This window comes from Alcaligenes sp. Marseille-Q7550, assembly GCF_965112015.1.
The window spans coordinates 1,178,163-1,235,833 of the sequence record NZ_CBCOPU010000002.1 but is presented as its reverse complement, the minus strand read 5'-3'; the positions used below and the strand labels follow the sequence as shown (position 1 = coordinate 1,235,833).

General features: G+C 60.3%; 50 protein-coding genes and 3 pseudogenes (2 of these 53 cut by a window edge). 33 read left to right on the top strand and 20 right to left on the bottom strand.

Going from position 1 to position 57,671, the window contains the following annotated elements:
* From ACWPWO_RS15255 to ACWPWO_RS15245, 3 genes are all read right to left on the bottom strand, one after another.
* Positions 1-352: the 5' portion of a chromate transporter gene (locus ACWPWO_RS15255; protein ID WP_454007297.1), read on the bottom strand. Its footprint begins 179 nt before the window's first position; only the first 352 of its 531 coding nucleotides appear in the window; the start codon lies at positions 350-352; its stop codon lies off the left edge, out of view.
* A gap of 2 nt (positions 353-354) precedes the next feature.
* Positions 355-930, bottom strand: a complete 576-nt coding sequence (locus ACWPWO_RS15250) for a chromate transporter (RefSeq protein ID WP_454007296.1) — start codon at positions 928-930, stop codon at positions 355-357.
* Positions 931-1,089: 159 nt separating this feature from the next.
* Positions 1,090-1,386, bottom strand: coding sequence for a hypothetical protein (locus tag ACWPWO_RS15245; protein WP_454007295.1), 297 nt, complete (start codon positions 1,384-1,386; stop codon positions 1,090-1,092).
* Between the two features lie 101 nt (positions 1,387-1,487).
* On the opposite strand from ACWPWO_RS15245, the gene ACWPWO_RS15240 reads away from it, so the two are divergent.
* From ACWPWO_RS15240 to ACWPWO_RS15225, 4 genes are all read left to right on the top strand, one after another.
* On the top strand, positions 1,488-3,920 hold the full coding sequence (locus ACWPWO_RS15240; protein ID WP_454007294.1) for a 3-hydroxyacyl-CoA dehydrogenase/enoyl-CoA hydratase family protein: 2,433 nt from the start codon (positions 1,488-1,490) through the stop codon (positions 3,918-3,920).
* A gap of 19 nt (positions 3,921-3,939) precedes the next feature.
* Entirely contained in the window at positions 3,940-5,133 is a 1,194-nt protein-coding gene (locus ACWPWO_RS15235; RefSeq protein ID WP_454007293.1) for an acetyl-CoA C-acyltransferase, read from the top strand.
* 183 nt (positions 5,134-5,316) lie between these two features.
* A complete protein-coding gene (locus ACWPWO_RS15230; protein WP_454007292.1) occupies positions 5,317-5,448 on the top strand; it encodes a hypothetical protein in 132 nt (43 codons plus the stop codon).
* 6 nt (positions 5,449-5,454) lie between these two features.
* The gene (locus ACWPWO_RS15225) at positions 5,455-5,796 is read left to right on the top strand and encodes a DUF7832 domain-containing protein (protein ID WP_454007505.1); all 342 of its coding nucleotides are present in this window, start codon (positions 5,455-5,457) and stop codon (positions 5,794-5,796) included.
* 12 nt (positions 5,797-5,808) lie between these two features.
* On the opposite strand, the pseudogene ACWPWO_RS15220 reads toward ACWPWO_RS15225, so the two are convergent.
* The 4 genes and pseudogenes from ACWPWO_RS15220 to ACWPWO_RS15205 form a co-directional block, all read right to left on the bottom strand.
* Positions 5,809-6,180 (bottom strand): annotated as a pseudogene (locus ACWPWO_RS15220) (DMT family transporter); the annotation flags it as partial.
* A 156-nt stretch (positions 6,181-6,336) separates the two neighbouring features.
* Positions 6,337-6,654, bottom strand: a pseudogene (locus tag ACWPWO_RS15215) (EamA family transporter); the annotation flags it as partial.
* Positions 6,655-6,825: 171 nt separating this feature from the next.
* On the bottom strand, positions 6,826-7,332 hold the full coding sequence (locus ACWPWO_RS15210; protein WP_394062448.1) for a nucleoside deaminase: 507 nt from the start codon (positions 7,330-7,332) through the stop codon (positions 6,826-6,828).
* Positions 7,325-8,230, bottom strand: coding sequence for a solute carrier family 23 protein (locus ACWPWO_RS15205; RefSeq protein WP_454007291.1), 906 nt, complete (start codon positions 8,228-8,230; stop codon positions 7,325-7,327). Before ACWPWO_RS15205 ends, ACWPWO_RS15210 begins: the two co-directional genes overlap by 8 nt.
* On the opposite strand from ACWPWO_RS15205, the gene ACWPWO_RS15200 reads away from it, so the two are divergent.
* Positions 8,141-8,575: a substrate-binding domain-containing protein gene (locus ACWPWO_RS15200; RefSeq protein ID WP_454007290.1), complete on the top strand. Its 435-nt coding sequence runs from the start codon at positions 8,141-8,143 to the stop codon at positions 8,573-8,575. The genes ACWPWO_RS15205 and ACWPWO_RS15200 overlap by 90 nt on opposite strands.
* A gap of 96 nt (positions 8,576-8,671) precedes the next feature.
* On the opposite strand, the gene ACWPWO_RS15195 is transcribed toward ACWPWO_RS15200, so the two are convergent.
* The 11 genes and pseudogenes from ACWPWO_RS15195 to ACWPWO_RS15145 all read right to left on the bottom strand — a co-directional run bounded on the left by ACWPWO_RS15195 (position 8,672) and on the right by ACWPWO_RS15145 (position 18,381).
* Positions 8,672-9,439 (bottom strand): hypothetical protein, encoded by a 768-nt coding sequence (locus ACWPWO_RS15195; RefSeq protein ID WP_454007289.1) that lies wholly within the window; start codon positions 9,437-9,439, stop codon positions 8,672-8,674.
* Positions 9,440-10,576: 1,137 nt separating this feature from the next.
* Positions 10,577-11,569 (bottom strand): Bug family tripartite tricarboxylate transporter substrate binding protein, encoded by a 993-nt coding sequence (locus tag ACWPWO_RS15190; protein WP_454007288.1) that lies wholly within the window; start codon positions 11,567-11,569, stop codon positions 10,577-10,579.
* 42 nt (positions 11,570-11,611) lie between these two features.
* Positions 11,612-12,004, bottom strand: a complete 393-nt coding sequence (locus ACWPWO_RS15185) for a nuclear transport factor 2 family protein (protein WP_454007287.1) — start codon at positions 12,002-12,004, stop codon at positions 11,612-11,614.
* Between the two features lie 14 nt (positions 12,005-12,018).
* Entirely contained in the window at positions 12,019-12,417 is a 399-nt protein-coding gene (locus tag ACWPWO_RS15180) for an oxidoreductase C-terminal domain-containing protein (protein WP_454007286.1), read from the bottom strand.
* 18 nt (positions 12,418-12,435) lie between these two features.
* On the bottom strand, positions 12,436-13,245 hold the full coding sequence (locus ACWPWO_RS15175; RefSeq protein ID WP_454007285.1) for an NAD(P)/FAD-dependent oxidoreductase: 810 nt from the start codon (positions 13,243-13,245) through the stop codon (positions 12,436-12,438).
* On the bottom strand, positions 13,242-13,574 hold the full coding sequence (locus ACWPWO_RS15170) for a non-heme iron oxygenase ferredoxin subunit (RefSeq protein ID WP_454007284.1): 333 nt from the start codon (positions 13,572-13,574) through the stop codon (positions 13,242-13,244). Before ACWPWO_RS15170 ends, ACWPWO_RS15175 begins: the two co-directional genes overlap by 4 nt.
* A pseudogene (locus tag ACWPWO_RS15165) lies at positions 13,571-14,838 on the bottom strand (Rieske 2Fe-2S domain-containing protein). The gene ACWPWO_RS15170 and the pseudogene ACWPWO_RS15165 overlap by 4 nt, the downstream one beginning before the upstream one ends.
* A 20-nt stretch (positions 14,839-14,858) precedes the next feature.
* Entirely contained in the window at positions 14,859-15,344 is a 486-nt protein-coding gene (locus ACWPWO_RS15160; protein WP_394062431.1) for an aromatic-ring-hydroxylating dioxygenase subunit beta, read from the bottom strand.
* Positions 15,345-15,370: 26 nt separating this feature from the next.
* Entirely contained in the window at positions 15,371-16,492 is a 1,122-nt protein-coding gene (locus ACWPWO_RS15155) for a cupin domain-containing protein (protein WP_454007283.1), read from the bottom strand.
* Between the two features lie 35 nt (positions 16,493-16,527).
* The gene (locus ACWPWO_RS15150; RefSeq protein ID WP_454007282.1) at positions 16,528-17,520 is read right to left on the bottom strand and encodes an ornithine cyclodeaminase family protein; all 993 of its coding nucleotides are present in this window, start codon (positions 17,518-17,520) and stop codon (positions 16,528-16,530) included.
* A 15-nt stretch (positions 17,521-17,535) separates the two neighbouring features.
* Positions 17,536-18,381 carry a fumarylacetoacetate hydrolase family protein gene (locus ACWPWO_RS15145; protein WP_454007281.1) on the bottom strand — a complete coding sequence of 282 codons (846 nt, stop codon included), beginning with the start codon at positions 18,379-18,381 and terminating at the stop codon, positions 17,536-17,538.
* Positions 18,382-18,559: 178 nt separating this feature from the next.
* Between ACWPWO_RS15145 and ACWPWO_RS15140 the strand changes: the two genes are divergently transcribed.
* The 4 genes from ACWPWO_RS15140 to ACWPWO_RS15125 all read left to right on the top strand — a co-directional run bounded on the left by ACWPWO_RS15140 (position 18,560) and on the right by ACWPWO_RS15125 (position 20,941).
* The gene (locus ACWPWO_RS15140; RefSeq protein ID WP_394062423.1) at positions 18,560-19,321 is read left to right on the top strand and encodes a GntR family transcriptional regulator; all 762 of its coding nucleotides are present in this window, start codon (positions 18,560-18,562) and stop codon (positions 19,319-19,321) included.
* A gap of 195 nt (positions 19,322-19,516) precedes the next feature.
* A complete protein-coding gene (locus ACWPWO_RS15135; protein WP_454007280.1) occupies positions 19,517-20,110 on the top strand; it encodes an AAA family ATPase in 594 nt (197 codons plus the stop codon).
* Positions 20,107-20,307: a hypothetical protein gene (locus ACWPWO_RS15130; RefSeq protein WP_454007279.1), complete on the top strand. Its 201-nt coding sequence runs from the start codon at positions 20,107-20,109 to the stop codon at positions 20,305-20,307. The genes ACWPWO_RS15135 and ACWPWO_RS15130 overlap by 4 nt, the downstream gene beginning before the upstream one ends.
* A gap of 4 nt (positions 20,308-20,311) precedes the next feature.
* Positions 20,312-20,941 (top strand): LysE family translocator, encoded by a 630-nt coding sequence (locus ACWPWO_RS15125; protein WP_454007278.1) that lies wholly within the window; start codon positions 20,312-20,314, stop codon positions 20,939-20,941.
* On the opposite strand, the gene ACWPWO_RS15120 is transcribed toward ACWPWO_RS15125, so the two are convergent.
* Positions 20,938-22,335 (bottom strand): aminotransferase-like domain-containing protein, encoded by a 1,398-nt coding sequence (locus ACWPWO_RS15120; protein WP_454007277.1) that lies wholly within the window; start codon positions 22,333-22,335, stop codon positions 20,938-20,940. The genes ACWPWO_RS15125 and ACWPWO_RS15120 overlap by 4 nt on opposite strands.
* 124 nt (positions 22,336-22,459) lie before the next feature.
* Here ACWPWO_RS15120 and ACWPWO_RS15115 point away from each other — a divergent pair, with 124 nt between their 5' ends.
* Positions 22,460-23,323, top strand: coding sequence for a DMT family transporter (locus ACWPWO_RS15115; protein ID WP_454007276.1), 864 nt, complete (start codon positions 22,460-22,462; stop codon positions 23,321-23,323).
* Between the two features lie 79 nt (positions 23,324-23,402).
* On the opposite strand, the gene ACWPWO_RS15110 is transcribed toward ACWPWO_RS15115, so the two are convergent.
* Positions 23,403-24,893, bottom strand: coding sequence for a nucleobase:cation symporter-2 family protein (locus tag ACWPWO_RS15110; RefSeq protein WP_394062416.1), 1,491 nt, complete (start codon positions 24,891-24,893; stop codon positions 23,403-23,405).
* Positions 24,894-25,972: 1,079 nt separating this feature from the next.
* Here ACWPWO_RS15110 and ACWPWO_RS15105 point away from each other — a divergent pair.
* The 23 genes from ACWPWO_RS15105 to ACWPWO_RS14995 all read left to right on the top strand — a co-directional run.
* Positions 25,973-26,776, top strand: coding sequence for a beta-ketoacyl [acyl carrier protein] synthase domain-containing protein (locus ACWPWO_RS15105; protein ID WP_454007275.1), 804 nt, complete (start codon positions 25,973-25,975; stop codon positions 26,774-26,776).
* On the top strand, positions 26,776-32,115 hold the full coding sequence (locus ACWPWO_RS15100) for an acyltransferase domain-containing protein (protein WP_454007504.1): 5,340 nt from the start codon (positions 26,776-26,778) through the stop codon (positions 32,113-32,115). The genes ACWPWO_RS15105 and ACWPWO_RS15100 overlap by 1 nt, the downstream gene beginning before the upstream one ends.
* Positions 32,109-33,557 carry an SDR family NAD(P)-dependent oxidoreductase gene (locus ACWPWO_RS15095; RefSeq protein WP_454007274.1) on the top strand — a complete coding sequence of 483 codons (1,449 nt, stop codon included), beginning with the start codon at positions 32,109-32,111 and terminating at the stop codon, positions 33,555-33,557. Before ACWPWO_RS15100 ends, ACWPWO_RS15095 begins: the two co-directional genes overlap by 7 nt.
* Positions 33,554-34,894 (top strand): aminotransferase class I/II-fold pyridoxal phosphate-dependent enzyme, encoded by a 1,341-nt coding sequence (locus ACWPWO_RS15090; protein WP_454007273.1) that lies wholly within the window; start codon positions 33,554-33,556, stop codon positions 34,892-34,894. Before ACWPWO_RS15095 ends, ACWPWO_RS15090 begins: the two co-directional genes overlap by 4 nt.
* A 2-nt stretch (positions 34,895-34,896) precedes the next feature.
* Positions 34,897-36,096, top strand: a complete 1,200-nt coding sequence (locus ACWPWO_RS15085) for a polysaccharide biosynthesis/export family protein (RefSeq protein ID WP_454007272.1) — start codon at positions 34,897-34,899, stop codon at positions 36,094-36,096.
* 37 nt (positions 36,097-36,133) lie between these two features.
* Entirely contained in the window at positions 36,134-36,922 is a 789-nt protein-coding gene (locus tag ACWPWO_RS15080; RefSeq protein WP_454007271.1) for an ABC transporter permease, read from the top strand.
* Positions 36,919-37,581: an ABC transporter ATP-binding protein gene (locus ACWPWO_RS15075; protein ID WP_454007270.1), complete on the top strand. Its 663-nt coding sequence runs from the start codon at positions 36,919-36,921 to the stop codon at positions 37,579-37,581. Before ACWPWO_RS15080 ends, ACWPWO_RS15075 begins: the two co-directional genes overlap by 4 nt.
* Before the next feature lie 35 nt (positions 37,582-37,616).
* On the top strand, positions 37,617-38,765 hold the full coding sequence (locus ACWPWO_RS15070; RefSeq protein ID WP_454007269.1) for a chain-length determining protein: 1,149 nt from the start codon (positions 37,617-37,619) through the stop codon (positions 38,763-38,765).
* Between the two features lie 14 nt (positions 38,766-38,779).
* Positions 38,780-39,211 carry a hypothetical protein gene (locus tag ACWPWO_RS15065; RefSeq protein WP_454007268.1) on the top strand — a complete coding sequence of 144 codons (432 nt, stop codon included), beginning with the start codon at positions 38,780-38,782 and terminating at the stop codon, positions 39,209-39,211.
* 23 nt (positions 39,212-39,234) lie between these two features.
* Positions 39,235-39,606, top strand: coding sequence for a hypothetical protein (locus ACWPWO_RS15060; protein ID WP_454007267.1), 372 nt, complete (start codon positions 39,235-39,237; stop codon positions 39,604-39,606).
* A 124-nt stretch (positions 39,607-39,730) separates the two neighbouring features.
* Positions 39,731-40,849 carry a non-hydrolyzing UDP-N-acetylglucosamine 2-epimerase gene (gene wecB / locus ACWPWO_RS15055; RefSeq protein WP_454007266.1) on the top strand — a complete coding sequence of 373 codons (1,119 nt, stop codon included), beginning with the start codon at positions 39,731-39,733 and terminating at the stop codon, positions 40,847-40,849.
* A 17-nt stretch (positions 40,850-40,866) separates the two neighbouring features.
* Positions 40,867-42,132 (top strand): UDP-N-acetyl-D-mannosamine dehydrogenase, encoded by a 1,266-nt coding sequence (gene wecC, locus ACWPWO_RS15050; RefSeq protein WP_454007265.1) that lies wholly within the window; start codon positions 40,867-40,869, stop codon positions 42,130-42,132.
* 24 nt (positions 42,133-42,156) lie between these two features.
* The gene (locus ACWPWO_RS15045; RefSeq protein WP_454007264.1) at positions 42,157-45,516 is read left to right on the top strand and encodes a glycosyltransferase family protein; all 3,360 of its coding nucleotides are present in this window, start codon (positions 42,157-42,159) and stop codon (positions 45,514-45,516) included.
* A 48-nt stretch (positions 45,517-45,564) separates the two neighbouring features.
* Positions 45,565-49,107, top strand: a complete 3,543-nt coding sequence (locus ACWPWO_RS15040; protein WP_454007263.1) for a glycosyltransferase family 4 protein — start codon at positions 45,565-45,567, stop codon at positions 49,105-49,107.
* A complete protein-coding gene (locus ACWPWO_RS15035) occupies positions 49,107-49,862 on the top strand; it encodes a hypothetical protein (protein WP_454007262.1) in 756 nt (251 codons plus the stop codon). Before ACWPWO_RS15040 ends, ACWPWO_RS15035 begins: the two co-directional genes overlap by 1 nt.
* Positions 49,819-50,283: a hypothetical protein gene (locus ACWPWO_RS15030; protein ID WP_454007261.1), complete on the top strand. Its 465-nt coding sequence runs from the start codon at positions 49,819-49,821 to the stop codon at positions 50,281-50,283. The genes ACWPWO_RS15035 and ACWPWO_RS15030 overlap by 44 nt, the downstream gene beginning before the upstream one ends.
* Before the next feature lie 497 nt (positions 50,284-50,780).
* On the top strand, positions 50,781-52,145 hold the full coding sequence (locus ACWPWO_RS15025) for a heparinase II/III domain-containing protein (RefSeq protein WP_454007260.1): 1,365 nt from the start codon (positions 50,781-50,783) through the stop codon (positions 52,143-52,145).
* A gap of 38 nt (positions 52,146-52,183) precedes the next feature.
* Positions 52,184-53,632, top strand: a complete 1,449-nt coding sequence (locus ACWPWO_RS15020) for a mannose-1-phosphate guanylyltransferase/mannose-6-phosphate isomerase (protein WP_454007503.1) — start codon at positions 52,184-52,186, stop codon at positions 53,630-53,632.
* Between the two features lie 86 nt (positions 53,633-53,718).
* Positions 53,719-54,378 carry a hypothetical protein gene (locus tag ACWPWO_RS15015; RefSeq protein ID WP_454007259.1) on the top strand — a complete coding sequence of 220 codons (660 nt, stop codon included), beginning with the start codon at positions 53,719-53,721 and terminating at the stop codon, positions 54,376-54,378.
* Between the two features lie 69 nt (positions 54,379-54,447).
* The gene (locus ACWPWO_RS15010) at positions 54,448-54,672 is read left to right on the top strand and encodes a hypothetical protein (protein ID WP_454007258.1); all 225 of its coding nucleotides are present in this window, start codon (positions 54,448-54,450) and stop codon (positions 54,670-54,672) included.
* The gene (locus ACWPWO_RS15005) at positions 54,669-55,649 is read left to right on the top strand and encodes a polysaccharide deacetylase family protein (RefSeq protein ID WP_394062386.1); all 981 of its coding nucleotides are present in this window, start codon (positions 54,669-54,671) and stop codon (positions 55,647-55,649) included. Before ACWPWO_RS15010 ends, ACWPWO_RS15005 begins: the two co-directional genes overlap by 4 nt.
* A gap of 7 nt (positions 55,650-55,656) precedes the next feature.
* Positions 55,657-56,979: a glycosyltransferase family 4 protein gene (locus ACWPWO_RS15000; RefSeq protein ID WP_454007257.1), complete on the top strand. Its 1,323-nt coding sequence runs from the start codon at positions 55,657-55,659 to the stop codon at positions 56,977-56,979.
* Positions 56,976-57,671, top strand: partial view of a CgeB family protein gene (locus tag ACWPWO_RS14995; protein WP_454007256.1) — the 5' portion only. It continues 390 nt past the right edge of the window; 696 of the gene's 1,086 nt are visible here — the first part of the coding sequence; the start codon lies at positions 56,976-56,978; its stop codon lies beyond the right edge, outside the window. The genes ACWPWO_RS15000 and ACWPWO_RS14995 overlap by 4 nt, the downstream gene beginning before the upstream one ends.

Below are 57,671 nucleotides of genomic sequence, written 5' to 3'. Positions count from 1 at the left end.
TGGGCAGCAGGCCGGTTTCCACGGCACGGATGAAGCGGGTTCCTTCATAGCGTTTCCAGACCGTGGCCAGGTAGTAGATCAGCAGGGCCGAGGGCAGGAAGATGGCCACGGACGCCGCCAGCGCGCCGGCCCAGCCGGCGGTCTTCCAGCCCACCATCGTCACCAGCAGCGATTTGGGGCCGGGGGTCAGGCGCGAGAGCGCGAACAGGTCCAGGAACTCCTGGTTGCTGATCCAGCCGTGGATCTCCACCGATTGGCGGTGGATTTCGGGGATGATGCTTTGTCCGCCGCCCACCGTCAGGAAGGACAGCGGGGCGAAGACGCGCATCAGCTGCAGCAGGACGATCAGCATGGTCACTGCGCCCGTTGAGGATCCAGGCGGCGCCAGGCGACCCAGATGGACAGCGGCGCGGTGACCAGCACCACGGCGATCAGGCTCCATTCCATCACGAAGATGCCCAGGAACACGGCGGCCATCAACAGGATGGGCAGCAGCCCTTGTGAAGCGCGCCGCGCCGAGCGCACGCCCATTTCCAGCGACAGGCCGATGGCGGCGGCGGCGACGCCGGCCATGACCTGGCGGGCCAGGTCCGAGCCGGTCAGTTGCTCCAGGCCGACCAGCATCAGGATGGCGACGAACAGCGGCGGCACCACCATGCCCAGCGCCGCCACGGTGGCGCCCGGCCCGCCGCGAAGACGATAGCCTATCCAGATCGCCAGGTTGACGACATTGATGCCGGGCAGGGCCTGGGACAGCGCCAGTCCGCTCAGGAAGTCGTCCTGGCTCATCAGGCGGCGCTGGACGACGAACTCGCGCATCAGCCAGCCGCTGAGCCCGCCGCCGAAACTGGTGACGCCGATGCGGGCGAACGCCAGGAACAGTCCGGTCAGGGACAGGAGGCGCTGAGAAGGTTCCGGGGGCCCGGCCACGTTGTTACCTCGGTCGACTGAATGGTTGAAGGTGAAAGCAATTCTATTCTGGCATAGAAGCACCGCCTGCACCTGTCTGTGCGGGCCGGCCGCCGGCCTGTGCACGTCCTCCGTTTGAAAGTCGATCACAAATTGAAAAAAGAAAAGTCGAAATAAAAATTAAATAAAAAATGCAAAAAAATAAATAGGAAAAATAAGTGTGAAACAGCTCGGATCCGCCTGCCGCGCAGGCTTGCAAAAATGCGCCTGAACAAGCACGATGATCCGCTGGAAGCTAGCCTGAATGATGTTCACATCATTGAAATAAAAGAGATTGAAACAAGTGTTTGAATTTTTTTCTGACGACGCTGCCGTGCCGCCGGCGAGCGGTCGGGCAGGGATGCGGTCGAGCCGTGGACGGCGCGATTTGATCTGCGTCCAGCTTTGTTTAAAAATAAAAGAATCCTCATGTTGCAAAAGCACGTCCAGCGTGTACGATTATTAAATCGCTGCGCATTTCAGGGCGCCAGGCTGTTGCGTTCGCGTGCGCAGGGTTCCGGTTTCTTGGAGACAAACCTATGACATCTAGTCCAACCAGTGCGGTGGCGGGCGGAGCCCGGGCCTTGCGCCGGGTCGCGGTCTGCGGCGCCGGCGTCATGGGGGCGCAGATCGCCGCCCATTGCGTCAACGCCGGCATTCCCGTGGTGCTGTTCGACCTTCCGGCCCGTGAAGGGCCCAAGAACGGGATCGTGACGCGCGCCATCGCCAATCTGCGCAAAATGAACCCGGCCCCTCTGGGCACGCCTGACCTGGCCGACCTGATCGAGCCGGCCAACTACGAAGACGACCTGGACCGCCTGGGACAGTGCAACCTGGTCATCGAGGCCATCGCCGAACGCCTGGACTGGAAGCAGGACCTGTATCGCAAGATAGCGCCGGCCCTGCATCCGCACGCCATCATCGCCAGCAATACGTCCGGGCTGTCCATCACGTCCCTGGCCGAAGTCCTGCCCGAAGAACTGCGGCACCGCTTCTGCGGCGTGCACTTCTTCAACCCGCCGCGCTACATGAACCTGGTGGAGCTGATTCCCACCCGCTATACCCAGCCCGAACTGATGGACACCCTGGAAACCTTTCTGGTGTCGCAACTGGGCAAGGGCGTCGTGCACGCCAAGGATACGCCCAACTTCATCGGCAACCGCATCGGCGTGTTCGGCATCCTGTCCGTGTTCGAGCAGGCGCGCCGTTTCGGCCTGACTTACGAACAGGTGGACGAGCTGACCGGCACGCGCCTGGGGCGCGCCAAGTCCGGTACGTACCGCACGGCGGACGTGGTGGGGCTGGACACCCTGGCGCACGTCATCCGCACCATGCAGGACCATCTGCCCGACGACAGCTTCCATGAGCATTTCGGCCTGCCTCCCGAAGTCCAGGGCTTGATCGACGCCGGCGCCCTGGGCCAGAAGACGGGTGCGGGCTTCTATCGCAAGAAAGGGCGCGAGATTCAGCGCTTCGATGCCGAGCAGCGCGACTACGTGCCCGCGGATCGGACCATCGATCCGGACGTGGCCGCCATCCTGGCGGTGCGCGATCCGGCCGAGCGCCTGCGCCAATTGCGGGAATCAACCCATCCCCAGGCCCAGTTCGTCTGGGCCGTGCTGCGCGACACCTTCCACTACAGCGCCGTGCACCTGCAGGATATCGCCGACAATGCGCGCCAGCTGGACCTGGCCCTGAAGTGGGGCTTCGGCCACAAGCAGGGCCCGTTCGAGATCTGGCAGGCGGCCGGCTGGCGCCAGGTCACGCAATGGATCATGCAGGACATCCAGTACGGCAAGGCGCTCAGCAGCCAGCCCCTGCCCGACTGGGCCACGCGCGGCCCGGTCTGGGAGGCGCAGGGCGTGCACACGTCGGCCGGGTCCTGGAACCCCGCGCAGGGCCGCTTCGAAGGCCGCAGCATGCTGCCCGTGTACCAGCGCCAGATCGGCGCCCCCCTGCTGGTGGGCGAAGTGGATCCCATGGAGACGCACACCGTGTTCGAGGACGAGTCCGTGCGCTGCTGGACCCTGCCGGCTCCCCATCCGCAGGACGTGCTCATCGTCTCCTTCAAGACCAAGATGCACACCCTCAGCCCGGGCGTGGTGCGCGGGCTGGTCAAGGCCGTGGAACTGGCCGAGGCCTCGTACCAGGCGCTGGTCATCGCCCAGACGGGCGAGCCGTTCTCGGCCGGCGCGGACCTGAAGGCCATACTGCCGCTGTTTGAGCAGCGCGGCGTGGCGGCGGTCGAACCCATCGAGCGGGAAATGCAGGACATGGTGCTGCGCCTGCGCTATGCCCAGGTGCCCGTCGTGGCGGCCCTGGCGGGCTTGGCTCTGGGCGGCGGCTGCGAGCTGTCCGTGCACTGCGCGCACCGCGTGGCGCATTTCGAGACGTACATCGGCCTGGTGGAAGTGGGCATAGGCCTGGTGCCCGGCGCCGGCGGGCTGGCGTTCTGCGCGCGCCGCGCCGCGGAACTGCAGGCCCAGGGCGCGCCGGATGCGCCCTTGCTGGCGTACCTGAAGCGCTTCGCGCTGGCGGTGGCCAGCGCCCAGGTCTCGCGTTCCGCCCTGGAAGCGCGCCAGATCGGCTATCTGCGCGAATCCGACACCATCATCATGAATCGGCACGAGCTGCTGTACGTGGCCGTGCGCCAGGCGCTGGCCCTGGCCTGCGCAGGCTGGCGTCCGCCCTTGCCGCGCCGCTTCCCGGTGGCCGGGCGCGACGGCATCGCCACCCTCAAGGCGCAATTGCTGAACATGAAGGTCGGGGGCTTCATCTCCGACTACGATTTTCGCATCGCCGAGCAGGTCGCCACGGTGATCTGCGGCGGCGACGTGGATCCGGGCTCTCTGGTGGACGAAGAGTGGATGCTGGCCCAGGAGCGGCAGGCCTTCCTGGAGCTGCTCAATTCGCCCAAGACCCAGGAACGCATCACCGGCATGCTGACTACCGGCAAGCCGGTGCGCAACTGAGCCCGATCAAGGAGCTGACATGACATTGCAACAAGCGTATATCGTGGCCGCCAAGCGCACGCCCATCGGCAAGGCGCCGCGCGGCGTGTTTTCCTCCCTGCGGCCCGACGAACTGCTGGCCGGCGCGGTGCGCGACACCCTGGCCGGCCTGCCCGACCTGGACCCCGCCGCCATCGAGGATCTGGTGGCCGGCTGCGCGCTGCCGGAAGGCTCGCAGGGCTTCAACGTGGCGCGTATCTCCGCCCTGCTGGCAGGCCTGCCCTATACCGTGCCGGGCATGACGGTGAACCGGTTCTGCGCATCGGGCCTGAGCGCCGTGGCCATCGCAGCCGACCGCATCCGCACGGGCCAGGCGGACATCATCCTGGCGGCCGGCGTGGAATCCATGAGCCAGGTGCCCGTCATGGGCGTGAACACCACGTTCAGCCCGGAGATTTTCGCGTCCGAGGAAAACTACGGCATTGCCTACGGCATGGGGCTGACGGCCGAGGAAGTGGCCCGTGAATGGAAAGTCTCGCGCGAGGACCAGGACGCCTTCGCCCTGGCCTCGCACCAGAAGGCCGTCAAGGCCTGGGAATCGGGCGAGTTTTCAGACGAGATCCTGCCCGTCACCGTGACCCGCCGCCAGCCCGACCTGGACAGCTTCGAGGTGGCCGAGCAGGTCAAGGTGGTGAGCCGCGACGAGGGGCCGCGCCCCGACGCCAGCCTGGAGGCCTTGGCCAAGTTGCGGCCGGTCTTCGCGGCCAAGGGTTCGGTCACGGCGGGCAACAGCTCCCAGACCTCGGACGGGGCGGGCGTGCTGCTGGTGGTATCGGAGCGCGCCCTGCGCGAGCACAACCTGACCCCGCTGGCGCGCTTCGTGACTTTTTCCGTGCGCGGCGTGCCGCCCGAGATCATGGGCATAGGCCCCAAGGAGGCGGTGCCCCATGCGCTGGCCCTGGCCGGCCTGAAGCAGGACCAGATGGACTGGATCGAGCTCAACGAAGCCTTCGCCGCGCAGTCCCTGGCCGTCATCCGCGACCTGGGCCTGGATCCGGCGCGCGTCAATCCGCTGGGCGGGGCCATCGCCATGGGCCACCCCCTGGGCGCCACCGGCGCCATGCGCGCCGCCACGGTCGTTCATGCCTTGCAGCGCCACAAGCTCAAGTACGGCATGCTGACCATGTGTATAGGCACCGGCATGGGAGCGGCGGGGATCTTCGAACGGGCCTGAAGCTGTACCAGGGTCCTGCAGACAGGCCGCCTGCGGGCGGCCTGTCTGCATGGGAGCGCGTGCGTCATGCGTCAACCAAGTTCTTCACAGGTGGTCACACTTTTGCCAAGGGCCGCCGATATACTGGTTTGAACCGGGCCGGTTCCGGTTTCCCATCTTTCGCATCTTCAAGGAGGTAAAGCCGTGAAAACGCCATCTTCCAACCATGTGAAATACGACGCCCTGGAGTGGCATGTCGGGGGAGACTATCCGCAGGACCTGGGCCCCGAAGGCGGCCGCACGCACATGGGTCCTGACTCTTATACACATTTCTGAGCCTGGCTGGTATCCCGCCGCTTGCTGTCGGACGAATTGGTCGCGCAATTCCCGAACGAGGTGCGGCAATGCCACGACCACATGATCAAAGGCTCCCAACTGCTGCAGATGTGCTGTGGCGACGAGCTGCTCGGCGAGCACATGACGCCCCAGGGCCGGGCATTTTCCGACTTCTATTACGATCAGTTCTATCTGGATGACTACGTGGAGACGCTGGATAGTGCGGCGCTGCCGTCCATCTACCACGTTCCCGACGATTGGGATTCCTACCAGGTTCTGCGCTCCGTCCTGGAGGAGCGCTACGCTGCCTGGCTGCACGCCCAGGCGCAGGACGCGCTGGACGAATAGAGCCGCGCCGCTTCAGGCGGCCTTGCGCCGGCCGATGACGCCGGTGGCGAGCAGCGTGCCCAGCAGCACGGTGGCCATGCCGGCCAGCATCTGCAGCGTCAGCGCCTCGCCCAGCAGTAGCGTGCCCCAGAACACGCCGAAGGGCGGCACCAGGAAAGTAACGGTGATGGTCTTTGACGGCCCCACATTGGCCAGCAAGCGGTAGAAGATCAGGTAGGCCACGGCCGTGCACAGCAGGGACAGGGACAGCGCCGCGCCCCAGGACGCCAGGGGGGGCGTCTGCCCGGGCCACCAGATCAGGGCGAAGGGCAGCAGGGCCAGCGTGGCGCTGACCATGCTGCCGGCGGCCACGGCCCGCGGCTCCACGCCGCGCAGATAGCGGGCGGTGTAATTGGCGGCGATGCCATAGAACACCGTGGCCAGCAGCGAGGCCAGCACGGCCCAGCCTTGCGCCCCCTGCGTGAAGGACAGCTTGTCGTATACCAGGATCAGAATGCCCAGAAAGCCCACGAACAGGCCCAGGATGCGGCTGCGCGAGAGGCGTTCCTTGAGCCACAGGCGCGCCACCAGGGCGCCGAACAGCGGGGCCATGGCATTGAGCACGGCCAGCAGGCCCGACTCCAGGCGCAGGGCGGCGTAGGCGTACAGGGCGAAGGGGACGGCGGCGTTCAGGATGCCCAGCCCGAAAATCGGTTTCCAGTTGTCCAGGAAGACCTTCAGGCGTCCGGTAAGGGACAGGTAGCTCATCAGCGCGATGGCGCTGGCGCCCACGCGCACGACGGTCAGGGGGAAGGGGCCGAAGGCGGGTACCGCTTTGAGCGTGAACAAGAACGAGCTGCCCCAGATGGCAGCCAGCATGAACAGATCGCGTAGGTCTTTGGGAGACATGAGAGGGGCGGGTAGGCTGCGGTCCCCATGGGCCGCACGCCCGGAGGATTGTAATCCTTGTCCCGCGCCTGTGGCGTGAAGCACCTGCTGACGTCGGGGTCTACGCCCGCGTGGCGGACGCGGGCGCAGGGCCGTGCAGATCTACTTCCAGAAGCCGTGGTGCGGTGCGGCGGCTTCGTCCTCGATCAGGGGACCGAACACGCTCACCTTGCGCTGGCCGCGCGCGAAGACTTCCCGGCAGGGCAGGGAAAAGGTGGGATTCTCGGGGTGGTCGCCGGTCAGCACCAGCAGATTCTCTTCGGCCAGTGCGTAGACCACGCGCCCTATGCCGCACCAGTAGATGGCGCCCGAACACATGCAGCAGGGTTCGGCGCTGGTGTACAGGGTGCAGTCGGCCAGCGCTTCGGGCGGCAGCAGGCGGGCCGCCTGCGCGGCGGCGCGCAGTTCGGCGTGCTGGGTGGGGTCGCCTTCGGGCGGCATGGAATTGTTGCCCGCGGTGCAGATGATGTTGCCGTCCTTGTCGGCCACCAGGGCGGCGAAGGGATGCCGGCCGCGGGCCTTGGACTCTTCGGACAGCGTGATGGTCTGGCGCAGCAGTTCCATGTCGCGCGCGCTCAGGCCGGCGGACGAGGTGACGATGTTATCCATGTTGGGCTCCTTGTTCTTGTGTCAGGGTGGGGGCGGCGGGATCGTCGGACGCGCCGGCGGCCGCCAGGGTTTCGCGGGTGTTCAGAAGCAGGTTCAGTACGATGGCCGTGATGGCGGCCAGGAAGATGCCGCTTTCCACGAACAGTTTCAGCGGTCCTTCCACGCGCTGGAACAGGGCGGGCAGAGACATGGGCAGCACGCCCACGCTGACGGACACCGCCACGATCAGGCCGTTGCGCGTGCCTTCGAATTTCACGCGGCTCAGCTCCTGGATGCCGGCCACCGTGGTCATGCCGAACATGACGATGGCGCAGCCGCCCAGAACGGGCCGGGGAATGGTGGCGATCAGCGCGCCCAGCTTGGGAAACAGGCCCATCAGGATCATGATCACTCCGGCGGCGGCCACCACGTAGCGGCTGCGCACGTTGGACATGGCGATCAGGCCGGTATTCTGGGTGAAGGCGTTGTAGGGAAAGCTGTTGAACAGGCCGCCCAGCATGGTGGACAGGCCGTCGGCGCGGAAGGCGTCGCCCAGCGTGGTCTGGCTGGCGGGCTTGCCGGTGATCTTGCCGATGGCCAGCACGTTGCCGGTCGTCTCGGCCATGATGACCAGCATGGCCATCATCATCACCAGCGTGGGCGCCAGGGCGAACTCGGGCATGCCGAAGGCGAAGGGCGGGCTCAGCTCGAACCAGGCCGCCTGGCCGACGCGGCTGAAGTCCGTGTAGCCCATCAGCATGGCCAGGGCGGTGCCGCACAGCAGGCCGATCAGCACCGACAGATTGCCCACGAAGCCGGAGAAGCGCGCGTGGATGAAGAGGGTGATGACGATGGTGGCCAGGCCCAGCAGCAGGTTGCCCGGCGCGCCTCCATCAGCTTTGCCGAGCTGCGCGCGCATCGCCGGCTGGCCTTTGCGGCCCATGGCCACCGGCTGCCTTCGACGGAATACCTGGAGGCGGGCAATAGCTGGCAGGCGGAAAGCTATTCGGCCCTGCTGGAGATGACTCGCGCCGGCCTGGGCTGGACGACGCTGCCGCGCCAGTCCATCCTGCGCGAGATCGAGTCGGGCGAACTGGTGGAGCTGCCCCTGCAGGCCTATCCGCACACGGACTGGGTGGTGGGCGTGGATCTGCTGTGGTCCCGCCAGGCGCAACTGGGCCAGGCGTCCCTGTGGCTGCGGCATTATCTGCAGCAGTTCAAGGTGTTCGAAATGGACCGCAACGGGAATCGGACGATTCTGTAGGAGGCTCAGAGCGCATCAAATATTTTTTTATGGCCTTGACACCTAAGAGTAGTAAATGGGTTTGGCAGCCAATTTTTTTGCAATTTCTTGCTGGTGTCAATTTTCTGACATAGCTATTTTTATTTCATTTTCAAGTTCTATTAGATCTTTTGATTTTGGGTAAATTAATATCCCTTGGTCTATTATTTCTTTGGCTTTCAAGTAATTTTTATTTAAAAAATTTGATTTTGATTCTAAAAAATAACTTACTGAGCTTTTTAGATTGTCATCTATTTCTATTTCTTTATTATCAAGTATTGATTTGAATATTTCTTTTATTTGTTTTGTTTCTACTAAGTGCCTTAAGACGCTGTGTCTAGTTCCGTGGCAGTTGATGATAAATGTTTTTTTGAAATTTCCAAGAATCCTTTCGTTAAAATAAATTAAGTCTTTTTTGTATTTTAGATCCAGAAAAATAAACGCGGCTCTTTCGCTTGTTTTTATATTGCTAAAAAAATCATGTTTCATTTGTAATTTTGGAAAAACCTTTCCAAATTTTTCTATCATAATTGGGTCTATTGAATTTCTTGGCGCCATTGATATTGCTGTAGATTGAAAAGCGCTTGCGTAATATAGAGCGCAGTAACCGCCTAGCGAATATCCATAAGTATAAGTATTTAATCCGAGAGCATAGGGGCTCAAGATTTGTTTAAACTTTTCTAAAGATAGCTCTTGATAGTGATTTGAGTTGTGATTGACTCCGATTACGTCATAACCTAAAGAGATGATAAAGTTTAACGCAAAGGGTAGGTTGTCAATTTTAGAATGTATGTCGCCAAATGTTATGAATAAATTTTTTTTTTTCATTTGATTTGTAATATTCAATTAAATTATCTTTGTCTTCATATAATTTTAAAACCTCTCTAATGCTGGCGGATGTTTTTGTTTTTGCTATATAAATGGTTGTGCTTTTGCTTTGTTTGGGTAGGTTTTTTGTCCTTATTAAAAATTTGCATTTAAAGTAATTTGGAAAATTGTCTATGTAGATAATTTTTTCTGGATTTATTGGATTTCCGTTTATCAATATATCGATAGAAAATCTTTCATGGTTATTAAGTTCTAAGTAAACTCTATCTGATTTTTTAACAGAAATAACAAATAGTTCGTCATCAAATTTAATTTCTTTTTTGAAGATCATATTTTTTAAATCTCAATTTCATATTTTTGATAAAAAATACTTTTTAGGTTTTCTTGCTATGCTAATTTTTTGTTTTATATGAAAGTGCTTCTTGTGGGATTTAAGATTATTTTCTATTATGAGATTTTTTAAAATTAATTTTTGAGGATCTTGCAAAAATTAGCAAACAATGGTTGTGGCTGATTTATAAAAGGTTTTTGAGCGTCTAAGTTTTTTCTGTTGGAATGCATGATTTGCCAAGCCTTATAGATCATTTGTACATGAGTATGGCATAAATCACCTTCGGCAACATGCAAGGTTTGGTCATCAAAATGGGGCTAGATCCTGAAGATAGTCAGTATGCTTCAGAGCGCACCTGCGCCGCAGTCATGCAAGTGCTGGCGCAACGTAGAGGGGGTGCTTACATGTACGTGTGCAATCTATGACATGTGTGTACTGAAGCTGGTGTTTGCTGGATCACGTATCTTAGCTGTTCCAAGTTTATATCGCTTTGCAGACAGTCAGCGACCGTCTTGGTTTTTTGAGCAAGCACCTAGGTCAGAGTTGGACGTATCTATATGGCTACGCTAGCAAGCTAAATGTGTGGGCCCCGCACATGACGTAACAGGCGCTGACTGTGCAGGTGTGTTTCCCATCAAGCGAAGGAGTTGTCGCGACTTGTTTTTATAGATCACTCTAGTGATGGCAACTCAGGTGATCGAGGCCGGGAAGATTGGTTGTGGCCGAACCCACTTTCTTGTCTGAAGGATGGCAGGCGCAGGTATGAAAGCCGGCGCCCTGGCGGGCGCCGGCGCGGGCCCGGCGGGGAGCCGGGCCGGTCGGGATCAGTCGACGCGGGCGCCGGACTTTTTCACGACTTCACCCAGGCGGGTGTATTCCTCTTGCACGAAGGAGGCCAGCTCTTCGCGGCTGGTGGGGGCCGTGTCGGCGCCGCGGGCCTTCAGGATCGCCACGGTCTTGGGATCGCTCATGGCCTTGCGGGCGGCCTCGTTCAGGCGGTCCAGCACTTCCGTGGGCGTGCCCTTGGGCGCCCAGATGGCGTCCCAGGCGAAGACGTCATAACCGGGCACGCCGGCCTCTTCCATGGTCGGGATGTTGGGGTGCGAATCCAGGCGCTTTTTCATGGTGACGGCCAGCGGGCGCAGCTTGCCGGCTTCGATCTGGCCGGACAGGTTGGGCATCACGTCGATCAGCAGGTCCACGCGCCCGCCCATCAGGTCGGTCATGGCCGCCGCGCCGCCCTTGTAGGGAATGTGCAGGATGCTCACGCCCGTCATCTGCTTGAACAGCTCACAGGCCAGGTGCGAGGTCGTGCCGTTGCCGGCCGAGCCGCAGGTCAGGCTGTCGGGGTTGGCCTTGCCGTAGTCGACCAGGTCCTTGACGGTCTTGTACTTGCTGTCGGGGTTGACGACCAGTGCGGCGGCAATGGTGGTCAGGCGCGAGATGGGCTCCAGGTCGGCGTTGGAATAGCCGGGGTTGGAGTACAGCCAGTGGTTGATGGCGCCGGTGCCGTTGGTGCCGTAGCCCAGGGTGTAGCCGTCCGGCTTGGCGCGAGCCACCTGGGAAGTGCCGATGTTGCCTCCTGCCCCTGGGCGATTTTCCACGATCAGCGTCTGGCCGAGCTGGCGGCCGATGGCTTCGGTGGCGATGCGCGCCAGCGTGTCGCCGCCGCCGCCCGCCGGGAAGGGTACGATCACGGTGATCGCGCGCTCGGGGTAGTCCGCGGCCTGCGCGGCGGCGCCCAAAGCGAAGCCCGTTCCGAGCAAGGCGGTCAGCGCCAGGCGGACGCCGGTGTTGATGAATTTTTGTGTGAGCATGTCTGCTGCTCCCCCCTTTTTCTGGATGATGAAAGTACTGCGTTAAAGATGCTTGCTGCTGCGCTTGCAAACCAACGTCCATTGGCCGTCCACACGACGGAAATGGTCCTGGCTGCGCAGAATGGTCTTGAGCTGCAGGGCGCCGTCGGGTCCCTGGTTGTCGTAGACCGTCACGTAGTAATGGGCCACGGCTTCTTCGTCCGTTTCGGCGTCAAGATGAAAATTGCTGATCTGATGGCTGGTGATGCGCTCGGCACGGCGCTCGGCCAAGGCCTGCCCGATGGCCTGGGGGCCTTGCAGCGCCTGGCCCTGGCGGTGCCAGACCGTGTCCTGCGTCACGCAGGTCAGCAGGCCCGCCGTATCGGAGGCGTCCAGACTCAGGTAGAAGCGGCTGGCCAGTTGCAGACAGGCGGTATAGGCAATGTGATTATCCATGTCTTGGCTCCGATTCAGGCCAGGGCCTGGGACAGTTTGTTCAAGGCAATGGCGGGGTCCGCCAGCTCCTGCGGGTCGGCCCGGCTCTGGCGTTCCACCAAGGCGCGCGCGGTGCGCCAGTCGCGCCCCGCATTGATGCCGATGACGCCTTGCACGATGCCTTGATCATCAAGGTAGAAGCGCAGGCTGCCGCCTTGTTTCAGGGGGCGCAGCGCCGTGGAGCGGGCTTCGCTGACATGGCCGCAGATCTGGATGAAGCGATCGTATTGTTGCGACCAGACCAGCGGCGTGGGCAGGTAATGCACATCCTGCCCCAGAATGGCCTGCGCGACGGCGATGCCCTGGTCCTGGGCGTTCTGCCAGGATTCCAGCCGCATGGCGGGGCGTTGGCCGTCGGCGGGGCGCAAGGCCACGTCGCCGGCCGCATAGATTCACGGGTCGGCGCTGCGGCAGCGTTCGTCCACCACCACGCCCTGCCGGCAGGGCAGGCCGGCTTCCACAGCCAGCTCATCGTTGGCCAGCAGCCCGGCCGCCATCACGATGTGGGTGCAGGACAGGGTGGCGCCGTCGGACAGCACGGCTTTGAAGCCCTCGCCTTCGGGATGTACTTGCGCGGCGGTCACGCCCAGGCGCAGGTCCACGCCCTGCTCGCCATGCACGGCGGCCAGTTCGTCGGACATGGCGGCGCAGACGCTGCGCTGGCACAAGCGCGGCGCGGCTTCCAGCAGTGTCACGGCATGGCCCAGCTGGCGGGCCGTGGCAGCCACTTCCAGCCCGACCCAGCCTCCGCCGATGATCAGCAGGCGGCTGGGTCGGGACAGGGATTCCTTCAGGCGCAGGGCGTCGTCCAGCGTGCGCAGGGTGAACATGCGCGGATGGTCCGCCAGTTCCGGCAGCAGTTGGCGGGCGCGCCCGCCGGTGGCCAGCACCAGATGGTCATAGGCCAGCTCGCCGCCGTCGTCCAGGATCACGCAGCGCCGCTCGCGGTCGATGCGCAGGGCGCGGCGGCCCAGCAGGGCCTCGATATCCAGCGCCTGCATGGCCGCGGCGTCCAGCAGGGTCAGTTCGGCCACGCTCGTACCTTGACCCAGCAGGATGTCCTTGGACAGCGGCGGGCGCTCGTAGGGCGCATGGCTTTCCTGGCCCACCAGCACGATGCGGCCCGCAAAACCCTGGTCGCGCAGCGTGCGGGCGGCCCAGCCGCCCGCCTGCCCGGCGCCCACGATCACCACCGTGGTCATGCGGCGTCTCCGGCCACGTAGATGGCCTCGCCCTCGACCTTGACCGCGTAGGTCTTCAGATCGACGGTGCAGGGCGCGGTGCGCGCCTTGCCGGTGCGTATGTCGAAACAGCCCTGGTGCAGCGGACATTCGATCAGGCCGTCTTCGATGTAGCCGTCGGCCAGGCTGGCGTTGCCGTGCGTGCAGCGGTCCTGCGTGGCGTGCACAGAGCCGCCCTCCAGTTGGTACAGGCAGACGGCCTCGCCGTTGACCACCACGCGCAGCGTATTGGCGTCGGGCGAAATGTCGCCGGTCTGGGCGGCCAGGATCCAGTTCAGTTCGGTCGTCATAGTCCCATTGCCTCGCGGTAGTACTTGTAGAAGGCGCGGATCAGCACTTCGCTGACCATGTAGTCGGCGGGTTCGGTGTCGCGGCCGCCCATCTCCACCACGCTGACGCTTTCCGGATAGCCGGAAATGCCGGTCTGCACCTGCTTGAGCATTTCGCTGTCGTCCATGGACACGAAGCCGGCCGGGCCGAGCAGGTTGGCGTGCTTCAGGCGCAGGCGGGTCATTTCCTCGTCGTCGTCCTCGTAGCCGTAGTAGGTGAAGACCAGTTCGTGCGCGTTGGGGCCGCGCGGGATCACGTGGCGCGTCTTGAGCGAGTTGGCCTGGATGCCGAACTGCGCGGCCGGGAAGATCCAGGCGCCGCCCACGCGGCCGCGGCTGAATTCCTTGCGGGGCGTGACGGTCTCTGCATCCAGGATGCGCAGGTCGTCGCGGAAGCGTTCCATTTCCGCCGTGGCTTCGGTCTTCTTCTTGCCTTCGTTGTGCGACACCATCACGCTGTGGGCGCCGCCGCCGGTGGGGATGCACTCGGACTTGGAGTCAGCGCGCCACAGGCCGAAGGTGATGTAGAAGGTGTGCAGCAAGGTGGCGTGTAGGGGTCCTTCAGGTTCTCCAGGTACATCTTCCAGTTGCTGGGGATCAACTGGCGGCTGTAGCCCAGCAGCGTCAGCTTCTTGCCCGGCAGCATGTGGTCGATCTCGGCCAGCACGTCGGGGCCGCAGTATTCCTCGAAGCTGGGCGCGGTCTCGGAAAAGGTCGCCCAGATGGAGCCGCCGCGGTTCACGGTGCGCAGGCGCTTGATGCCCCATTTCTTGGGGTCGAAGTCCTTGGGCATGCCGCCCTTGCCCAGCGCGCCGCGACGGAAGGGCACGCCTTGCAGGTTGCCGTTCAGGTCGTAGTTCCACTGGTGGTAGGGACAGGTGAAGTCCGTGACCTTGCCGGTGTTTTCCCAGCAGATCTGGGCGCCCTTGTGGGCGCAGCGGTTCTCGATCACGTTGATCTCGCCGTCTTCATTGCGCACCATTACCACGGGGCGGTCGCCGATCCACTGGCGCTTGAAGCTGCCGACTTCGGGCACTTCGCATTCCAGGCCGACGTAGTTCCAGGTGTCGCCGGCGAAGAACACTTCCATTTCTTTCTTGTAGACGGCCGGGTCGGTGTAGACCCAGGCCGGGCTGCGGGTCAAGCCTTCCTCGGGCCAGCGGCGGGTGATTACGATGGGCGCCTCGACCCCGCGCGGCGCCTGTTCAGTGTGATTGCAGCTCATGAAATTCTCCTGGCGGGGCGTCAGACGGGGATGATCAGGGAGTTGCGGATGCGGTAGTTGTCGTACACGCAATCGCGGCGGCGCAGCAGGAAGCCGTCTTCCGTCTGCTCCAGGATGTCCTGGTACTGGCCCACCAGGTTCACGGTGGGTTCCTGGTCGGACAGCGCCTCGGTGATCAGGAAGTTGGCCTGGGCGTGGATCAGTCCGTCTTCGATACGGTTGATGCGCACGCCGCTGATGAAGTGGCGCAGCGTGCGCGGTTCGTACATGGTGGTTTCGCGCAGGGCGGTGACGCGGTCGCGCAGCATGTTCTTGTTCATGCAGTAGATCAGGCCCAGCGGCAGCCCGGCCTTGACGTTCTCCTGCGAGATCACGCGGTAGTGGCAGTCCTCGGTGAAGTAATCCACCCAGCCTTCCAGGTTCACTTCGTCCAGGGTGTTGGCGTAGTCGTCGTAGAAATCGCGGATCTGCATGCGCAGCGCGAGCGTGTCCTGTACTGTGGTCATGATGTCGTTCCTGTGATGCGGGCGGCTTACTTGGCCGCGACGAACTGGGCGCGGTTGCTTTCGAAGCCGGCCTGGCGGCCCAGTGTCAGAATGGGTTCCTTGATGCGTTCCTGCCAGATCAGCGATTCCATCGCGATCTGCAGCGGATGGTCCTGGATGGTCAGGGCGGAGGTGGTCTGGTCGCCGGAGTGGTGCGAGTGCATGGCCCAGCCCGGTGCGGACAGGATCAGGTCGCCTTCCTTCCATTCAAGGCGCTCGCCGTTGACCTTGCTGTAGCCGCGGCCGCGCAGGTAATAGTTCATGGCGGCGGAGCTGTGGCGGTGCGGAATGTGGTGGTTGTTCGGCGGCGAGCTGGAGATCGTGGCGAAGAAGCTGTGCGTGGTGCCGATGCGCCGCTCCGTCGCGGGGTTGTACAGCACGAACAGGCGCCGGCCGTTGTAGCCGCGGTCGATCTCTTCCACGCTGGGCAGGTATTGGGAGACTTTTTCCCAAGGCCAGTGCAGCGACTTGGATTCGATCACGTCGATGTCGATCAGCCATTCGTAGCCCAGCAGCCAGGCGCCTTGCTCGGTGATCTGTTCGCGCAGGGCCAGGTCCCGGGCGCGCGGACCGCTGGAACTGTTCGGGGCGGCGGCGGGCGTGGTGCCGGCGTCGGCCGGCGGGATGTCGCCCTCGAACTCTTCCACGTAGTGGATTTCCAGTTTTTCCAGCAGCGGCGCGTTGGAGTAGGACAGGCGCACCCAGGGGGCGTTGCTGTCGTTGTAGTAGCTGTGCACAGCCATGGAAGGCGTGTTCCAGACGTCGAACTTGCTGACGCGGGTCTGCGTGCCGTCACAGACCGCCACGCCGCTGCCCGAAATGCAGATCTCGACCATATTGGAGTTCTTGCGCAGGTTGAAGGTGCGCTCGCCCGGGTTCAGGACATTGATGGTCACGTCGATGCCCGGCGACAGGCCCAGGCCGGGGCGGGTGGCCTGAGGGTGCACGATCAAGCTGGCGCGCCGGCCGTTGTCAGGGCGCGCGATGTCCTGCAGGCGGGCGATCTCCAGATCGATGGATTCCTTGGTGATCACGATGGACGGCCACATGTTCTGCTCGCGAGGAGCGGCGCCGCTGACATCCACGAAGGGGCTAGACGTTTTTTCCATGAGAGTTCCTCTGGGCCGTGACGGCCGCACTAGATTTAATCGAGAAGCAGGTTCTGGCGGGTCTGGGCGGGCAGGGCGATGCCCAGTCCGCGTTCGACTGCGCGCTGATACACGGTGGTGGCCATGGCCAGGTCGGACAGGCCCATGCCCATGCCCTTGAACAAGGTCAAGCGCGCGTTATCGGGGCGGCCGATGCCTTGGGCCAGCCGCTCGCTCAGCGAGGAGACCTCGCCCCAGGCGGCGGCCTCGGCCCCGAAGCGCTCGCGCAATTCGCGCGAGCCGCGCAGGGCGTTGTCCCTGTCGTCCACCACGATCAGGTCGGCGGACTGCACCACGGCCTGTTCAAGTTCGGCCTTGGCGGGCAGGATGGCGCCCACGGCATTGATGTGGCGACAGGACTGCATCAGCTCGAGGGTGATGAACGGATCGGTGGCGCGGGTGATGGTGGTGACGATGCCGGCGCCGTCCATGGCCGCTTGCAGGCTGGCGCAGTCGCGCAGCGCAAAGCCGTAGCGCGGAGCCAGCTTGGCGACGAAGGCGGCGCGTTTTTCGGCGGTGGGGCTGTAGACGCGCACTTCGTCCAGTTCCTGCACGGCCGCCAGGGCGGCCAGTTGGGTGACGGCCTGCGGGCCGGTGCCGATCAGCGCGGCCACGCGCGTCTCGCGCGGGGCCAGAGCGCGGGTGGCTACGCCGCTGATGGCGGCCGTGCGCATCATGCCCAGCGCGCGGGCCTCGATCAGGGCCTGCAGGCGGCCGTTGTCGGCGTCGAACAGGCTGAACATGGAGCCGCCGCCGCGCGGCGTGTGCACCCAGGTCTTGAAGCCGCATTGGCCGCCTTCGGTCATCACCGAGCCCAGCGCGTGCATGGAGCAGCCGTCGCCCCAGGTGCCCAGCGCCTTGGGCACGTTCTTGACGGCCTGGCGGCCTTGGGCGGCCAGCATGCCGGCCAGGGCGTCGATCGCGGCGGGCATGTCCAGCACGGACACCACGTCACGTTCGGTCAGGTAGAGAACGCCATCTTGCTGCATGAGGATTCCTTGGTATCAAGCGGTTGGTTCGTCGGCCACGGTCGAGCGCAGCACGCCCAGGCCGGAGATGTCGATTTCCAGCACGTCGCCGGCCTTCATGAACAGCGGCGGCGTGCGGCGCAGGCCTATGCCTTCGGGCGTGCCGGTGGCGATCACATCGCCCGCGCGCAGCGTGGTGAAGGTGCTGATGTAGGCGATCAGCGCGGGGATGGGGAAGATCAGGTCAGACACGGGCGCGGACTGCATCACCTCGCCGTTCAGCCGCGTCTGCAGGGTCATGGCCTCCGGGGCGCCCGCTTCATCGCGGGTGACGATCCAGGGGCCCAGCGCGCCGCTGCGGTCGAAGTTCTTGCCGGCGGTCACCTGCGCGGTGTGTTTCTGGAAGTCGCGCACCGAGTTCTCGCCCATGCAGGTGTAGCCGGCCACATGGTCCATGGCCCGTTCGGCGGGAATGTGGCGCCCCTCCCGGCCGATCACCACGGCCAGTTCTCCCTCGAAGTCGAACTGGGTGGAGCAGGCGGGGCGGATGATGTCCTGTTCGTGGCCCACGAAAGAGTCCAGGTGACGCAGGAACAGGGAAGGATGGGAGGGCAGCTCGCGTCCGCCTTCCAGGACGTGCCGGCCGTAGTTCAGCCCCACGCATAGAATCTTGCTGCCGGATTCGGCGACTGGCAGCCATTGCACTTCGTTTGCATGCAATGCGCTTTGGCCTTGCTGTTCAGCGGCGGCCTGCAGGGCGGCCGGCGATTGCGCCAGGCCTTGGGCCAGCGTGGGCCACACGGCGTCCAGGGGAATCACGCGGTCCTGTACCGCCAGCCCCCAGCGAGCGGCGCCCCGGTGCGAGAAACGGGCTAACTTCATGGCGTCTCCTGCAATGCCTTGCATGCAAAATAAGAACAAGGCTCTGTTTTTGGTCAAATAATCGTTGTTTAAATTTATTATTGCATGCAATATTGATCTTCATCAAGTTTTTTGCATGCAATTTTGTGGTCGACAGTCTGAGTTACACTGTCGGCTCCGCAACCACTATCGACCTGCCATGGCCGTTCAGACAGACCGTGTTATTTCAGCGCTTCGGGAGATCATCCTTTCCGGAGAAGTACGTCCCGGCGAGCGCCTGACGGAGCTGCACTACGCTGCTCGCCTGGGCGTGTCGCGCACGCCCTTGCGGCTTGCGTTTGCCGAGCTGGAAAAAGAAGGCCTGCTGGAGCAATTGCCCTCCCGGGGCTTTCGCGTGCGCGTGTTTTCCATGGACGATATCGGCGACGCCGTGGAGGTTCGCGGCGTGCTGGAAGGCATGGCGGCCCGCCTGGTGGCCGAGGCCGGCCTGACTCCGGAGGCGCGCGCCGAACTGGAGGCGGCCGTGCAGGCTGGTCGCGCGCTGGTGGACCAGGCATTGCATGCAGAAAGCCATGCCGTGGACGCGCAGGCCTGGCGCAAGGTCAACCAGCGTTTCCACGATGTGCTGGCTCAGGCCTGCGGCAACAGCGCGCTGGTGTCGGCACTGGAGCACAACAACAAGATGCCGTTCGTCGGGCCCGGTTCGCTGGCCCTGGCCACCGTGCCCACGCGGCTGGCAACCTCGTTCGTGACCCGCGCCCAGACCGACCACGAAGACGTCCTGCAGGCCCTGGTCCGCGGCGAGGCCAGCCGCGCCGAAGCCCTGATGCGTGAACACGCCTACCGCAGCCGCGACAACAAGCGCCTGCTGATTCAGGAAATGCGCGACGCGCGCGGCAAGAAGGGCGATTCTCCCGCCCTGGGGCCGGCGGATCTGCTGGTGAACAGTATCAGCGCATAAGACGGCAGATTCTTGTTGGGTGGTTTTGATATGCTTGATGGACGCGTCTTCTCCGAGACCACCGGCACGGCTGGCGCGGTGATTTTGTAGCCTGTACGGCGCCAATGGGTCCGATCAAAAGAAGGTTATGACTATACTAGGGGAGAAAGCTCGTCCGGAATCATTGTTCACCCTCGGAGCTTGTGGCTTCAAGCTATGAGTACGCCTCTCTCTGATATGCCGATCTGCTGGATCATTGCCGGCCCCAACGGAGCCGGCAAAACGACGTTTGCGCTGGACTATTTGCCAGAAGTGGCAGGTTGCCGTCAATTCGTCAATGCAGATCTGATCGCAGCGGGCTTGTCGCCGTTGAATCCTGAGCGGGAACAGTTAACCGCATCTCGTTTATATTTGAGCGAGATAGAACGCTGCGTGCAGGCGCGGGAAGATTTCGCTTTTGAGACAACGCTGTCGGGACGAGGCTATTTGCGCTTGATTGATCGCCTGGTGCGGGAAGGTTGGCACGTGGAGTTGATTTATCTGGCCTTGCCCAGTGTGGCGATGTCACGGGTCAGGGTGGCGGAGCGAGTGGCCCATGGTGGTCACGATATTCCGGTCGAGGCGATCGAGCGACGCTTCGGCCGTAGTTTGTACAATCTGTTTACCTGGTACGCGCCCAAAGTCCATCGTGCACGATGCTACTTGAACAGTGGTGATGCCCCAGCGGCCATATTCGTGCAACGGGGGGAGCAACTGGAAGTGCTTGCAGAGCCCGAGTACTTGCAATTAAGACGAGAGGCCGGTTTATGACCCTCTATGATGATGATGATCGCAAGGTTCTGGAAAGCCTGAGGAAGTCGGTGGCCAAGGCGTTGGACCGCAAGCGCCGCCTTGGGCAGTACGCTGTGGTCTGGCAGGATGGCAAGCCTGTTTACATTGGGCCCAATCCGCCCTTGGAGTCAGCCTTGTCTGACGCGCCCGACTCTCTCGCCGAACCACCCCGTTGATCTCATGAACCTGACCACCTTGCTTCTGTTCATTCCCGCCTGCTTTGCCTTGAACATGGCGCCGGGGCCCAATAATCTGCTGTCCGTGCACAATGCGGCGCATTACGGGTTCCGGTCCTCGGTCCTGGGCGCGGGCGGGCGTCTGGCGGCCTTTGCCATCATGATCGCCCTGGCCTCCATTGACCCGACCGTGGTGCTGCAGCAGGCGGCTTTCCTGCTGCTGGGCATCAAGGTCCTGGGCGCCTTGTATCTGCTGTACCTGGCGGTGCAGCTGTGGCGCAAGCCGGTTTCGCAGCAGTCGGTGGCGGGCCTGGTCGGCCAGCCCATCAGCCAGCTGGCCCGCCAGGAATTCCTGGTGGCGGCCGGCAATCCCAAGGCCATCCTGATCTTCACGGCCTTCTTTCCGCAATTCATCCAGCCGGGCGGCTCCTACCTGCTGCAGTTCGCCTGGCTGGGCGTATTGTTCCTGCTGATGGAGGTCGTCGCAGTGGCGCTGTATGCCTGGATGGGGCGCAATCTGCGCCAGCTGCTGGCCAAGCCCGGCGCGCAGCGCCTTTTCAACCGGACCTGCGGCAGCCTGCTGGGGCTGGCCGGCGTGGGGCTCTTGCTGTCCCGCCGCGGCGCAGCGTCTTAAGCCGCCGGCAAGCCTTCCGCCAGTGCGCGCTCCAGCACCTGGAACACGCGCGGGTCCATGGATTGGGCCACATTGAAGCGAAGGAATCGGCCCGCCTGCGGAGCCTGGCTGAAGGCCGGGCCGGGAGCCAGCACCACTCCGTGCTTCAGGCAGGCGCGCGCCAGCGCCACGGCGTCCTGGCCGGGGGGAAGGCAGGCCCAGACGAACATGCCCGCACGCGGCCTTGTCCAGGGTTGCAGATCCAGTGCGTGCAAGCGAGCCAAGGTCTTGTCCATGGCCTGGGACAGCCTATGCCGGACGTGTTCCAGGTGCTTGCGGTAGCCGCTGTCGGTCAGCGCCGTCATCAGGACCTGGGCCGCAAGACGGTTGCTGCTGAAGCTCGTGGCGGTGCGCAGGTCCACCAGGCTGTCCATCCATGGCGCCTGGGCTGCAATGTAGCCGCAACGCAGCGAGGCGGACAGCGTCTTGGAGAAGCTGCCGATCTGGATCACGCGCGACAGGCCGTCGAAGGCCGCCAGCCGAGAGGCCGGGCGGGCTTCGAAGTCGCCGAAGATGTCGTCTTCAATGATCACCAGGTCCGTGCCCTGGGCCAGGGCCAGCAGCTTGTGGGCCGCGGCGGCGGACAGGCGCGCGCCGGTCGGGTTGTGTATGCCGGAATTGGTGATGTAGAGGCGCGGCGCATGCTCGCGCAGGGCGGTTTCGAAGACCGCCAGGTCGGGGCCGTGCGGCGTGTAGGGTACGCCCACGGCCTTGGCGCGATGCGCCCGCAGCATGGCGTGGAAATTGAAATAGCAGGGATCGTCCACCAGCACCGTATCGCCCGGCTTCAGCAGGAAGCGGCAGATCAGGTCTATGGCCTGCGTACCTGAATCCGTGAGCATGATCTGATCCGGCGCCGCATCGATGTCCAGATTGGCCAGACGGCGCGCCAGCACCTGGCGCAGGGGCTCCAGGCCCAGGGGCGAGCCATAGTCGGTCAGTTCGGCCGCGGGAGCTCGGGCCGCCTTGCGCAGCGCCCGGCGCAGGCCTTCGTCGTACATCCAGTCAGGGGGCAGCCAGCCGCAGCCGGGCATCAGCATGGCGCTGTCGGCCTCCAGGGACTGCCGCGACACCCACAACGGATCCACTTCGCGGTCCAGGGCCGGCTCCAGGGCGGCCAGGGTCAGCGGCGCCAGGGGGCCGGCCACATAGAAGCCGGAGCCCCGCCGGGCTTCGATCAAGCCTTCCGCCGCCAGCCGCTCGTAGGCTTCGACGATAGTGGAAACGGAAAAGCCCATGGCCTGCGCCTGAGCGCGCACCGAGGGCAGCCGCATGCCGGGAGAATACGCGCGGGCCGCGATGCGGCTGCGTACAGCCTGCATGACCTGATCGATGCGGGTCGGGGTGGTTTTCATGAAGATCGTCCAGACTGTATGGGTGCGTAAACCAATACAGTTATTTGAAACTGTGCTGGAGTGTGCCTGGGTATGCTGGCACGGCTGTGATGTAGTGGCAAGCATCATCGTCGGAGCGCATCATATGGATAGCAAGGCAGTCAGCTGGATCAATGGTTTCATCGGGGTGGTGATTTTCGCGGGGTCCTTGCCGGCCACCCGCGCCGCCGTGCTGGGGTTCGACCCGTTTTTCCTGACCGGCGCGCGAGCGGCGGCAGCCTCCCTGCTGGGCGCCGTCCTGCTGATGGTCCTGCGTGCGCCGCGCCCGCAGCGCGCGGACTTGCCGGCGCTGTTCCTGGTCGCCTTGGGCGTCGTGCTCGGTTTTCCCTTGCTGACGGCGCTGGCGCTGCAATACGTCACCTCGGCCCATTCCATCGTCTTTGTCGGCTTGCTGCCCTTGTGCACGCCTGCCTTCGGCGTGCTGCTGGCGGGCGAGCGTCACCGCCCCGCGTTCTGGGTGTGTTCGCTCCTGGGCAGCGCCGTCGTGGTGGGGTATGCCGCGCGCGATGGCCTGGACGCGTCCTGGCAGGGCGATTCCCTGATGCTGGCCGCCGTGGTGGTCTGCGGCCTGGGTTATGCCGAAGGCGCGCGTCTGTCGCGCCGGCTGGGCGGCTGGCAGGTGATCTGCTGGGCCCTGCTTATGTCGCTGCCCGCCATGGCCGCCATGGCGATCTGGCGCTGGCCGTCCAGCTTCGGCTCGATAAGCCTGACAGCCTGGCTGGGCTTTGGCTATGTTTCCCTGTTCAGCATGTTGCTGGGTTTCGTGTTCTGGTACCGCGGGTTGGCGCACGGCGGCATTGCCGCGGTAGGGCAGTTGCAGCTGCTGCAGCCGTTCATGGGCCTGGCCCTGGCGGCCGCCCTGCTGGGAGAGGCCGTCAGCATCGGCATGGTGCTGGTCACCCTGGGCGCCGTGCTGTGCGTGGCCGGCGCGCGCCGGTTCGCATCTTGAATGAAAAAAACCGGCTTATCGCTAGGCCGATAAGCCGGTGTGAAGTTGTTGCTTGCTGCTTTTTTATTCCAGGCCGCCCTTACGCTTCGGCGTGCTTGGCTGCTTCGATGGCGGCGTGCTTGTCTTCTTTGGCGCCGTTGAAGAACAGGTTCAACAGGACGGCGGCAATGGAGGTCAGCAGGATGCCCGATTCGATCAGGGGGTGGATGGCGTGCGGCATCCACTGCATGTAGTTGGGCGCGACCAGGGGAATCATGCCCACGCCGATCGAGATGGCCACGATCATGGAGTTGTTGCGATTGGTCTTGTAGTCCACGCCCGACAGGATGCGGATGCCGGTGGCGGTCACCATGCCGAACATCACGATGCCGGCGCCGCCCAGCACCACGGTGGGCAGGGACTCGACCAGGGCGGCCATCTTGGGCAGCAGGCCCAGGATGACCAGGATGACGCCGCCGGCCACGCACACGAAGCGGCTGCGCACGCCGGTCACCGCCACCAGGCCCACGTTCTGCGAGAAGCTGGAGTAGGGGAAGGTGTTGAAGATGCCGCCCAGCAAGGTGCCCAGGCCATCGGTGCGCAGGCCGCGCGCCAGGTCTTTCTGGTCAACCTTCTTGCCCGTCATGTCGCTCAGCGCGAGGAACATGCCGGTGGACTCGATCAGCACCACGATCATGACCAGCGTCATGGTGGCGATGTGCAGGGCGTCGAACTTGGGCATGCCGAAGTGGAAAGGCAGCACCAGGTCCACCCAGTCGGCCTTGGCGACTTTTTCGTAGGTCATGATGCCCATGGCCGAGGCGATGATGGCCCCGATCACGATGCCCAGCAGCACGGCGACGTTGGCCAGGAAGCCCTTGCAGAACTTGGCGATCAGCAGGATGGACACCAGCACGATGGCGGCGATTCCCAGGCCGGTCAGGTTGGCGTAGCGAGGGTTGGGAACAGTGGGCTTGAGCACCAGGCCGTCCGGCGGAGGCGGCAGGGCCGAGCCGGGCATGGCGGCCGCCGACTGCGCATGCTGCAGCCAGGCCAGGTGATCGGGGTTCACCACGGACGGCGCGGTCGGGCCCACGGGGTTGCCGAAGATCCAGTTGATGCCCACGCGCATCAGCGTGATGCCGATCATGGCGATGATGGTGCCCGTCACCACGGGCGGAAAGAAGCGCAGCATCTTGCTGACGGCCGGCGCGATGATCATGGTGATGATGCCCGCGCCGATCACCGTGCCAAAGAGCAATTGCGCGCCTTCGTGCCCGGGATTGGCCTGCGCCATGGACACCATGGGGCCGACGGCCGCGAAGGTCACGCCCATCATGACGGGCAGCTTGATGCCGAAATATTGGGTGAAACCCAGCGACTGGATGATGGATACCAGGCCGCAGACGAACAGGTCGGCCGCGATCAGGATGGATACCTCTTCGGACGAGAGGTTGAGTGCGCGGCCCACAATCAGTGGAACCGCCACAGCACCCGCATACATCACCAGGACGTGTTGCAGGCCGAGGACGGCAAGTTTCCCGTTTGGTAAACGTTCGTCGACGGGTGCGGAGGTAGTGCTCGTACCCATGAAATGTCTCCGTATTGGATGAGTTGTTGTGTAGAACAACGCCAATGTAATGGAGTGATGGGGGCTGTTCATAATCGAATTCATATACAGGCCCCCGCAAACTACCTATAAGTCAGGGAAAACCCGTGCAAAATGAGGGGGTATTGAACGATTCTCAAGGGAGATAAGGGAAAACCCCGTGCCGGGCATGGTCTTAGGGCTTATACGTAACTTCTTATTACATTGTCGACCGACATAAGGACTGGCATGGGTGTAGGCCATGAAGTGGTGATTAAACTCATGAAGCCTCGCTGATGGCCCCGTCATGGAACTAGAGGCTTGGCAGGTGTTCCATACCGGTACCGCTCCCGGTCGTGTTTTCGATGGGGCCGCGATGGCGGGGGAAGGACGGTAAACACTATAGAAAGAAGTGGTTGCTCCAAAATACATCCTGAGGTTTTTCAGCGTAGACGTATTAGTGGATTGGCGCTTGGTTACATGCGTTTTCATAGCGGCTTGGCTTGTGTCTGGCTTAGGGCTTACCCTCAATGGTATGATCCCATGCAAGACTTTTTGCCTGTTCCGGGCATCCCGCGTCATGTTGTTGCTGCGCCTGCCGCAGCTTTTTTATTCTCTGGGTAAATCAGAGTCGTTGGCGGGAAATTGAATTTCTAAATTCCATATTTAATATTTTGGATGTGGAAATTGATGTGATGTTGTTTTGGATAATGAGCCGATTGATTGAAAGATGCTGTTGAAGTAGACGCCCTGCTTATTTTAGGTGTAAAGCCTTTCGGTCTATCGGGATAATAATCATAAGAATATTTTTATTGATCGGGATTAAGTGAAGAGGATATGGGTTATAAACTCATCAAAAAAATAAAAAATCTTGAGCTTAACGCTGAAGAATCAAGGACCGAATATGGTTGCAAATAATGTGTTTGTGCGACCAAATGTAAATAACGTTTCTTTCTTCATTGGAGCTTTTTTTCTCGTCTTGAGCAAAAAGGTAGCGCTGCAAGCAGTGGTCGGCCTGGCCTGGCTAATACGAGCCCTGTGCTTATGGGGCGAACCAATAAAGATGTGAAAGGGTAATGTGAGTGTTCCAAGATAAAGTCGAAGATGCCATCGGGCAGGACGCATCCGGCGCAGCGCAAGGCAAACCTGATTTGGCTGCAAGTCCGATTGCTATTGTTGGCATGGCATTCCGGTTTCCGGGCGATATGTCGCAGGCCGGCGAGTTCTGGAATGCGCTCAAGGAAAAGCGTGATCTGGTCACGCAAATACCCGCCGAACGTTGGGCGACGCAAGAGTTGCAACATGACAAGCGGTCCGAGCCGGGCCGCAGTATTACGTTTTCAGCGGGCGTTCTTTCCCGCATCGATGAATTCGATGCCGGTTTTTTCGGCATATCGCCGCGGGAGGCCGCGTGGCTGGACCCGCAGCAGCGCCTGCTGCTGGAGCTTTCCTGGGAGGCCATGGAGAATGCGGGCGTGGCGCCTTCGTCCCTGGCCGGCACCGATTGCGCCGTGTATGTCGGCATTTCGGGCCTGGACTATGGCATGCGGGGCCTGGATGACCTGGCCGGCCTGACCTCGCACCTGATGACGGGCAACACCCTGAGCATCGCGGCCAATCGCCTGTCGTATATCTATGATCTGCACGGCCCGTCGCTGGCCGTCGATACGGCGTGTTCCTCGTCGCTGGTGGCGCTGCATCAGGCGTGCGCCAGCCTGCGCGCGGGCGAGGCGTCCGCCGCGCTGGTGGGCGGCGTCAATCTGCTGCTGCATCCCTATCCCTTTGTCGGATTCACCAAAGCGTCCATGCTGTCGGCCGACGGCCGCTGCAAGCCGTTCGACGCATCCGGCAATGGCTATGTAAGGCCGAAGGCGGGGCAGTGCTGATGCTCAAGCCGCTGCACCAGGCCCTGGCCGATGGCGACCATATCCAGGCGCTGATCCTGGCCAGCGGCGCCAATGCGGACGGCGCCCGCAAGACCGGCATCACCATTCCCAGCAGCGAGGGCCAGGTGGAGCTCATGCGCTCGGTCCTGGGCAGGAGCGGCATTGCCGCCGGCGATGTGGACTTCGTGGAAGCGCACGGCACGGGAACGGCCGTGGGCGATCCCATCGAGGCATCGGCCATCGGGGCGGTGTACGGCCGGGGCCGCAAGCAGGCGCTGCCCATCAGCTCGGTCAAGGCCAATCTCGGGCATATGGAATCGGCGTCCGGCATGGCCGGGCTGGTCAAGGCCGTGCTCGCCTTGCAGAACCGCGCCTTGCCGCCCGCGCTGCACCTGGTCACGCCCAACCCGGAAATCGACTTTGCGGGCCTGAACCTGGAGTTGGTGCCGGAATACCGCGCCTTGCGGCGCGAGGATGGCAAGCCGCTGGTCGCCGGCGTGAACTCGTTTGGGTTCGGCGGGGCCAATGCGCACGTGCTGCTGCAGGAATATGTACACGAACCGGAACGGCGGGCCGACCTGGAGGAGGCGGGTCTGCCGCCTCTGGCCTTATCGGCCAAGACGGACGGCGCCTTGCGCGAAATGGCGCAGCGCTATGCCGAACTGCTGGAAGGCAAGTCGCAGCGGCAATATTACGATGTCAGCTACGCGGCGGCGCATCGACGCGAACACCTGTCCCGCGGCTTGATCCTGCGCCCCGCCTCGGTGGCCGGGGCCGTGGCGCTGCTGCGCCAGTATGCGCAGACAGGCGAGCCCGAAGGACTGGTCACCGCCGAGGCCCTGGCGCAAAACGGCGACGTGGCGTTTGTCTATTCCGGCAACGGCGCGCAGTGGCTCGGCATGGGCGTGACGCTGTTGCAGGAATCAGCGCGCTTTGCCGCCTTGCTGCGCGAACTGGATGCCATGATGCTGCCGATGGCGGGTTTTTCCATACTGGAGCAGCTTCGGGCCGATCAATCCCAATCCCGGCTGGACGACACCACCGTCGCCCAGCCTTTGCTGTTCGCCATACAGGTCGCGGTGACGCGCATGCTCCGGGAGGACGGCGTCACACCGACCGCGGTAGCCGGCCACAGCGTAGGCGAAATTGCCGCGGCATGGGCCGCGGGCGCGCTGGACCTGGAGCAGGCCATTCGCGTGATCTGCGCCCGCAGCCAGGCCCAGGGCCTGACCCGAGGGTCGGGCCGCATGGCCGCGGTCGCGCTGTCCGCCGCCGCGGCTCACGAGCTGATGGCAGAACTGGGTGACGATCTTGGGGTGGAAGTCGCCGGCTTCAACAGTCCCGGCAACATCACCCTGTCAGGCAAGCTGGAGGGCTTGACGCGTATCCAGGCCGCGCTTGAACCCAAAGGCGTCTTCTTTCGCCTGCTGGACCTGGACTATGCCTTCCATAGCCGCCATATGGACCCCATCGCCGGCCACTTGGCCGAGCAGTTGCGGGGTCTGCGGCCAGGTCAGGGCACGGCGCAGGCGCGCTTCATTTCGACAGTGACCGGCGATGAGCTGGAGGCGCAGGTCCTGGACGCCGACTATTGGTGGCGCAACATCCGCGAGCCGGTGCGTTTCGCGGACGCCATGGCGAAGCTGGCGCAACTGGGATGCCGCGTGTTCCTGGAAATCGGACCGCATGCCATCTTGCAACGCTATATTCGCGAATCCTTGACCGAAGCGGGCGTGCAGGCGGGAGTGCTGTCCACGCTGCGCAAACAGGATGACGGCGCGTGGCGCATAGCCGAGGCGGCGCTGCGCGTGCAGTTCCTGGTCCCGGCGCAACTGAAGGCGCAATTTCCCGCGGTCGGCGAACAGGTCGAGCTGCCTGCCTACCCATGGCAGCGGGAACGCCACTGGTACAGCGTGACCTCGGAAGGCTTGCGTTCCATGGAGCGTCGCCGCGTGCACGATTTGCTGGGATGGCGGCTGTTCGATGCCGACATGGCCTGGGAGAATGTGCTCGATCCCGTGATGCTGCCCTGGCTGGCGGATCACAAAGTGGGCGGCGCCATCGTGTTTCCCGGCGCGGCGTACACCGAGATGGCCCTGGCCGCGGCCCGCGAGTGGCTGGGCGCGTCCCTGCTCGTCGTGGACGAGCTGGACATCCTGGCGCCCCTGGTGTTCGACGGCGAGCATGCCCGCTCGCTGCGTTTCCTGCTCAATCCGCGCGACGGCGGCTTCCAGATCAAGAGCCGTCAGCGTTTGAGCAACGATGAATGGGTGCTGCATGCGGTTGGCCGCATCCTGGAGTCCGATGGCCGTATGCCGGCCCCCCGTATCGGGCCGGTCGGGGACCAGGGCAGGCAGATCGATCACTCGACGCATTACCGTCTGGCGAGTGCGCTTGGACTGGACTATGGTCCGGCCTTCCAGGGCTTGCAGCAGGTGCGCGTCGACGGTTCTTGCCTGGAAGCCGGGCTGCTCATGCCCGAAAGTCTTGTGCAGGATGGTTATCTGCTGCATCCGGCGCTCATGGATGTGTGCTACCAGACATTGGTCGATTTTTTCGCCCAGGATATCGAGGCCGGGCATGGCGTGGCCTTGCTGCCCGTCAAGGTCGGCCGTCTGGAGCTGGCTGCGTCCGGATACGTTACTCATTTCCGGGCCCGGCTGCGCCGGCGCAGCGTGCGCTCCGTCCTGGCGGATTTCGAATTGCTGGCCGAGGACGGCGTCTTGCTGGCCCGGACGTCACGCTGCCGCTTCCGTGCCGCGCCCTTCATGCGCCAGGATCGCCAGGCCGTGATGAAGTGGCAGGTCGTGCCATGGCTGCGCCCGCATCCGCGCGATGACAGGTCGGCGGTCGCGACGCTGCCCGAGCAACTGGTCGAAGCCGGCTGGGAGGCATTGACGGACCTGTCCGAGGAGCGCGAAAAATGGTTCCGGCAGACATTGCCGCTGCTGGATGCCTTGGCGCTGTCTTTTGTGTATGAAGCGTTCCGGGAGGTGTGCGGAACCGGGGCGGCCGTGCCGCATTCGGTGCTCGCCAGTTCGTACGGACGGTGGATTAAGAATTTGCTGCAGCAGGAAGACCTGTTGCAGGAGCAAGGGGATGGCTGGGCGCTGGTCGCTGATGCCGACTTGCCTGCGGCCGCCGAGCTCTGGCGCATCATTCTGCGCGACTCGCCGGCCAGCCTGCCGCAATTGACGCAGATCGGCCGGGTCGGGACGCAGCTGCCCGCCTTGTTGCGCGGCGAGCTGGCAGGCGAGGATCTGCTGGCTTCCTTGCGGCGCTCTCCCGTGGCGGAGGTGCTGTACCACGACGATCCCATGTACCTGGGCGTGCGACTTGCGCTCGAGGCGCAGTTGCGCCTGCTGGCCGCGCAACTGCCGGTTCATCAGCGCCTGCGCGTGCTGGAGGTTGCAGTCGGGCCCAGCGAGTTGCCCAAGACCCTGGCGGCCTGCCTGTCGGAAGATCGCTTTGATTATATGCTGGCCTTGGCAGATCCAGATCTGCAGGCGCGGCAGAAGGCGGAATACCAGAACCAGGGCAATGTTCAGATCGCGGCCTTCGATCTGCTTGATTGGCAAGTAAGCGCGGAAGCCGACATTCCCCATGCCTTCGATGTCGTGATCCTGCGTCATTGCCTGCATCGCACCGTGCAGGTGCGCGCGGCCCTGGCGCGGACACGCGCCTGGCTGGCGGCCGGCGGCGTGCTGGCCGTGGCCGAATGCCATCCTGACTGGCATGCGGACCTGCTGGCCGGCCTGGATGTGGACTGGTGGCATGCGGGGAGCGATTCCCAGGCGTCGTCATCCTTGCTGTCGCCTGAAGGGTGGCGCAGGGCCCTGGAGCAAGAAGGTTTCGAACAGGAGCAGGTGGCCGTCGAACCCGCCGCGCAATCGCTGGCGGAAGGGGCTTACCTGGTCCTGGCCCGCAACGTCGATGGCAGCGTGGCTCGCGCTCCGGCGCCGGCCGCCGCCTGGCTGCTGCTGGCCGATGCCGCCTCTCAGGAGCTGGCCGAGCGTTTGCGCGTTCGCCTGCAGGGAGCTGAGCAGAATGTGCGCGTGGCAAGCTTGCCGCTGCAAGACGGTGCTTGCCCGCTCGAGGGCAAGATCAACGTGGTCCACATGCAGGGGTGGGATGATACGGCGGCTCAGGCGGCGGAGACTGCTTCCACGCTGCTGGAGCTGGTCCAGTCCCTTGCCAGGCAGCCAAGCGATTCTTGCTCCCTATGGGTATTGACGCGGGGAGGGGCCATGCCCGCCGGCGAGCAGATGCCCGAATGGGCCGCCAATCCGGCGCAGTCCGCCTTGTGGGGATTCGGCCGGGTGATCATGAATGAATATCCCGCCCTGTCTTGTGCATTGATAGACCTGGCCGGCGACGCCCAGGCGGCCGATCTGCCCGCAAGGCTGGAATCCGAATTGCTGTGGCCGGATGGCGCCAATGAAATCGTCCTGTCCGAGCAGGCGCGCCATTCCCTGGTCCTGAAGGAGGCCGAGACGCGCCGCACTCGCAAGGCGGAACCTGGAACGCGCTTCCGCCTCGACTTCCATGTGCCGGGGCAGTTGCGCAATCTGGAGTGGCTGGCGACCGAGGACCGTGCGCTGGCCGATGATGAAATCGAAGTACGCACGATGGCGGCGGGGCTGAATTTCCGGGATGTCATGTACTTGATGGGGCTGCTGCCCGACGAAGCGGTGGAGAACGGCTTCGCGGGCGCCAGCCTGGGCCTGGAGTTCTCCGGCGTGATCAGCCGGGTCGGCGCCAAGGTCAAGCATCTTTCCGTGGGCCAGCCCGTCATGGGCTTTGGTTCCTCGTGCTTTGCCAGCCACGTGACGACGCGCGCCGATGCCGTCGCACCGATACCTGAAGGGTGGAGCTACAACGCCGCCGCCACGGTGCCGACGGTGTTTTTCACGGTGTATTACGCCTTGACCCGCCTGGCGGATCTGCAGCCTGGCGAAAAGGTGCTGATCCATGGCGCAGCCGGCGGCGTGGGCATTGCCGCCATTCAACTGGCGCGCCATCTGGGAGCGGAAATCTATGCCACCGCCGGCAGCGACGAAAAACGCGTTTTTGCGTCCCTGCTGGGCGCCGATCATGTCTTTGATTCGCGCAGCCTGTCGTTTGCGCAGGACGTGCTGGACGCCACCGGAGGCGAAGGCGTCGACGTGGTGCTCAACTCGCTGGCGGGCGAAGCCATGCGCCGCAGCCTGGATGTGTTGCGGCCCTTCGGGCGCTTCCTGGAGCTGGGCAGCGGGACTTTTTCGAGAACACGCCCATCGGCCTGCGCCCCTTCAAGAGCAATATCAGCTACTTCGGCATCGATGCGGACCAGTTGCTGACGGGGCGGCCGGCGCTGGCCGCCCGCTTGTTCCAGGACGTGATGCGCCTGTTCCACGATGAAGCGCTGTTCCCCCTGTCGTACCGCACCTTTGCGGCCGAGCGGGTCGTGGATGCGTTCCGGGCCATGCAGCAGGCGCGCCATATCGGCAAGATCGTCGTGTCCATGGACGACGCCCAGCCCCGGATAACATCGACGGACAAACCGGCTGCGGTGGCGCTGTCCGGGCAGGGCGCCTGGCTGGTGACGGGCGGCTTGTCGGGCTTTGGCCTGGCGTCCGCGCGCTGGCTGGCCGAGCGCGGGGCGGGTTCGCTGGTGCTGGTCGGACGGCGCGGCCTGGATACCCCGGGCGCGCAACAGGCCGTGGATGAATTGACGGCACAGGGCTGCCGTGTGCTGGCGGCGGCGTGCGACGTTGCCGACATGAATTCGCTGCGGGATCTGATGGCGCGGTTGAAGCAGGAAAATATTCCGCTGACAGGCGTGCTGCATGCAGCGGCCGCGTTCGACGACCGCCTGATCGCCAACCTGGATGCGGACAGCTTCAACAAGGTCATGGGCGCCAAGCTGTCGGGCGCCTGGAATCTGCATCAGGTAACGGCGTCCATGGACCTGTCGCATTTTGTCTTGTATTCCTCGATCACGACGGCCATCGGCAACCCAGGGCAGGCCAACTATGTGGCTGCCAATGCGGGCCTTGAAGGCTTGACGCGCCTGCGCCGCCGCATGGGACTGTCGGCCAGTTGCATTGCCTGGGGCCCCATCGGCGATGCGGGCTACCTGACGCGCAACGAGCAGGTCAAAGACAGCCTTGGGCAACGTCTGGGCAAACCGCCCCTGCCGGCGGCGCTTGCCCTGGCGCAGCTCGACGAGGTCCTGGCCGGCGAAGGCGGCATTGCCATCCCCGCCAACTTTGATTGGAGCGTGCTGGCCCGCTTGTTGTCGTCTGCGGACAGTTCGCGATTCGCGGTGCTGAATCGCGGGCGCAAGGAGCAGGACTCGGGCGGCGATGTGGCGGATATCCAGGCGCTGATCGCGGGCAAGTCGCCTGAGCAGGTTCAAGACATCGTGGCCGCATGGGTGGCCCAGGAAGTGGCCGATATCTTGCGCACGGATGTGGACCGTATCGAACCCAATCGCTCTTTGCACGATCTGGGCATGGATTCCCTGATGGCCGTGGAGCTGGCGCTGGGCCTGGAACAGCGTTTCGGCATCCAGCTGCCCGCCATGGTGCTGAATGATTCGCCCACGGTGGTCAATGTGGCCGCGCGCATCGTCGAAAAACTGCTTTCCGGAGCCGATGAGGCCGATCAGACGCAACCGGCCATGCTCGTGGCCGACGTGGTGCGCCAGCATGGCGCGGATGTGTCGGAGGCGGATATCCAGGATCTGGCGCAGGACGTGCAGCGGCTGGCGGAGCAAGGGGCGAAGTTGATTTCATGAGCAAGAACGACATGGCGCCTGCAAGCAAGGCGCAACTGATTCAACGCATTCTGGGCCGGAAAACCGGCTCGGAGGCGGTAGATGGACGGATGGCGGGGACGGCCGCCGGCGGTCGGCACGCGACGCGGGAGATACCCGAGGCATTCACGCGCTTCGACCGGCATCCGGGCTATGAAAAGATGCTGGTGCCCAAGGCCATGGCCGACCGGCTGGGAGTGCGCAATCCATTCTTCCGCAGCCATGACGGCGTCGCGGCGGCCCGGACCCGGATCGGGGGACGCGACTACCTGAACTTTTCCAATTACAACTACCTGGGCCTGTCGGCGCATCCGCAGGTGAATGCGGCGGCCAAGGCGGCAATAGACCAGTATGGAACGTCGGCGTCGGCAAGCCGGCTGGTCGCGGGCGAACGGCCCGTGCAGCGTGAGCTGGAAGAGTCGCTGGCCCAAGTCTACGACGTGGATGACTGCGTGGTGTTCGTCAGCGGCCACGCCACCAACGTCAGCACCATCGGTTATCTGTTCGGCCCCAAGGATCTGGTCATCCACGACAGCCTGATCCACAACAGCATCTTGCAGGGCATCCAGCTCTCGGGCGCGGCGCGCCGTTCATTTCCTCACAACGACAGCGCCGCCCTGGAGCGCATCCTGGCGGAAATCCGCAGTCAGTTCGAGCGGGTGCTCATCGTGATCGAAGGGCTCTACAGCATGGACGGCGACATTCCGGACCTGCCCGCCTTCATAGACATCAAGCGGCGCCACAAGGCCTTCCTGATGGTGGACGAGGCGCACGCGCTGGGCGTGCTGGGCCAGACCGGCAAGGGTTCGCACGAGCATTTCGGCGTGGCTGGACGGGATGTCGATATCTGGATGGGCACCCTTAGCAAGACCTTGGCCAGTTGCGGCGGTTATATCGCGGGCGATCGGGCCTTGGTCGAGATGCTGAAGTACGCGGCATCCGGCTTCGTGTACAGCGTGGGCATCTCTCCGGTGCTGGCGGCCGCCTCCCTGGAGGCGCTGCGCATCATGCAACGCGAGCCCGAGCGGGTCGAGCGTTTGCGCGCGCGCGGCAGCCAGTTCCTGGCCGCCATGCGTTCCATAGGCGTCGATACCGGCTTTGCCCAGGGGCATGCCGTCGTGCCGGCCATCACCGGCAGTTCCCTGAAGGCGGCCAGGCTTTCAAGCCAGTTGTTCGATGCGGGGATCAACGTCCAACCCATCATCCATCCAGCCGTGGAAGAAAAGGCTGCGCGATTGCGCTTCTTCCTGTCGGCCTCCCATACGGAAGACGATATTCACACCGCCTGTGAAGCCGTCAAAAAGCTAATGAAGAAATAAGCATGTCAGAGTCAAGAAAGAAGATAGCGGAAAAGCTGGCCGGCCTGGGCCGGCCATTGCTGGGCATGGCGCTCGTGTCCTTGCTGGCCGGCTGCGCCACGATGCCGGGCTGGATGCCCGCCGACGGCCCGAGCCGTGAGCAGGTCATGGAAAAACGCGACGGCGGCCGGATCGAAGGCATCAAGCTGGTGAATGTGGACGACGCCCTGGCCAGGAAATTGGCTGCCAGCAAGCGCTTGAGCGACTTTTCCGCCATCTTTTCCAGCACGGCGTCCAACAATTACCTGATCGGCCCCGGCGACGTGCTGGAAGTGTCCGTCTGGGAGGCTCCGCCCGCCATGTTGTTCGGCACGATCGCGCTGGACTCCAAAGCTACGGCGACCACCACCAATGCCGTGGCCTTCCCGCAGCAGATGGTCACGCCCGACGGCATGATCAGCATGCCCTTCGCCGGTCGCATTCCCGTCAAGGGACGCACCACGCAGCAGATCGAGGAAAGCATCGTCAAGCGTCTACAGGGCAAGGCCAACAACCCCCAGGTGCTGGTGCGCGTCATCCAGAACAACACCTCCAACGTGACGGTGGTGGGCGAGGTGAATCAGAGCACCCTGATGCCGCTGACCCCCAAAGGCGAGCGCCTGCTGGACGCCCTGGCGGCGGGCGGCGGCGTCAAGCAGGCGGTCAATCGCATGGCGATTCAGCTCTCTCGCGACGAGAGCACGGCCACCATGGCCCTGGACACCATTATCCGCGATCCGCGCCAGAACATACTGTTGAAACCGGGCGACGTCATCACGGCCCTGTATCAGCCCCAGAGCTTCTCGATCCTGGGCGCGACGGGCAAGAACGAAGAAATCCAGTTCGAGGCCCAGGGGATTTCCCTGGTCCAGGCCCTGGCCCGTTCGGGCGGCTTGGATGATTCGCGCGCCGTTGCGGGCGGGGTGTTCATCTTCCGCTTCGAGGATGCCGCCCTGGTGGATGGCGCTGCGGAAGGGGCGGCCGACAAGAAGGCGGTCGTGCCGGTGGTGTACCAGATCGACCTGCGCGATCCGGGCTCCTTCTTCGTGACGCAGAACTTCCCGGTCCAGGACCGCGACGTCATCTACGTGTCCAATTCGCCGGCAGCCGAGTTCCAGAAGTTCCTGCGCCTGGTGGTGTCGGTGGCCGTGCCTAGCGTGACGCTGAACAATACCTTGAAGTAAAGCATGACTTATTCATTTCTTTCTGACCGGGGTCGGCATGAACGATAAGCCACGCAGTCCCCTGGCGGTTACCTTGGCGGTCTGGCGGGCGATCTTCCTGCGGGAAGCGCTCGACCGCCTGTTCGACATGCGCGCCGCCTGGTTCTGGCTGCTGATGGAGCCGGTGCTGCATATCGGCTTCATCACCTTTCTCTTCACGGTGATCCGCATGCGCACCGTGGGGGGGATCGACGTCACTGTATGGATCATTGTGGGCATGTTGGCTTTCTTCATGTTCCGCCGAACGGCCATTCAGGTCATGTACGCGGTGGACAGCAACAAGCCCTTGTTTGCTTACCGCCAGGTCAAACCGTTCGACACGTCTATTGTGCGTGGCGGCCTGGAGGCTTTCCTGATGGTGATGGTGGCTTTGGTGATCCTGACAGTGGCCGCGTTCCTGGGACACGATGTGCTTCCGGACGATCCCCTGCAGGTCCTGGCTGCCATGTTCGGCTTGTGGCTGTTCGGCGTGGGTTATGGCTTGGTGGCGTCAGTGCTGATGGCCCTGGTGCGGGAGACTGAACATATCCTCAAAATATTGATGCTGCCACTGTATTTGATCTCGGGCGTCATCATGCCTATTTCAGCCGTACCGCAACCGTATCGGGATTTGTTGCTGATCAACCCCTTGGTGCATGGCCTGGAATTGGTGCGCCAAGGATTCGCGACGTACTACCACATGGTCCCCGGCGTCAGCATGGGGTACTTGTACATGTGGGGAATCGTCAGCTTCTTCCTGGGGCTGGTGCTGTATCGCCGCTTTGCACTGCAGTTGGTGATGAAATGATCATCGTCGACGACGTGTACAAGCGCTACAAGACCGCCCATGGCGTCGGCAAATGGGTGCTGAAGGGAATCAACCTGACGATTCCTCCCAAGGTGAACGTGGGCTTGATTGGGGCGAACGGCGCGGGCAAGTCCACGCTGTTGCGCCTGATCGGCGGGGTGGACCATCCCACCAAGGGCTCGGTGCAGCGCCTGTGCCGGGTGTCCTGGCCCATGGGCAATGGCGGCCTGGAAGGCACTTTGACCGGGCGCCAGAACGCCAAGTTCGTGTGCCGGGTGCATGGGCACCAGGACGACTTGGCGGACCGGCTGGCTTTCATCAAGGATTTTTCTGAATTGCGCGACGCATTTGACGAGCCGGTCAGCACCTATTCGTCCGGCATGCGCTCCCGGCTGCAGTTCGCCCTGTCGTTCGCCTTCAATTTCGATGTGTACATCTCGGACGAGGTGACCGCCGCCGGGGATGCGGCTTTTCGCAAGAAGGCCGCCGATGCTTTCAAGACCATGACGGATCGCGCCGGCCTGATCATGGTCGCCCACGACAATAAAACACTAAGACAGTTTGGCCAGGCCGGCGTCTGGCTTTATGACGGACAGGCCCATTGGTTCGATCAGATCGATGACGCCCTGAAAGCTTACAAGGACTCGCTTCCCAAATGACAGATACATCCAGTTCATCCACAGAGGCAAGCTCCGTGGCATCCAACCCATCTTCGGCAGACCAGAAGCCTTTTGGGCGAGTTCGAGCCTGGTTTTCCATCAGCCTGTTCGACCGGCTGGCGCGCCTGATTCTGATCCTGGCGGTTCTGGCTGCGGGGTATTGGCTTGTTTTTGCCTCGGACCGGTATGTGTCAGAGGCCAACGTCATCATCCGCAAGACCGACTCGGTAGGAATGCCCTCATTTGATCTGGGTATGCTGGTGTCCGGAGTTTCCCAGGTTGATCGATCCAATCAGTTGTTGTTGCGGGATTACCTCTTGTCCGTGGACATGCTCAAGAAGCTGGACCAGGAGCTGGATCTGCGTTCGCACTACAGCAGTTCGGCGCACGATCTGGTGTCGCGCATGTGGTTCCAGGATGCGTCCATGGAGTGGTTCCACCGGCATTATCTGTCGCGCGTTCAGGTGGAGTTCGACGAGTTCGCCGGCGTGCTGCGCATCAAGGTGCAAGCCTACGATGCGGAAACGGCCCAGGCCATTGCGCGCATGCTGGTGCAGGAAGGCGAGCGCTACATGAATCTGCTGGGCCATGAAATGGCCCAGGTCCAGGTCGATTTCCTGACCAAGCAAGTGGACGCTGCTCAGCAGCGCTTCCAGCAGGCCAGCCAGGCCTTGCTGAACTACCAGAACCAGGCGGGTCTTCTGTCGCCGCAGGCGACGGCGGAAAGCATCAATGCCATCGTCGCCGGCCTGGAGGCGCAGCGCGCCCAGCTGCAGACGCAACTGGCGTCCCTGCCCAAAACTCTGGACCGCGACCATCCCAATATTCTGATGCTTAAACAGGCTTTGGCCGCAGTGGACAAGCAGATCAAGCAGGAGAAGCTCAAGCTGGCCACGCCCTCCGGCGGTACGCTGAACGCCTACGTGGAAGAATTTCATCGCCTGGAGATGGACGTGCAGTTCACCCAGGAGCTTTACAAATCGTCCCTGACTGCGTTGGAGAAGGGACGGATCGACGCCACCCGCATGCTGGAGAAGGTTTCGGTGCTGCAATCCGCTACTTTGGCAGAGTATCCGATGGAACCGCGCCGCATCTATAACGCCGTTGTCACCTTGCTGTTGGCGCTGATGCTGGCGGGGATTCTGAAGCTGCTCAAGAGCATCGTGCTGGATCACGTTGATTAATCAGGGGATATCTGATGACGGTTTCGCATGCTCAAAATGAGCAATCTGACGGCATACAGGAAGATGAGCGCTTACAGGCATTGCAAGAGGAGAATCGCCTGCTGTTTGATCAACTGCAGCTAGTTCAGGAGGCGCTGGAGCGTTTGGGTAGTGAAGGGCAACCGCCACTTGGCACCGCGCCCTTGAACTCTGCTGCGATGCCGAACGTTCATAGTGTTCCCTTAGCCGGACGCCTGGTCGAGGCCTTGGCTGAAAACTTGCGCTACCGGGAGTTGGTCTCCGCACAGAGCCAGTTACATGCCTTGCAGGCTCGGCATGCTTTGGCGAATCAGCTGGGGAACATCTTGATCGAGGCCAGCCGTTCTGTAGGAGGTATGTTGTCGGTTCCCCGGTCTCTGTATCGGGCTTGGCGCCAGAATCGGCAGGGGCTGCGCCTAAGTCGCTAGGAGGCAAGAAATTCGAGAAGGTCTTGGAAGCTTATAAGGAAGGTGGTGAGGATTCAGTAGAGACGTTGTTGTCCAAGGAGTCAGTTTCCTTGTCTACCCAGGCCAGTGCCTGGACGGAGCTGGCACGCAGCCACGTGTATATAGCCCCCGACATTGCAGCAAGGATGGCGCGACGCGCTTATGAGCTTGAGCCACTCCCGTTTCGGCAGAAGTGGTTGGCGTTTCGCTTGCATGAAGCCGGCGAGTTGCTTGAGGCTGAAGCATTGTTGGCGCTCTTGCCCAGTGACATCAATTTCAGCGAGTCGGAGACACGTCAACTTGCCAGTGTGCAGGATGGAGCAAAGCAGTATCGCCTGGATCAAGCTTGGCAGATGTGTGAGCTTGACCACGACTAAGTATGGGTTCTGGTGTTGATGGTTCGAACACGCAAGCTAGAAAGACGCCTGTTTGATAAGTGTTTTCCTTACAGGTAAGAGAGTTAATGATTCCTGTTCATATTAAGGACGTCAAGGTTTAGTAATGAAGATTCTGACTGTATTCGGCACACGGCCGGAAGCCATCAAGATGGCGCCGGTGGTCAAGGCCCTGGCCGCGGATCCCGCGTTTGAAACGCGGGTCTGCGTGACGGGCCAGCACCGCCAGATGCTGGACCAGGTGCTGGATATTTTTTCCATCCGACCTGATTTTGACCTGAACCTGATGAAGCCGGGCCAGGACCTGTCGGACATCACATGCAACGTGCTGCTGGGTATGCGTGATGTGTACCGGCAATGGCAGCCGGACATGATTCTGGTGCATGGTGACACGACTACGACACTGGCCGCCAGCCTGTCTGCCTACTATGCCAAGGTCAAGGTGGGTCATGTGGAAGCCGGACTGCGCACCCACAACAAGTATTCGCCCTGGCCGGAGGAAATGAATCGTCGCCAGGCTGGCGCCTTGGCGGACTTGCATTTCGCTCCAACAGACCAGGCGCAGGCGCACCTGCTGCGTGAAGGTACGGATCCGGATACCGTGCATGTCACCGGCAACACGGTGATCGACGCGCTGCTGGAGGTCGCCGGACGGGTCCGCACGGATACGGCTTTGCGCAGCCGTTTCGATGAGCAGTTTTCCTTCATCGACCCGAAAAAGCGCCTGGTGCTGGTTACCGGACACCGCCGCGAGAATTTTGGTTCGGGCTTCGAAAATATCTGCATCGCCTTGCGCCAGATCGCCTCCCGTGGGGACGTGCAAGTGGTGTACCCAGTGCACCTGAATCCTAACGTGCAAGAACCGGTGCGACGCATCCTGTCAGGCATCTCCGACGTGCACCTGATCGAGCCTCTGGACTATCTGCCCTTTGTCTACTTGATGGACCGCTGCGATCTCTTGATTACCGATTCGGGCGGCATACAGGAAGAGGCGCCGTCCCTGGGCAAACCTGTATTGGTGATGCGAGACACCACGGAGCGCCCCGAGGCCGTCCAGGCCGGTACGGTGCGCCTGGTGGGAACCGAGTCGGGCGCCATCGTCAGCGCGGCCAAGGAGCTGCTGGACGATGCCGCCGCGTATGAGCGCATGGCGCGTGCGCACAATCCCTATGGCGATGGCAAAGCCGCCGCCCGTATTTGCGACATTCTGAAAAACCTCAATTAATTGAAACGGGAACTACGATGTTTGAAACGATATCCATGATCGGGCTGGGCTATATCGGTTTGCCTACCGCCACTCTGTTTGCTTCGCGCCGCAAGATGGTGATTGGCGTCGACGTTAATCCGCATGCGGTGGATACGATCAACCAGGGCAAGATCCACATCGTCGAACCCGAGCTGGACATTCTGGTGCATGCGGCCGTGTCCGAAAAGTATTTGCGCGCCACCTTGACGCCCGAACCTGCAGATGCTTTTCTGATCGCCGTTCCAACCCCGTTCCTGGATGGCTACAAGCCGGACCTGAGCTATATCGAAGCCAGCGCCAAGGCCATTGCTCCAGTTCTGGTCAAGGGGAACCTGGTCATTCTGGAATCCACATCCCCCGTGGGCACGACAGAACAACTGGCGCAATGGCTGGCCGAGGCGCGCCCCGACCTGACCTTCCCGCAACAGGCCGGCGAGCAGGCCGACGTGCAGGTGGCTTACTGCCCCGAGCGCGTGCTCCCGGGCCGGGTGGTGCACGAACTGGTCAGCAATGACCGCGTCATTGGCGGCATGACGCAAAAGGCTACTGAAATGGCGACCGAGCTGTATCGGGTCTTTGTCGAAGGCGCCCTGGTCCCGACCAATGCACGCACGGCAGAGATGTGCAAACTGACCGAGAACAGCTTCCGCGACGTCAATATCGCCTTCGCCAACGAGCTGTCGCTGATCTGCGACCGTCTGAACATCAATGTGTGGGAATTGATCAGCCTGGCCAACCGCCACCCACGCGTCAACATCCTGCAGCCGGGCGCCGGCGTGGGCGGACACTGCATCGCCGTGGATCCGTGGTTCATCGTGGACAAGACCCCCGAAGAGGCACGCATCATTCGCATGGCGCGCGAGATCAATGATCACAAGCCTGAATGGGTGGTGGAGAAGGTCAAGGCCGCTATTGCCGGCGTCCTGGCTGTGCGGCCTGACGCCAGGATGGCTGACGTCAAGGTGGCATGCCTGGGCTTGGCGTTCAAGCCGGATATCGACGACCTGCGCGAAAGCCCCGCTGTCGGCATTGCCAAGCAAGTGGCCGGTCTGGGCTGCCAGGTCCAGGCTGTCGAGCCCAATATCGATGCCTTGCCTCGCAAGTTGGAAGGCTCGGGCATCCAGTTGGCTGCTTTGGACAGCGCATTGGCTGGCGCCGATGTGGTTTGCGTATTGGTCAAGCACCGGCCTTTCATCGAGCAGGTGCCGGAAATTCGCAAGCATGCGCAATGTATTGATGTTGTAGGGCTATTTGTTGAGTAAGAGTCAGGGATGTAGAGAGCTGATATGTCGCAATCAAGAGTAAAGCGTGCCGCACAAGCATTTCGTGATGGAGATTATGCAACGGCTATCTCTATTTATCGCGAACTGAGCAAGTTGTTGGGCAGCCAGTATTTTGCGACAAATATAGCCTTGTGCCAGATGCGCATGGCGGATCCCGTCATGCGTGCCGAATTGGTAGGGCTGCCTGCAAAGCAGTTGCGTGTGGCAGGGGTAATGGATGAATTCACATTTCATTCGTATGACCCCGAGTGTCAGCTTTTGCAATTGCATCCCGAACATTGCGTAGAACAATTAGAGCAGTTCAAGCCCCATCTGCTGTTCATTGAATCGGCTTGGCAAGGGCTTGACCAGCTCTGGAAGCAAAAGATCAGTACTGACGGGCCGGAGATTAATGCTTGCATAGATTGGTGCAAGGACAATGGCATTCCGACTCTGTTCTGGAACAAGGAAGATCCCGTCCATTTTGGTGCGTTCCTACCGTTGGCAAAACGTGTGGATTATGTGTTTACGACCGACATGGATTGCGTGCCCAAGTACAAATTCCATGTCGGGCATGACCGAGTTTTCTTTTTACCGTTCGCGGCCCAGCCCAGGGTCCATAATCCGATTGAAGTCCACGAACGTAAGGACGCCTTTAATTTTGCGGGCTCTTATTATTTGCGCTATCCGGAGCGTCAGCGCGACTTCGCCTCTTTGATTGATGCTGTCAAGGATCTGCGCCCTGTCGATATCTATGATCGCAATGCGGATAATGAGCACCCCCACTACCGGTTTCCCGAGGAAGACCGTCCCTTGATCCTGGGCAAGTTGCCGTTTGCGGAAATTGATCGTGCTTACAAAGGCTATCGATATGGTATCAACATGAATACCATCAAGCAGTCGCAGACGATGTTTGCTCGGCGCGTATACGAGTTGATGGCCTCCAATACCATCGTGATTTCCAATTTCTCGCGCGGCGCCAGATTGCTGTTCGGAGACTTGATCGTATCGTCGGACAACCAAGGCAGCCTTGCCAGTCGGGTCCGTGGGATCATCAACGATGATGTCAGATATCGGAAGTTGCGTCTGCTGGGCCTGCGCAAGGTGATGAGTGAACACACGTATGCGCATCGCCTGGCCTATATTCGGGCCAAGGTGACGGGGCAGGCCTTTGAACAATATCAACCCGTGGTCGCTCTGGTGGCACAGGTCGGGAGTCGACAGGAACTGGAGCGGGTGCGTCAGTCCTTCAAGGCGCAGGCTTATCTGAACAAGAAACTGTACCTGATCGGTGCACGCGGGATCTTGGAGCAGGAGCTGGGCGATGACGTCCTAGTATGCGTTTCCTGTGAGGACGCGGCACACCAACTGGCCCGTCTGCCCGAGGATGCCCTGGTGGGCGCTCTGCATGCCGATGACTGCTATCGCACCCATTATCTAACCGCTCTGGTGCTGGCGAGTACCTATAGCCAAGCGCCGGCTTTCGGCAAGTCTTCCCGTTATGTCGCAAGGCAGGAGCAGGCGGAGTTGCATGCCGTGACGAGCCAGTATCGCGAGGTGGCATCCCTGCCCATGCGTGCAGCCTTGGCTCGTCTGTCCGTGGTGCAGAGCCGCTCGGGTGGTTGTCGGGCCTGCCTGGAACAAGGACAGTTCGAGTTTGGTGGCATGCTGGCCATTGACGAATTCAATTACATCGAAGATGGAGCCGGTCTGTCCGACGAGGCCCGGGCCCAGGCCATGGACCTGATCGTAGTGGATCAGGGCGTGTCCTTCAATACGACCTTGGCCCCAATCGCCGAGAACCTGAAGGCCAGATTGAATGACGAGGCGCGTGACAGCCAGACGCTTCCTCAGATGAGCGGACGGGCGCTGCATGACTGGATACAGCCCACGGGCGGTGTGTCGCTCTCCTTACTGGGTGATCGGCTGCGGCTGGTGTCCAGCCTGAGGCCCGGACAGCATGTTTATCTATATGCGAAGAGTGCTAAAAGCCGTGGTGAATTGAATCTGGTGTTCAACAGCCAGATTCAGCTGCATGGCAGCCATTCGGCGGACCTGCGAACAGTTTTCGAGTTCCAGGATGAGCACGGGAATAAGATCTCCCATCAGATGAACCGTGTGGGCGAAAAACACTCGTTGGTGATCCCCCCGGAGTGCCAGTACGTGCGTTTCGGACTGCGTGTGGAAGGGCCCGGCGAGGCGATCGTGGACAGGCTGGTATTGGGAAGTGCGGCTGAGCGTCCCGCTACCCTCATCTGCAGGTCGCCTTACCTGGTTTTGGCCAAGCAATATCCGGCATACGACGATTTATATCGTTATGGTTTTTTGCACAGCCGTGTACGAGCCTATAAACAGGCAGGCCAGCTAGTTGATATATACAAGATTCAGGATGGTCCGGCGAAGTACAGGGAGTTTGAAGACATTGATGTGGCAGTAGGTGACGCCGCCTTGTTGGATGCAACGCTGGCTTCAGGGCAGATCAAGCATGTCCTGGTCCATATACTGGACCAGAACATGTGGAGGGTGCTGGAAAAGTATATCGACCGTGTGAAGGTCACAGTATGGGCGCATGGCTCCGAAATCCAAGCCTGGTGGCGGCGTGAGTTCGAGTTCGAAGCCATGATTGAGTCCGAAGTCGCCCGGCAAAAACGCTTGAGCGACAAAAGAATGTCGTTTTGGCGCGGGATCTTCAGCGCTCCCCCCGCCAATCTCCACATGGTGTTCGTGTCCTCCTACTTTGCCCAGGAGGTGTTTGAGGATCTGCAGGTTAGTCTGCCCGCAGACAAGTACAGCATCATTCACAATCCGATTGATACGCGGATTTTTGGCTATCAGGAAAAGAGCCCCGACCAGCGAAAAAAAATATTGTCCATACGGTCAGATGCGTCCAGGAAATATGCGAATGACTTGAGGGTGCAGGCCATCATGGTGCTTTCGGAGCGGCCGTTTTTCAAACAACTGCAATTCAAGCTGATCGGCGATGGCGCTTTGTTCGAGGAAACCGTGGCGCCTTTGCAGACGTTTGCCAATGTCAGCATCGAGCGCCGGTTCATCACACACCAGGAAGTGGCTGAGTTCCAGAAAGAGTATGGTGTCTTCCTGAACCCGACCCGCTGGGACTCGCAGGGCGTCTCACGGGACGAGGCCATGGCTTCAGGCTTGGTTCCGATCAGCAATGCCGTTGCAGCCGTTCCCGAGTTCATGGACGAGAACAGCGGAATCCTGGTCGGGGCGGAGGATGCTCAGGGATTAGCCCAAGCCATCGAACGTCTTTACATGGACCCATTATTGTTCTCTACCCTGTCGGCCAGGGCGGCCGAACGAGTCCGAAGCCAAAGTGATGTGGCTTTGGTGGCAAAGCAGGAAATGGACCTGCTTGTGTAGTGCCCTCTACTTTCTATTTTACGAATTTAAATTTTTAATGGTGATTTGATGGGTTTGCGAGAAACTTCTCAGACTTCATATGAAACGTTTGTAGAGAAGATAGAGATTGGCGGCCGATGCTCGGAGGCCGGCGCCGCCTTTTTTTGCGGACTTGTTGTCAAAGGGGGCCAGGACAATAAATATCCGGCATTAATTTCATTCGAGCTGCTTGATCAGGCGGGATCGCCCGTGCGCAGCCGCATTCCGAACTTTAACTACTCGGAAAAGTATGGGGTCTATCTCTACCTGGGTGAAAGAGGCAAAGAGGGCACTTTGCTGGTGGATGGGCTGAGCCTGCCTTTTCCCAAAGGCATGAAGGTCTCGACCATCTACCTGCATCGCTGGGGTGCCAAGAAACTGGTCCTGGTCAATCCCTTGAGGCTCGATTTTCATGAAGCCAACGTCAAGCTCAAGCAAGATGAGCCGTCCAAGCCTGTTGTGGCGCCTGTCAAGCCGGTCGTCGCCGTGCAGAAGAACGTGGCTGTATGGAGAAAGCAGATGGATGTGGGCACTGTCAGGGAAATCACCTTGACTGCTGACATGGAGCTGGTTCAGGAGTCCAAGGGTGCGCCTTTTGTGGCGGCGGTCCGGTTTAGGACCCAGGGCGGCGAGATCATTCAGGATGCGGGGCAGGATATCGCCTATTCGAAGCAATTCGGTCCGTACTTCTACTTTGGTCCCACTCGCACCAAGGGCAAGGTCCAAGCCAAGCGGCGAATAGTCGTGCCGGCGGCCGCGGCCTTTTTCGACATCGAGCTGTTTCCCTGGGGACACAGCGGGGCCCGCATGCTGGGCGAGCCAGAGGTCTCATTCGGAAAGGTCATGCGTTTTTTCAATGGCTCAGAGATCTTGGCCGAGTGCGACAGCCAGGTCGTCGAAGGGGAGGCGTACGAGATCCAGTTCTCGGCTGAATGCGATCAACCCTTCGTCAAGAATTCGATATTGGCTCATCCCAGGTTTTTTGATAAGAACAATAAGGAGGTAGCTTGTGTTGAAAACGTTCCGATGTCCAATAAGGTTGGGGCCTATCGTTACTTGCAGTTGGTGGAATCGGACCAAACCCATGTTCGCCAGACTCGAGCCTGGTTTGTAGCGCCTCCCGGCGCAGTACGCTTGGCGGTGGAAGTGCTGCGCTGGAAAGGTACGGAGACATACAGCGCGGGCCAGGTCAGGATCGAACCGTTGAGAGACTTGCAGACGGCGCATGGTGTACAGGGTGTGGTTGACCTGCCTTTGGGCACCAGCGATGTTGAACTTGTCGGAAAGATGAAGGCGGTCGGCAAGCTGCGTTCGAAGGTTGGGCGGCTGGAAATCAGATTCCTGGACAAGAGCAACAAACTTCTTGTGCCTCTGATACCTGGCCTGGAGACGACAGACGACATGGTGGCGTATTCCACAGTTTTCTGCCGCAAGCTGAATGGCGACATTGCGGTCAGTCTGTTTTTGAAGTTACCGGAATCGGCGGCCCGGATTCAGTGGCGCCTCTGGCCTGAGGGCGAGCTGGACCTACAGGTCAGTGAAAAAATGCAGGCGAGGCGGATTGCGCGGAACTTCAGTGACTTCCTGCGGGACTCCGACATCAAGGCAAAGGCGCTCGATAGCATCAACTGGCAGGAATACAGGAAGATCACGTCGGGCATTCACGCGAATCATTTTTATGCTGGCCTCATCAAGAAGAACCTGAAGATTGTCGGTGAGGCTGCGTTGAATGTCGAGAATCAAGCATGGGTGCGAGTCGCAGGTGAGTTTAATCTGAGCGGGCTGATCGGCGAGTCCTCGCGCCTGATGATCTACCCGATGTATTTCAATCATGAGGACGAGCTGATCCAGCAAGGCAATAATGTCGGCTGCAGCCTCCTGCCCGACCTGGGTCTGGTCCGGTACGCCAGTTCGGCCAAGGTGCATCCGGGCGAGCACGCGTTCAGCGAATGTTTTTTTGTGCCGCCGGGCGCCGTCAACGCCGTCTTCTACTTGATCTCTTCGGCCGGTCGGGACCTGATATCGGTGTCAGGCCTGATGGTCAGCCAGATTAAACCGGACGAGGTTCTGGTTGATCAGGATGTTTCGAAGATGGATTCTCAGCAGGTTCAACAGGGTATGGAATTGGCGACTTTGACACGGGATCTGCGGTCGCGCTGGCTGTTTGTGGAGGCCTGGGCAGCCCACCAGAAGAAGGATTCCAAGGCGGCGCTGCAGGCCAGCTACCTGGCCAGCGAACTCAAGGAGTTGGATCGAGACTGGCTACCTGCTTTGCCCTTACAGCCGCACTATGAGCCTGATCCGTGCTCGATCATGCACCTTTTCAAGGTGATTTATCCGGATGAGAGCTCCGGGGGGGCTGTGCGTTCGACCGCTATTGTGGAGGCCCAGGCCAGGCATGGCCTGAAGCCCATCGTCTGCATGCCCTTGAATTCCCCCCGGGCGGAGTTCGATCTGCCCGCGCAGGACGGACTAGATATTGTTGAGCGCAATGGTGTGAAGATCTGCTATCCGCATTTTCCCGGCCTGGTGCGTAAACAGATCATGACAACAGACCTGCTTAACCTGGAAACACAGGTCTGGAATCAAGCTATTGCGCCCCATCAGGTCAGCCTGATTCACGCGGCCTCGGGTTTCCGTGGCTATGAAAACGCAGTGAAAGGACTGGCTCTGGCCCGTGCTCACAATCTGCCTTTTGTCTATGAAGTGCGCTCGTTCCACGAACACACTTGGCGCCCGCTGATGGCCTCGCATATGGGGAATCGGCTGACCCATCAGCGGGCGCTGCAGGAGGATCGTTGCATGGCAGAGGCGGATGTCGTCGTGACTATTTCTAAGGCAATGATGGCCAATCTTGTGGCAAGAGGGGTTCCGGAAGAGCGCTTGTTCTTTGTGACCAATGCGATTGATGCCGCGTTTGAGGCTGTATCTGACCACGAAGATGTTGTTCAGCTACGTCATCAAATCGGGGTCCTTAATAAGATTACGATTGGGTACATTTCCAACTTTTCGCAGCGTGAGGGGCACTGGGTCCTGCTTGACGCCTTTACGCAGCTGCGCAACCGTGGCCTGGATATCTATCTGGTCATAGCAGGCGATGGGCCGGAGTGGGCGCGCATTGCCCAGATGGTCGCGCAGCGCGGTCTGGAGCAATACGTTATCATGCCCGGCAATGTTGATCATGCACAGATCCGGAATTGGTATCACGCCATCGATCTGTTCGTGGTACCACGCATCGAGGATTTCGCGTCCGATTATGTCACGCCACTCAAGCCCTTCGAGGCCATGTCGCAAGGCATACCAGTGATTATGTCCAATCGGCCGGTGACAGCAGAAATTGCGGGTAATCACGAAGAAAGGGCGGGGGTTTTCCCGGCGGGTGATGTGGATGCCCTGGCATCCTTGATAGAGTCTGAACTGTCCAATCCGGGGAGAATGAAGGCGCGTGCGGATATTGCCCGAACCTGGGTCATGAATGAACGAGTCTGGTCAAGCGTGGTAGCGCGCTATGCGGATATCTATGATGCCGCCCGTCGCTTTCATCGGGAAGGCCATCAAGGAGGAGCTAAATAATGACTATGCCCATACCATTAATCTCTCAGGATGACGTGTCTCGTATCCTGGCCGCCGCCTATGGTAAATACTTCAGCGTTGGATCGGGTACACAGGCCCACAGCCCCTGCCTGCTGCTAGTGTTACCGCCGACTTGGAACAATCGCTATCAGGTCTTGCTGTATGAGCAAGCTGGCTTGCGTCAGTATATCACTATGGGTGTAGGCGACCCGGGCGTCCTGAAGCATATCTCTTGGCCGGGCCCAATCGTGCTGCACGCTCACTGGTTCAGTAGTTATTTCAACAACAGCCGAGACGAGGTCGAGGCTAGCGCCCGTCTGGACGATTTGTGCGAGGATATCTTGGCCTTTCGGGCCCGCACTGGTGCCAAGCTAGTATGGACCGCACACAATGTCTTTCCACATGACAACCGCTTCCCGGCCGTTTTCTTGCGTCTTCGCCAGTGGTTGTTTGAACAATTTGACGCTGTGCACGTTATGCAGCAGGAGCATATCGGCATTTTGGAAAAAGCATTCTCTAGAAAAGCGCCACGCACATTTGTGGTTCCTCATATGGTTTATAGCGGTAGCTATCCTGATGGGGTTTCTTCTGAGGTTGCAAGGAATTATTATGGAATACGCTCAGATGCTTTCGTTTTTGGTTATTTTGGATCGATACAGACATATAAGAATTTAGATTATTTTTTAAGTTCTTTTAAGGTTATTCAAAAAAATGACTCGCCCAATTGCTGCTATTGTGGGTGGTGTTCCAAGTGATGCCTGTGCTGTCGCCAATTTAAAAGAAAATTGGGGATTGGATCGGGATATTTTCCTTTTGATGAGAAATATTCCTGATCATGAAATACAATATATTCACCGTGCTGCTGATGCGATGGTTTTGCCTTATGGTGAAACCTTAAATTCAGGTGCTGCTTTTATGGCTGCTGGATTTGATATGCCATTTATTATGCCTTATGGAACAGCTTCTCGTTCTTTAAGTGATCTTGGTGTGGTTTGTTATGATGCAGAGACTCAGGATTCCCTAGGGGAAACCATGCGTGAAGTAATGAATGGAAAGCATGGGTTGGTTAAAGGGGAGATTAAATCAAAATTAAATTCTTCTTTTGTATCAAATTTGTTTTTTGATTCTTTGGACGATTTGATTTTTGATAAAACTGGTAGATTAAATTCATATTAATTGGGCGGTGCAGGGTTATTTCATGAAAAAAAATATTAATCATCCTATTAACTTTAGATCGCCTATTCGAAATTTAAAGGAAATTGCAACTGAGCTAGTCTCGGTTGATTCTTTTTTGGGGTTAATGATGATCAAAAGAGAATCTCTGAGTTATTGGATGGAGGGGTGTTTTTTCGAGGTCGACTGATTTCTATGGAGTCGTGGGAATCTCCAGGAAATTTAGAAGAAGGGTTGATGGGTGGGTGGAAGTTTTTCTATCACTCTTTGGCTTGGCTGGTCCCGTTGCGTCGATGTGCCAGTTTGGATGAAAATTATCAAAATATATATATAAAGCTTTTGCGAGATTGGCTTCGAGAGCACGGCACCCCTCCATCGCCTCTGCCAACACAAAAAAATCCGGGCGATTATACTTGGTATGACATGTCCACTGCTTGGCGGGCTATGATAATTATAGGTGCAATTTCTTTGATTGGTGAGGACGAAGTTTTTTTGCGCATTTGGAGACTCATGCAGATGTCCTAGCCAATGAGGAATTTTATGCCAAAGTCGGAAATCATGCCTTACATCAGAACTTTGCGTTGTTAAGTGCTTCGATTGTCTTAAATCGTGGAGATTATCTAGATCTGTCTCTAGTTAGGTTGGAAAAACTTAGAGCGATAAGTATCGATGATGAAGGTGTTTCACTTGAAGGGTCGGTAGGCTACCATTTATTCAACATTGATTGGTGGTTGAGTATGAGTGCGCAGCTCAAAGTGATTGATGGATTGATTGAAAATTCTATTTCTATCGATATTCCTGATATGCGCCCTTTTCTTCAATACTCTATTGCTCCGGATGGAAAGATAGTTCCTCTTGGGGATTCTATTTTGTCTCGTGGCCCTTACCGAAATGTAATTAATGAATATCATGTTGATTTCATTAAATATATTGAAAGCGATCCTAATTTATTATATGTAATTTCATGTGGCCAGAGCGGAGATCCTTTGCCTGAAACTATGCGAGTTTTTTCCGATGGTTTTTGGTTTTCTCGTGGTAATAGATTCGATGTGTCACCACGCCTCCATTCTCATGCATCGTTAAAATTCGGCCCAGGTTTAGCGGACAGGGTGCATGTTCACGATGATGCCGGTTCTATAACTTTTTATCCGAATGGAGTTAGGCTAATCGACGATAGTTGTTTATATGGTTATTATGGTGGGGATAAGCGGGAGTTTGTTAAATCTAACAGGGCTCATAATGTTATTGTTGTTGAGGATCGAAAATATTATCGATCTGCGGTTTCTGTGCTTGATTTTTCGAATTCTTCAAGTGATTTTGATCAGGCTGAGGTTAACATTCTGTCTGTAGAGAAAACTAGATGGACTCGTATTGTTTTTCATGCCTATAATAATGGTCTTCTGTATGTTCAGGACCATGTGGTTACAAATGGAGCGCCGTTTCAACAGATTTTTAATCTTGGTGATGATTTTAGAGTTGTAAGGATTTTGCCAGGTCGGGTGGAAGTGCAAAATTCTAAAGGTGTTCGAGCTATTATTTTGTGGCTTGAAAAGAATACTAGTGTTGGTTATTATTTTGGATCTGAATCTCCCTTAATGGGGTGGCGAAGCACCTATGAAGGGGAAATCCATCCGATTAGTTGTGTTTCTGCTAATTTTTCAGAGGTTGGAGAGGGTGAGGTGAAAAAAATTGGCGCGGTCATTCTCATGCTTGAACCGGATGATGAATTTTCTGGCGTTTATATTGAAAGCGTTGAATTAAGAAAAAAAACATCAAAATTTGTAATCAAAAAATCTTCAAAAAAAATGGAAATTGTTGTTGTGTTTGGTGGTGAATCTTTCAGATCAAAAATTCTAGTGGATTGACTTTTAAAAATATCAATTTATTGGAAATCTGAATGAAAATAAGTATTCATCCTGTTATTCTTTCTGGTGGAAATGGTTCGCGTCTATGGCCGCTTTCCCGGGCCAGGTATCCCAAGCAGCTATTGTCCTTGATCGATCAGAAGACCATGTTGCAGGCGACCATTGAGCGGGCAATGGGCTTAGGCAACGAGCAGGTCAACGTATTCGCACCTTTGCTTGTCTGCAACCAAGAACATCGGTTCAGCATCCGCGAGCAGGTGGTCGCACTGGGCCAAACTCCCGCTGCTCTTTATCTCGAACCTAGCGGACGCAATACGGCGCCTGCCATCGCCTTGGCGGCGCTGCATTTGGCCAGGGGCGAGAATCCGAACCCCGATGCACTGATGCTGGTTCTGCCTGCTGATCACAGTATTGAGAAAACCCAGGCATTTGCCCTGGTTGTGGAAGAGGCGGCTAGGCTCGCCCAAGAAGGTTATCTTGTTACGTTTGGCATTCCCGCCAGCACGCCGGAAACTGGCTACGGCTATATCAAGGCCGGCGAGCCTCTGATGGATGGGAATGGGATCTCGCACACCGTGGCCCAGTTTGTGGAAAAGCCGGATACGGCCACGGCCAAGCGCTACGTGGACAGCGGTGAGTACTCCTGGAATAGCGGCATGTTTCTGTTCACCGCTGGTCGTTTCCTGGAGGAACTGGAGCAACATCGCCCTGATATCCTCGAGGCGACGGTGCGGGCTTGGCAGAACCGGTCCGAGGACCTGGACTTCGTCCGGCCCTCCTCCGAGGATTTCCTGGCTTGCCCATCGGAAAGCATTGACTACGCTGTGATGCAGATGACCACCCGTGCAGCAGTCGTGTCCGCCGACATAGGTTGGAGCGATGTGGGGTCCTGGGATTCGCTCTGGAACATCAGCGCCAAGGATGCAGATGCCAACGTCATCAAGGGCGATGTCTTTGCCAGCGACACCCGCAATAGTTACCTGCGCTCAGAGAGCCGCCAAGTCTCGGTGATTGGTCTGGACGATGTGATCGTGGTCGAGACGCCCGATGCGGTGCTGGTTATGCATAAGGATAAGGCCCAGGATGTCAAGAAGGCGGTTGAGCACTTCGAGAAGAACAATCGCAAGGAGCATATGGAGCATGTACGTGTGCATCGGCCCTGGGGCTGGTATGAGGGCATTGATGCGGGAGAACGTTTCCAAGTAAAACGTATCATGGTGAAACCAGGGGAAAAGCTGTCGCTGCAGATGCATCACCACAGGGCCGAGCACTGGATCGTAGTCAGCGGCACCGCCAAGGTGACGCTGGACGACAAGGAGATCCTGTTGGGAGAAAACCAGTCCACGTATATTTCGCTAGGCCAGACGCATCGTCTGGAGAATCCAGGAAAAATACCGTTGCATCTCATCGAGGTGCAATCGGGCTCCTACCTGGGCGAAGATGATATCGTGCGCTTCCAGGATACATATGGAAGAAGTGGCAGCTGAGCCTTGAGCTCTGGTATGGGGGCCGATACCGATAGCCGGCCTGCGCTTTCTGGAGGCGGAGTTGGCTGTACACAGGGGAAATTGTTTTGGGCGAGCGCTTTGCGCTAATAACTGTTGATACTGAGGCCTTATCCAATCGCGCCTCGGGACATCATATTCAGCGGCTTGTCTGGGGCCAGCACGAAGCCGGTACGGCAGGCATCCGCGAGATGTGCGGCATCGGTGATGAGTTCGGCGCCAAGCATGTCTTTTTCACGGACCTCTGTGGAGCTTATTCCAGCCTGGACCAGATGCGGGAGGTTGTGCGCTGGTTGCATGCCGCGGGCCAGGATGTGCAGTTGCACACGCACCCGGAGACTTTGCCCAAGTCGTTCTGGCGCGAGCATGGCCTGGAGGCCGTGCCCAGGTACATGAACCTGTACCAGGATCAGGCGCGGGCCGAGTTCGTGCTGCGCCACTTCGGGAACTTGATCACCAACATCACCGGCAAGCCTGTTCTGGCGCATCGCGCCGGGTCGTTTCGTTGGAACGCTGTGACGATACGCGCCCTGCAGGCGGTGGGGATTCAGCTGTCTTTCAATCAGTCCATGCGCGCCCTGGAGGGCGGGCGCTGTGTGCATGGAGAGCCGGATTGTCTGCCTTATACGTGGTCCAACGGCGTGGTCGAGGTGCCGGTGACCGAGCGCTGGGTGCCGGGCGTGAAGGGCTTCCGGCCGGACCGCTGGGTCAGCCTGACCTACCCGTAATCGCCTTATTTTCGTTTCGGTTCGCGCCCGCGGCCGTACTGGAAGCACCCGCTTGCGCCCAAGCCGGCCGTGACAGTGGTGCTGCTGCATTCCTGGTCCTTGCTGGAGCGAGACCAGGCCGGCCATGCGGTCTACAAGGACGACCGTCTGCTGGAAGGGTACCGGCAATTTCTGCGTCGGCTTGTCAAGGACTGTGAGGTCATCACGACCGCCGATTTTCTCGATCTGCGCGCGCGGGGTAAAATCCAGCCTTTACGTACAATCAACTTAGAGCAGGTGGAACACAGGGGATGAGGGATCGCTACGCAATGATCACGGTGGATACGGAGGCGCTGCCCAAGCGCGCGTCTGCGGATCATGTCAATCGTCTGATCTGGGGGCGATTTCCGAAGGGGACGGCAGGCGTTGCCGAAATGTGCCGCATCGGCGACGAGTTCGGCGCCAAGCATGTGTTTTTCACGGATTTCTGCGGGGCCTATTCCTACCTGGACGAGGTCAAGGAGGTCGTGCGCTGGCTGGATGCGCAAGGGCAGGACGTGCAGTTGCACACCCATCCCGAATACTTGCCGGACAGTTTCTGGGAAGAGCATGGGCTGTCCAACCGGCCGCAGTACATGAATCAATACACCGACCAGGCTCGGGCCGAATTCGTCCTGCGGCACTTCGGCGACCTGATGTCCGGCCTGACCGGCAAGCCGGTGCTGGCGCACCGTGCGGGCTCGTTTCGCTGGAATGCCGATACGATCCGTGCGCTCAAGGCGGTGGGCATGCCGCTGTCGTTCAACAATTCGGTGTGCGCCGTGCATAACGAACAGTGTATCTACAGCGAGCCCACGAACGAGCCCTACGCCTGGTCCAACGGCGTGATCGAAGTGCCCATGACCGAAAAGCGGATTCTGCCCAAAGTGGGCAAGCCGGAATGGTGGGCCCGCCTGACGTACCCTGAATCCAGCTATTTCCGTTTTCGGCCCTGGTGGGGGCGCTTGCTGCTCAACGCGTTCAGCGGCAGTCCGCCATTTGCTGTATTTTTGCTGCACTCCTGGTCTCTGCTGTACTGGGACGAGAACGGCCTGGGCGAATATCGCGACGATAAGCGCCTGGAGGGGTATCGCAAGCTGTTGTCGCAGCTGACCAAGGATTATGATGTGATCACCACCGCGGATTTCCTGGACTTGCAGGCGCGCGGCAAGATTGCTCCCACGCATACCGTGGATCTGTCTTTGGCGGAGTATGCGCCGCCGCCCAAAAAGACCAAGAAGAAAAAGGCCTGAGACAATAATGTCCGCAAAGTTCTTGCAAAGGCTGCTGGGCGAGCCCTGGCTGGCCTTCAATCGGCTGTTGACGGTTCGCCTTTTGCGAAGAAAGACGCAACGGCGCGAGCAGGCCAAGCCTCCTTACGAGCCCGTGCCGGGCCGGCTGCTCTATGTGGCCGCCAGCGCCTTGCCCTATCACATCAGCGGCTATACGACGCGCACGCACGAGATCATCCGGGCGCTGCAGCAGGCCGGCGGCGATGTGCGCGTACTGACTCGGCCGGGCTATCCCTGGGACCGCAAGGACAGGCTGGACGATGCCGAACACGAAGAAACCTGGGTGGATGACGTTTGCTATGGCCATGCGCGCCGTCCGGCCAACAACCGGCCTGTGCTGCAATTTGCCGTCGAAGCCGCCGCGGCTGTGGTCCAGGCGGCGATCAGGCATCGCGTGGCGGTCATCCACGCCGCTTCCAATCATGTCAATGCCTTGCCCGCGTTGCTGGCGGCGCGCCAGCTGGGTATTCCGTTCCAGTACGAAATGCGCGGCCTGTGGGAGTTGAGCCGCGCTTCCCGCATGCCGGACTTCCGGGACTCCCAGGGGTTCAAGCAAGGCTTGCAGCTGGAAGGCCTGGTGGCCGAACAGGCGGATCGCCTGTTCGTCATTTCGGAACAATTGGGGCGCTATGCTCACCAACGCTGGGGCGTCCAGACCTCGCGCATGTTCCTGCTGCCCAATTGCGTCGATCCCGCTCGTTTCGAACCCGCGGATCCACAGGATGTGGCGCCGGACACCATCGTCTATGCGGGCTCCCTGATTGTCTACGAAGGGCTGGACGTACTGATCGATGCCATTGGCGATCTGCGTGACCGGGGCAGGCAGGTGACCTTGACCATCATTGGTGATGGAGAGGCTCGCGCCCAGCTGCAGGCGCAGGTGCAGCAACTGGGATTGGACGGCCATGTCACGTTCCTGGGGCGCGTGCCGCCGCAGGAGGCCCGCGCCTTGCAGGCGCGTTCCGCCTTGGTCTGCATTCCCCGCCGCCCCTTCGAGGTTTGCCAGATCGTGCCGCCCATCAAGCTGGTGGAGGCAATGGCCATGGGCAAGCCGGTCGTGGTGCCTGATCTGCCGGTGTTTCAGGACGAGGTCGGCGGATGCCGCTCGGTGCGTTTCTTCCAGGCCGGCGATTCCGCGGATCTGGCGCGTGTTCTGGATGCTGCCTTGCTGGACCGCCAGGCGCTGACGGATGCCGGCGCGCAAGCCCGGCAGGACGCTGTAAGTCGCCGCAGCTGGCGCGATTTTGTTGGCGATGTATTGCCGGTTGGACTGGATAAGGAAGAAAAATGATCGGTCGAGCCATCCGGGCGCTGGGTGCGCGGGTCTACACGCATCCCTCGGTCTCCGAAGAAGGAACGCCGCCGGGCCCCTTCGGGAAGCTGAAGATCGCTTTGGTGTCGGACTACTTCACGGCGGATTGCCTGTCCGCCGAGTGCCGCATTCGCGTGATGACGCCGACCAATTTCCGGGAGGTGATTGCGACCTGGAAGCCGGACCTGGTGTTTGTGGAGTCTGTCTTCCATGGGCTTGGCGGCGCCTGGCGCTACGAGCTGGCCAGGCAGTCGCGCTGGATGCGCCTGCGCAAGCCCCGCGCCATCTACCAACTGGTGGATTTAGCCCGGAGCCAGGGGGTGCCGACGATATTCTGGAACAAGGACGACGGGGCCTTCTTCGATGCGTTCATCGATGTGGCGCAGGTATTCGACTATGTGTTCACCACGGACAGCGACTGCGTGGACCGTTACCGTCAGCGCGTGCCTGCCCATGTGCCCGTGCATACGCTGAGCATGCCTTATCAGCCTGCCTTCCATAACTTCACAGGCTTTGGGTTCTTACGCAATGAAGGTTGCTTCACGGGCAGCTACTACCGCCGAATATTGAACGAGCGCCGAAGCTTCCTGGACATGGTGTTCGCCGCTTGCGAGGACGCGCAGTTGCGCCTGAATGTGTACGACCGGAACCATCATCGCATGTCCCGGCAT

Excerpts from the sequence above, each read along its gene's own strand:
- ACWPWO_RS15240 (WP_454007294.1), top strand. The coding sequence starts at position 1,488 with ATGACATCTAGTCCAACCAGTGCGGTGGCGGGCGGAGCCCGGGCCTTG.
- ACWPWO_RS15235 (WP_454007293.1), top strand. The coding sequence starts at position 3,940 with ATGACATTGCAACAAGCGTATATCGTGGCCGCCAAGCGCACGCCCATC.
- ACWPWO_RS15210 (WP_394062448.1), bottom strand. The coding sequence starts at position 7,332 with ATGGATAACATCGTCACCTCGTCCGCCGGCCTGAGCGCGCGCGACATG.
- ACWPWO_RS15205 (WP_454007291.1), bottom strand. The coding sequence starts at position 8,230 with ATGCGCGCGCAGCTCGGCAAAGCTGATGGAGGCGCGCCGGGCAACCTG.
- ACWPWO_RS15190 (WP_454007288.1), bottom strand. The coding sequence starts at position 11,569 with ATGCTCACACAAAAATTCATCAACACCGGCGTCCGCCTGGCGCTGACC.
- ACWPWO_RS15185 (WP_454007287.1), bottom strand. The coding sequence starts at position 12,004 with ATGGATAATCACATTGCCTATACCGCCTGTCTGCAACTGGCCAGCCGC.
- ACWPWO_RS15175 (WP_454007285.1), bottom strand. The coding sequence starts at position 13,245 with ATGACCACGGTGGTGATCGTGGGCGCCGGGCAGGCGGGCGGCTGGGCC.
- ACWPWO_RS15170 (WP_454007284.1), bottom strand. The coding sequence starts at position 13,574 with ATGACGACCGAACTGAACTGGATCCTGGCCGCCCAGACCGGCGACATT.
- ACWPWO_RS15160 (WP_394062431.1), bottom strand. The coding sequence starts at position 15,344 with ATGACCACAGTACAGGACACGCTCGCGCTGCGCATGCAGATCCGCGAT.
- ACWPWO_RS15155 (WP_454007283.1), bottom strand. The coding sequence starts at position 16,492 with ATGGAAAAAACGTCTAGCCCCTTCGTGGATGTCAGCGGCGCCGCTCCT.
- ACWPWO_RS15150 (WP_454007282.1), bottom strand. The coding sequence starts at position 17,520 with ATGCAGCAAGATGGCGTTCTCTACCTGACCGAACGTGACGTGGTGTCC.
- ACWPWO_RS15145 (WP_454007281.1), bottom strand. The coding sequence starts at position 18,381 with ATGAAGTTAGCCCGTTTCTCGCACCGGGGCGCCGCTCGCTGGGGGCTG.
- ACWPWO_RS15140 (WP_394062423.1), top strand. The coding sequence starts at position 18,560 with ATGGCCGTTCAGACAGACCGTGTTATTTCAGCGCTTCGGGAGATCATC.
- ACWPWO_RS15135 (WP_454007280.1), top strand. The coding sequence starts at position 19,517 with ATGAGTACGCCTCTCTCTGATATGCCGATCTGCTGGATCATTGCCGGC.
- ACWPWO_RS15130 (WP_454007279.1), top strand. The coding sequence starts at position 20,107 with ATGACCCTCTATGATGATGATGATCGCAAGGTTCTGGAAAGCCTGAGG.
- ACWPWO_RS15125 (WP_454007278.1), top strand. The coding sequence starts at position 20,312 with ATGAACCTGACCACCTTGCTTCTGTTCATTCCCGCCTGCTTTGCCTTG.
- ACWPWO_RS15120 (WP_454007277.1), bottom strand. The coding sequence starts at position 22,335 with ATGAAAACCACCCCGACCCGCATCGATCAGGTCATGCAGGCTGTACGC.
- ACWPWO_RS15115 (WP_454007276.1), top strand. The coding sequence starts at position 22,460 with ATGGATAGCAAGGCAGTCAGCTGGATCAATGGTTTCATCGGGGTGGTG.
- ACWPWO_RS15110 (WP_394062416.1), bottom strand. The coding sequence starts at position 24,893 with ATGGGTACGAGCACTACCTCCGCACCCGTCGACGAACGTTTACCAAAC.
- ACWPWO_RS15100 (WP_454007504.1), top strand. The coding sequence starts at position 26,776 with ATGCTCAAGCCGCTGCACCAGGCCCTGGCCGATGGCGACCATATCCAG.
- ACWPWO_RS15090 (WP_454007273.1), top strand. The coding sequence starts at position 33,554 with ATGAGCAAGAACGACATGGCGCCTGCAAGCAAGGCGCAACTGATTCAA.
- ACWPWO_RS15085 (WP_454007272.1), top strand. The coding sequence starts at position 34,897 with ATGTCAGAGTCAAGAAAGAAGATAGCGGAAAAGCTGGCCGGCCTGGGC.
- ACWPWO_RS15080 (WP_454007271.1), top strand. The coding sequence starts at position 36,134 with ATGAACGATAAGCCACGCAGTCCCCTGGCGGTTACCTTGGCGGTCTGG.
- ACWPWO_RS15075 (WP_454007270.1), top strand. The coding sequence starts at position 36,919 with ATGATCATCGTCGACGACGTGTACAAGCGCTACAAGACCGCCCATGGC.
- ACWPWO_RS15065 (WP_454007268.1), top strand. The coding sequence starts at position 38,780 with ATGACGGTTTCGCATGCTCAAAATGAGCAATCTGACGGCATACAGGAA.
- wecB (WP_454007266.1), top strand. The coding sequence starts at position 39,731 with ATGAAGATTCTGACTGTATTCGGCACACGGCCGGAAGCCATCAAGATG.
- wecC (WP_454007265.1), top strand. The coding sequence starts at position 40,867 with ATGTTTGAAACGATATCCATGATCGGGCTGGGCTATATCGGTTTGCCT.
- ACWPWO_RS15045 (WP_454007264.1), top strand. The coding sequence starts at position 42,157 with ATGTCGCAATCAAGAGTAAAGCGTGCCGCACAAGCATTTCGTGATGGA.
- ACWPWO_RS15040 (WP_454007263.1), top strand. The coding sequence starts at position 45,565 with ATGGGTTTGCGAGAAACTTCTCAGACTTCATATGAAACGTTTGTAGAG.
- ACWPWO_RS15035 (WP_454007262.1), top strand. The coding sequence starts at position 49,107 with ATGACTATGCCCATACCATTAATCTCTCAGGATGACGTGTCTCGTATC.
- ACWPWO_RS15030 (WP_454007261.1), top strand. The coding sequence starts at position 49,819 with ATGACTCGCCCAATTGCTGCTATTGTGGGTGGTGTTCCAAGTGATGCC.
- ACWPWO_RS15005 (WP_394062386.1), top strand. The coding sequence starts at position 54,669 with ATGAGGGATCGCTACGCAATGATCACGGTGGATACGGAGGCGCTGCCC.
- ACWPWO_RS15000 (WP_454007257.1), top strand. The coding sequence starts at position 55,657 with ATGTCCGCAAAGTTCTTGCAAAGGCTGCTGGGCGAGCCCTGGCTGGCC.